The following is a 46,555-nucleotide window of genomic DNA, read 5'->3' on the forward strand; positions in this document are numbered from 1 at the left end:
CCTACATTCCGAAGAACAAGAAGACAATTTCGAATAACTCAATACCTGTGAATGTCCACACAGATTTCTTGTTTAGATTGTTAAAGAGCGTACTAATACCAAAAGAATCAATCTTTCGCTTAGTGACCGTTGACGCTAGGTCGTCGGCTTGGGCTGCGTATTCTACGCTTTCCCGTGTCGGCGTCAAGTGTTTTTTCAAACTTTCTTTTCGCCTTGAATTCTGTGTTTTGAAGCACTTCATTCAACCTAACCCGATGACCGCTTTCGCTGTCTGCCGTGTCAGTGGATGCGCATTATAGGCACCGAGAGATTTAGTGCAACCCCTTTTTAAACAAAAAAGGATCGCTTGGCGATCTTTTCACCAAAAACGATCCTTTTAGGCTTTTTAAGTGCTTTTCTGCTGGTTTATTGTGCTTTTTCGGTGCTTTTCCTGAATTGAGTCAGAAAGGCTATCGCGTTTTCATCGTCCCAGTCGACATATGAACGCACGTAGGCTACAAGCTCACCTTGTTCATTTAAGATAAATGTTGCAGGTATTGTATCTAGCGGAAATACATCACGTAACTCTTGCTGTGGATCAAAGTAGGAATTAAATGAAGGTAATCCCAACTCAACTAAGAAAGGTTTTACCACTGCTGAGTCGGCATCGATTGAAATGGGTAACAGTGCAAATTGCTCAGCATTGAGCGCTTGGGTTAAACGATGTAATGCTGGAAGTTCTCTTACACAAGGTGGACACCATGTGGCCCAAAGGTTCACAACAACAACCTTGCCTTTATAGTGTTCGAAGTTAACTTGTTGACCAATTGCATTAGTGAAGTCCACTAGTGCAATTGGAAACGGTTGTGGCAGAACATTGATTCTGTCGAGAGTAGTTTGCGTGACTTGTTTAGTTTGTGCTTGCATACCTGGATATGCACTCACCATATTTGTCATGCTTATTAGCACTGCACTGAATACGATTATCGCAAGCCACTTTTTCAATGTTGTTACTCCACGCTATTATTTATTAGCCTTGTCTTTATTCAGTAGTGCGTCAAGCTCAGCCTGTTGTTCTGGTGTGAGTGCTTCAGCCTCAGCAGGTTGAATTCGTTGTCTACGTACGAATATAAACCCGATAAGCAAACCAAACACTAATAAGCCTGCTGGGCCTAACCATAACACATAGGTTTTAGCATCAAGCTTTGGCTTATAGAGAACAAAGTCACCATAACGACTTGTCATAAAGTCGATAATTTCAGAATCAGCTTTACCGCTATCGACCATTTTATAAACTTCAAAACGTAAATCTTGTGCTACAGGTGAATTGGAATCCACTAGGTTTTGATTCTGACACTGTGGGCAACGTAATTGATGCGCCAGTGACAACGCACGCTCTTGGTTATCTGCAGATTTAAATTCGTATGTATCTACTGGCGTAGCATAAACTGAGACCGTAAATAGTACGCTAGCAAAACAAAGTAATAATTTAGTCACCATGTTCATTAAGATGCCCCATCTGCTTTAGCTTCGGTTTGGAGTTGTTGGATCATTGGATATAACGTTTGCGTCCAAACGGTTTGATCAATTGGGCCCGCATAGCGATAACGTATAATGCCATTATGATCGACAATAAATGTTTCTGGTGCGCCATATACACCAAGATCCAAACCTAACCTGCCATCTTTGTCGAAGACATTCAAAGTATAAGGATCACCTTGAGTCTGTAGCTCCTTGATTGCTAATGCACGTTCGTCACGATAATTGATACCATATATAGGTAATAGATTACGTTTTGATAGCATCATCAAATAGGGATGTTCATATTTACAGGCTGGACACCATGTCGCCCAAAAATTTAGGATTGACACTTTACCGCTGAGATCTTGCTCAGTCAGCATTTCAGTCGCTACTTCAAGTCGCTCTAGTTGGAAAGCCGGTATGGGCTTTCCTTCTAAGGCAGAATCCAGCACTTTTGGATTTAAAAATAATCCTTTATATAAGAACACGCCCATACCCAAAAATATGACTAGGGGTATAAACAGTACAAACTTCTTCATAGTCTCTCCGAGTGATTATGCTGTCGCTAATTTTGCTTTAGCTGCTTCTTGCTGCTGTGCCACTTGCTTTATACGATAACGCTTATCAGATGCAGCAAGGAATCCGCCCACCATCATAAAGATAGAGCCAAACCATAACCAACGAACAAATGGCTTGTAATTAAGGCGAACAGCAAACTCAGTTAAACTAATTGGATCACCCATGGTGACATATAAATCACGGAATAGTCCCCAATCGATACCTGCTTCAGTCATGTCCATAGTACGCACATTGTATTGGCGACGATCTGGTTTTAATAAAGTGATAAATTCATCGCCTTTATAAATCTCAATCTGACCTTGTTGCGCAGTATAGTTAGGACCGACTACATTTTTAGTTTCTAAGTACTTAAATGTATAACCCGCTAACTCTTGTGAGATACCAGGTCCCATGCGAACGCTTTTTTCAATTGAGTAGTTAGATACCATTGTTGCGCCAAGCACCGATACTGCAATACCAAAGTGAGCAATCATCATACCTAACTGACTACGACTGATTCTGCTCAGGCTAATACCACCCTCTTTTTGGCTAACAATGTTATATCCAGCGCGAAGTGTTGATAGCATAATCCAGGAAGTTGCTGCGACACCTGCCATAACCCAAGCATTAAACTCACCACCAGCAATAAACGGCACAATTACACCAATTACTAATGAGATAATTGCAGGTACTAATAATTGACGTTTAATTTCACCGGCTTTTGATTTTTTCCACCGAATGATTGGACCAATGCCCATAAAGCCAAACAGCACAAGTACGATAGGTACGAATACAGCGTTAAAGTATGGAGGTCCAACTGAGATTTTACCCATGCCTAACGCATCGATCAGTAATGGATATAATGTGCCTAGTAATACCGTACCTGCCGCAACTGTGAGTAATACATTACAGATAAGCAACATGGTTTCTTTTGATTTTAGTTCAAAGCGTGCAGGGCTACTCATTTCGCTCGCGCGGAAGGCAAATAGGGTCAATGAACCACCGACGGCAATACCGAGCAATAGTAAAATAAACAAACCACGACTTGGGTCGGCAGCAAATGAATGCACTGATGTGAGTACACCGGAACGAACAATAAAGGTACCTAACAGACTTAATGAGAATGCAAAGATTGACAGTAATACAGTCCAGTTACGGAATGCACCACGTTTTTCAGTCACAATCAATGAATGCAATAATGCAGTACCGACTAACCAAGGCATAAATGATGCGTTTTCAACTGGGTCCCAGAACCACCAGCCACCCCAGCCTAATTCGTAATATGCCCACCAAGACCCCAGTGAAATACCACCGGTTAAAAATATCCAGGCTGCGAGTGTCCATGGACGACTCCAGCGTGCCCATGCAGAATCAAGTCGACCACTCATTAGTGCTGCAATAGCAAATGCAAAACATACTGAGAACCCCACGTAACCCAGATATAGCATTGGAGGATGGAAAATCAGCCCCACATCTTGCAGCATTGGGTTTAAATCACGTCCTTCCATTGGGATCGGAAATAACCGTTCGAATGGACTAGAAGTCAAGACCATAAATAAAGTAAAGCCAACAACAATCATTGCAAGGACAGACAACACCCTTGCGGTAAAGACTTCTTCTAAGCCTTTACTAAAGATGGCGACAGACATTGCCCAGACAGATAAAGCAAAAACCCAAAACAATAAGGATCCTTCATGACCACCCCAAACTGCGGCGATTTTGAAGAAAATGGGTAACTGTGAGTTTGAATGATGCGCGACGTAGGCAACAGAGAAGTCATCTGTCGCAAAGCTGTAGGCTAAGGTAATAACAGATAGACTGATAAAGAAAAACATACCGTAAGTCAGTGGCCAGGCATAACGAACTAGATACTGATCTTTACGAGCGGAGCCGAATAAAGGCACGCTAGCTAACAGTATGGCAAAAGCCAAACCGAGAATTAGCGAGAAATGTCCAAGTTCTGGAATCATGGGTATTCCTTAGTCTAAATAATTAAGCGGATCTGAAACAAACAAACCACGACAGTATCAATTAATGCATTGAAACTAATATACGCACATTAGCTTAAACGAATTTTAACGCATTTTAGAACTTGCTATTGCATCTGTCTGCCCTTTTCGTACAAAACTGGGTCACTAGTCTCATTATAAACATTCTAAGCCATCAAAATGAATTTCTAGCTACGGCATGTGACACAAGGTTAATTATAAAGTTTCATACAAATTAACAAACACATCTAATCTGTGAACCAGTACGCAACTCTCAGGATTTGGATTCATATCTTCCTTATATTACTATTCAATTAATAATCTTTACGTATAATCAAACTTCCAAGCACTGCGGTAAACCCCGCTTCTTTTGTTAACCTAAAAGTGAATATTTATACAATGACCACATTTTGGATTTTTATTGCGCTTGTCGTACTCATCGGCCTAATCATGATTTGGGTTCCTCATTTTCGTCAACAGAAACTGCTCCAAGCAGAGGAGGCTGGCGTTCGTAAACAGACCAACCTTGAACTCTATGGTGAGCGTTTAGCAATACTCGAAAAAGAGCTACAAGATGAATTGCTCGATAAAGCCGAATTTGATGCACTAAAAAAAGAGCTTGAAATCAATTTATTGCAAGATATGAAGCAGGAAGGTGACGACTCATTAGACGTTGAGATTAAACCTAAAAGTGCTTTATGGCCTGCCTTTATGACCATTTGTTTGCTTGCCATTTCAGGTTATTTTTATCAACAACTTGGTGCTTATAATGAAATAGCCAACCCACCTCAAGCAAACAATCCTCATCAAGGAATGGATCCTGCTCAAATTATGTCGCAACGCGTGCAAATGATGGAAGCACAAGTTCAGGCAGAACCAGATAACAGCCAAGCTTGGTTTAGTCTCGGTCATGCTTATGTCTCAGCAAACCAATACGACAAAGCAGTAGCGGCGTTTGATAAAGTCATGGCATTAGTTGGTACGCACGCAGAATTACTCGGACCTAAAGCAACAGCACTTTATTACAAAGCTGGTCAGAAAATTACGCCTGATATTCAAACGATTATCGATCAATCTCTAGCTTTAGATCCCCAAGACCCATCAACATTATTACTCGTGGGAATGGATGCGTTTTTTACGGCTGACTACAACAAAGCCATTGACGCTTGGCAGATGATTTTAGACAGCGACCGTAACGACGTTGATCGCACAGCATTAATGAATGCAATTGAATCGGCGAAGATGCGCATGGGTGAAACAGCAGACGCTACGATGCCTGATGATGCTAACCATAGCGCAGTAAAAGCTATTAACACCAAAACACTTGCTATTGAAGTGGTTATCTCAAGCGAGCTAGCAGACAAAGTGAGCGATACAGACACTGTGTTTATCTTTGCCCGTGCTACACAGGGTCCAAAAGTACCGCTAGCAGCAATGAAAGTGAGTGCAGCTAATCTCCCTACAACTATTACCCTAGATGATAGTACCTCAATGGGCGGCGATTTAACCTTAAGCTCAGCTAAAGAAGTTGAAGTAATTGCGGTACTATCTAAAAATGGTAGTGTTAAACCGCAAACTGGTGACTTGAAGGGCACTATTGATGCTATTGCAGTAGGTGGAAGCGCTACATTAACGTTAGATACGCTAGTACAATAACACAAGCGATAGATTAAAAATGATTGCTGTGTAACACGTTTTATATAGCAATCGTTAAATCTCCCAAAAAGCACCCATAAAAAAACCGGCTAATAAGCCGGTTTTTGGTTTAGTCGAAAAATTACTTAGACATAAACTCGATAGCGTTTTTGTAATCATCGTCTGTACAATCTGTACACATACCACCTGGTGGCATTGCATTTAAACCAGACTTAACAGAACCCACTAAGGCATCTAAACCTTTAGCTAGGCGTGGTTCCCAAGCAGCAGTATCATGAACTTTTGGCGCACCGGCCACACCCATGCTGTGACATACTTGACACGCTTTGTTGTAAATAGCTTCACCTTCTTGAGCAAACACATTCGCAGACAAAGTTAATGCAGCTACTGCAGTCATTGCTAACAATTTTTTCATGTTCAACGTTCCTAATTGCAAATATACAAAGCTTAACGCTGCCCTTTGATTTAGAAGGCAGACTCTTTTTAGCACAACTAGATTACTACAAATAGCAAAAAAACTCATCTTTTTGTGATAACAATCTCAGCTTGGTCTCTAAATCAAGACAATCTGGCTAGTTCAGGTAATATATTAGTAATTGTTAAAAAAGTTCAATTGATATTGTTTTTTTTGGAACTATATCAAATTGCTAGCACTTAGTCTGAGACAAAGCTAAACCGACAAATGCCTTTGTGTTAGTATCATTTCGAATTCATCCTCACGAGTAAATTAAGAGGGATAAGTGACCATATCAAATCAACCAAGAGTACTGTTAAGTGCCAACGAATTAACCTGTATTCGTGAGGAACGCATATTATTTGATGGACTCAGTTTTACTATTAATACGGGTGATATCGTCCAAATTGAAGGTCCTAACGGCGCAGGTAAAACAAGTTTATTACGCATCATTGCGGGTCTGTCACGTCCATACGCTGGAGAAGTACAATACCTAGGTGACGACATTACACGTTGCCGTGATGAGTTCAATCATGACTTACTTTATTTAGGCCATTTAGCCGGTGTAAAAAGTGAACTCACAGCAGAAGAAAATCTTAACTTCAATTTAAGAATCAGTGGATATGATGACTTCGATACCACGGAGTTACTCGCTAAAGTAAACCTAGCTGGATTTGAAGAAGCCCTTGCCGGACATTTGTCTGCAGGACAACATCGACGCACCGCACTCGCTAGATTACAACACAGCAATTGCAAAATATGGATTTTGGACGAACCCTTTACCGCTATAGACAAAAAAGGCGTAGAAGAGTTAGAGCAGTTATTTATTCATCATGCTAAGTCTGGAGGATGTGTCATTTTAACGACACACCAAGATATGAGCATTATTAGTGATGACATATTACGTAAAATCACGCTCGACTATCGCTTCGCATAAGGTATCTGAATGAAACGAGGAATTAGTTATACCGCGGCATTCATGACGCTCTTACAGCGTGATTTGCGCATTGCTATCCGCCATCGTGGGGATATTTTCAATCCACTATTGTTTTTTATATTGGTTGTGACTTTGTTCCCTTTAGGAATTGGGCCTGAACCACAAGTGCTCACCCGAGTCGCCCCTGGGATTATTTGGGTTGCAGCACTCTTAGCGTCAATGTTGTCGCTTGAGCGTTTATTTAAAGCTGATTATAACGATGGCACCCTAGAGCAAATGCTATTAAGCCCTCAACCTCTGTCATTATTAGTATTGGCGAAAGTATTAGCTCATTGGATATTAACCGGAGTACCTTTAATTTTAGTTGCACCATTGCTTGCTGTATTACTTCACTTAGACAGCAATAGCTATGGTGCATTGATGGCAACGCTAGCACTAGGCACCCCAGTGTTATCTTTACTCGGAGCGATTGGCGTGGCTTTAACTGTTGGCCTTAGGAAAGGCGGCGTGTTACTGAGCTTATTGATTTTACCCTTATATATTCCGGTGCTTATTTTTGCCACGAGCGCCATTGATGCAGCCGGGCTAAACCTAGCTTATGATGGTCAACTTGCAATTCTAGCGGCAATGTTGGTCGGTTCTTTAATCTTGGCACCTTTTGCAATTGGCGCCTCTTTACGTGTGAGTACAAACTAATGTGGAAATGGCTACATTCTTACGCAGACCCCGAACGGGCGTATAAATTATCTGGCACTTTGTTGCCATGGTTTTCTATATTAGCAATATTGCTTGTGGGTACAGGCAGCATTTGGGGATTACTCTTTGCCCCAACTGATTACCAGCAAGGAGATAGCTATCGCATCATCTTCATCCACGTCCCTGCAGCCTCAATGTCTATGGCAGCGTACATGGGTATGGCAACAGCCTCATTTATTGGTCTTGTTTGGCAAATTAAGTCCGCAGACTGGGCAGCCGCGGCAATTGCGCCGATTGGTGCAGTCATTACTTTTATCGCTCTATTAACTGGCGCGGCATGGGGTAAACCGATGTGGGGCACCTGGTGGGTTTGGGATGCACGCCTAACATCAGAGCTGGTGCTACTGTTCTTATATCTTGGGGTGATTTCTTTATACGCCTCATTTGAAGATAAAGTCCTTGCAGCTCGTGCTGCTGGAATTCTTGCAATAGTAGGTGTGATTAATATTCCAATCATTAAGTATTCTGTTGATTGGTGGAGCAGTTTACACCAACCATCCACAATTAAAATTACCGAAAAATCAACCATGTCGAGCGACATGTTATATCCATTACTGATCAATATTGTTGGTTTTGGCATGATGATAGGCGCTATAACACTCGTTCGTTATAGAACAGAAATCCTAGCTCGTAACGGTATGCGTCCATGGGTACGCGAACTCGCCACTGCAGAGGAGGCCAAGTAATGCAGTTTGATTCATTTGCAGATTTTATAGATATGGGTGGCTATGCGTTTTATGTATGGTTGTCTTATGGTGTGACATTTGGCTGCTTGGCCACATTAATAACCCTAAGCATAAGACAAAAACGTAAAGTATTAATAGAAATTGCTAAAAAGATAACGCGTGAACAACGCCTTAAAGAAACAAGAGGTACTAATCGTGAATCCAAGACGTAAAAAGAGATTAACCTTAGCGGTAGCGTTGATTGCCGGTGTAGCAGCCGTTGCATCACTTTTACTCTATGCATTAAATTCAAACCTTAATTTATTTTATACTCCGTACGAAATTACCCACGGAAAGAACGACACGGGTGTTATGCCAGAAGTCGGACAACGTATCCGAGTAGGTGGAATGGTAACCGTTGGTTCAATGAAGCGCGATCCAAATAGCCTTCATGTCGAGTTTGCAGTGCACGATTCTGCTGGCGGTGAAATCATAGTTACTTTCGATGACCTACTACCAGATCTATTTCGAGAAGGACAAGGCATCGTAGCACAAGGCGTATTAGTTGAGTCAGGTAAACTGGAAGCAACAGAAGTATTAGCAAAGCACGATGAAAACTACATGCCACCTGAAGTAGCGGAGGCAATGGGACAAAAACACGAAAAACCAGAGTATTCTGAAAAACAAGCTGAAGGCTATAAATATTAATAGTCAACTTTAACTCTTGTGGATATTTAAAAAGACAAATGCCAATCTGATGATTGGCATTTTTCTTGATGTAGCTTACGTATATACCTGCATGTCAAAATTCTAGCCAAGACAACTTTCCGAAGCAACAAATCTTAAAAAATATAGCACCAATTAAGATAAATCATCATAAATGGTAAACGTCGAATGTGACTCAGAGAAAGCTTGCTCTATCAATTGTATCTGAGCTTGTTTTTCAACGCTTTTGGGGATTGGTTTGTAATAGAGACTACTACAACTGATCTCGAATACTCGGCATAATTCACTCATTTTAAAGCCTCGGTTTGCTTTCTTTACTTCGCGCATCATTTTAAGTTTTGATTGTCTCGAATGAAGAAAGTGAGGCAAAAGCGATTCGAGTACGTTCATCTTTTGGGTGCGGTTTGTCCGAGAAATGGAGCAACTAAGGCCTTCGTTTCACCTTACATCAAGAAAGAGGTCATGCGACAACACTTGAGTTAAATCTCCATGGCGACATCAAGCGGGCGCTATGCAGTCGTCATAATGGATGGCGCAAGTTGGCATGCTAATGATATTACAGATGATTTTAGAACCTTTCTAGCATAAAGCTACCGCTTTATTCTCTGTAATTTAACCCAATTAAGCAAGTTTGGAGTTAGTTAAGGCTGCATAGGTTAGCTAATCGTTGCTTAGAAGGTTACGAGTCAATAGTCGACGCCTGTAGTGAGGCATGGAATGCATTCATTGAAGATAAAGAGCGTGTAAAACAATATGCAATCGACAATGGGCAACGATGATCACTTAGTTATGCGGAATGGCATAACAATGTCTGTAAAAAATATAGACATAAAAAAACCGAGCCTAAGCTCGGTTTTTAATTGAGTAATTAATAATTACTCTGCAGCTTCAACTTCAACAGCTTCAGCAGCTTCAGGGCGACCTACTAGTTCGATGTAAGCCATTGGGGCTTTATCACCGGCACGTAGACCACACTTAAGAATACGAGTGTAACCACCAGGACGTTCCTGGAAGCGTGGACCCAATTCAGTAAATAACTTACCTACGACTTCAGCGTCGCGAGTACGAGCGAAAGCTAAACGGCGATTTGCAACGCTGTCAACTTTAGCAAGTGTTATTAGAGGTTCAACTACGCGACGCAGTTCTTTCGCTTTAACAGTAGTTGTCTTGATAATCTCATGACGAACTATTGAACAAGCCATGTTACGGAACATAGCTTGACGATGACTGCTGTTGCGGTTTAGTTGACGACCACTCTTACGATGGCGCATGACCTAATCCTTATAACCTAAATCTGTACTAACCTGAGACTTATAGGTCGTCTGCTAAACTAGCTGGAGGCCAGTTTTCAAGACGCATACCTAACGACAGTCCGCGAGACGCTAAAACATCCTTGATTTCAGTAAGAGATTTCTTACCTAAGTTAGGTGTCTTAAGCAGCTCAACTTCAGTGCGTTGTACCAGATCTCCGATGTAATGAATCGCTTCGGCTTTTAAACAGTTAGCCGAACGTACAGTTAGCTCTAAATCGTCGACAGGACGCAGCAAAATCGGATCAAACTCCGGTTTCTCTTCTACAACAGCCTGCTCAGTAACATCACGTAACTCTACGAACGCATCTAGCTGTTCAGCTAAAATTGTTGCAGAACGACGAATTGCTTCCTCAGGATCGATAGTACCATTGGTAGTCATATCAATCACAAGTTTATCTAAGTCAGTACGCTGTTCTACACGCGCAGCTTCTACATTATAAGCAATGCGAGCTACAGGCGAGAATGAAGCATCAACCAACAGGCGACCAATTGGGCGATCATCGTCTTCAGTTTGTGCACGAGCCGAAGCAGGCACATAACCACGACCACGCTCAACGCGGATACGCATGCTGATATCATTATTACCGGTCAAGTGACAGATAACATGATCAGGATTCATAATGGTAACATCACCATCATGTGTGATATCTGCTGCTGTAACAGGGCCTGTGCCGGACTTGCTTAATGTAAGCAAAGCCTCGTCTTTACCCTCGATAGTCACTGCTAATCCTTTAAGATTAAGCAATATCTCAAGGATATCTTCTTGTACGCCTTCCTTACTGCTGTACTCATGCAGTACGCCGTCAATTTCGACTTCAGTAACTGCACAGCCTGGCATAGACGACAATAGGATGCGACGCAACGCGTTACCTAAGGTATGGCCAAAACCACGTTCGAGTGGCTCTAGTGTAACTTTGGCGCGAGTTGAATTAACCTGCTCAATATCAACGAGACGCGGTTTAAGAAATTCTGTAACAGAACCCTGCATTGTGTCCTCTCTTGTTTGTTAGCTTTACTTAGAGTAAAGCTCGACGATCAGCTGTTCGTTAATATCCGCAGACAAATCGCTACGTTCTGGAATACGCTTGAAAGCACCTTCCATTTTCGCACTGTCGACTTCTACCCATGTAGGCTTCTCGCGTTGACCAGCCACTTCTAAAGCCGCTTTAATACGAGCTTGAGTACGAGACTTTTCACGGATGCTTACAACATCATTCGCAGACACTTTGAATGACGGAATGTTAACAACACGACCGTTAACCATAACAGATTTATGGCTTACTAGCTGACGTGATTCTGCACGTGTAGAACCGAAACCCATACGATAAACGACGTTATCTAGGCGGACTTCTAAAAGTTGTAATAGGTTTTCACCAGTATTACCTTTTAGACGTGCAGCTTCTTTGTAGTAATTACGGAATTGCTTTTCTAACACACCGTAAATACGACGAACTTTTTGTTTCTCGCGTAGCTGTAAACCGTACTCAGACAAACGTGGCTTACGTGCGCCATGTTGTCCTGGTGCAGCTTCAAGCTTACACTTCGAATCGATTGCTCTCACACCGCTTTTTAGGAAAAGGTCTGTACCTTCTCTGCGGCTGAGCTTGAGCTTAGGACCCAAGTATCTTGCCATGATCTTTCTCCAACTATCCTATATACGCAGTGTTATACACGACGTTTTTTAGGTGGACGACAGCCATTATGAGGGATAGGCGTCACATCGGTAATGTTAGTTATTTTATAACCAACAGCGTTCAGCGCACGAATGGCTGATTCACGACCTGGACCTGGACCCTTCACGAAAACTTCAAGGTTTTTAACACCGTAGTCTTGAGCAGCAATACCTGCACGCTCAGCAGCAACCTGTGCAGCGAATGGCGTTGATTTACGTGAACCACGGAAACCAGAACCACCTGAGGTAGCCCATGACAACGCATTACCTTGACGATCTGTAATGGTGACAATTGTGTTGTTGAAAGACGCATGGATATGAGCCATGCCATCTGCAACCTGTTTACGTACGCGCTTACGCGGAGAACGTGACGGAACTTTAGCCATTTTGGTTTACCTTCCCGTTACTTTCTTATTGGTTTACGTGGACCTTTACGCGTACGCGCATTGGTCTTAGTACGTTGCCCACGAAGAGGCAGGCTACGACGATGGCGGAGACCACGATAACAACCAAGGTCCATAAGACGCTTGATGTTCATTGAAATCTCACGACGCAAGTCACCTTCTACGGTGTATTTGGCGACTTCTTCGCGTAGGATATCTATTTGAGCTTCGCTCAATTCCTTGATCTTAGCATCTTCAGCAATTGAAGTAGATGCGCAGATTGCTCTAGCGCGTGTACGTCCAATACCAAAAATTGCAGTCAATGCAATGACTGTATGCTTTTGATCAGGAATGTTAATGCCAGCGATACGGGCCACTATGCACTCCTTAAAGTTAAAGGCCATCTGCGAAAAGCCCGAAAGGATACTCGACAGACGACAGATTTGCAAACAATATTTTTGGCCAGCCCATTATTGAGCTGACCAAACTTCTTTCTTAGCCTTGACGCTGTTTGTGTTTTGGTTCAACACAGATAACGCGCACAACGCCACTACGCTTGACGATCTTGCAATTACGGCAGATCTTCTTCACGGAAGCTCGAACTTTCATTTCATCACTCCGTCAAAGTAATCTTATTTACCAAAGCGATCTAAGTTCGCTTTGTTCACAAGATTAGCTTTCTTCATCACAGACTCATACTGATGAGACATCATATGGGTCTGAACCTGAGCCATGAAGTCCATGATTACGACTACAATAATTAGTAGTGAAGTACCGCCAAAATAGAACTGTACTTTCCACGCAATTAACATGAACTCCGGAATTAAGCAGATAAAAGTAATATACAACGCACCCGCTAAGGTTAAACGTGTCATCACTTTATCAATGTAACGCGAAGTCTGTTCTCCGGGACGGATCCCAGGAATGAATGCACCACTCTTTTTCAGATTATCCGCTGTTTCACGTGGGTTGAAAACCAACGCAGTATAGAAGAAACAGAAAAAGATGATTGCTGTCGCGTACAATAATGAATACAGCGGTTGTCCTGGTGACACAGCTAATGCGAAATCGCTTAACCATGACATAGACTCATTTTGACCAAACCACTGAGCCAGTGTGCCTGGGAACAAAATAATGCTGGATGCAAAAATTGGTGGAATCACACCTGCCATGTTCACTTTTAATGGTAAGTGGGTGCTTTGCGCTGCAAAAACCTTTCGGCCTTGTTGGCGTTTAGCATAGTTAACGACGATACGACGTTGACCACGTTCCACAAATACCACTAAATAAGTTACTGCAAATACGATAACCGCGAGCAACAGTAGTACCAATACATTCATGTCACCTTGACGAGCTTGCTCGGCTGTTGAGCCGATAGCCGATGGTAAACCAGCAACAATACCTGCGAAAATTAAAATCGAGATACCATTACCAATACCACGTTCGGTAATCTGTTCGCCTAGCCACATAAGGAACATAGTTCCGGTAACTAAACTCACAACAGCAACAAAGTAAAATCCTAACCCAGGATTGGCAACAAGGCCAGGCATGAGATTTGGTAAACCCGTTGCAATACCGATAGATTGCAATGTACCCAACACAAGTGTGCCATATCGAGTATATTGACTGATTTTTTTACGTCCTGATTCGCCTTCTTTTTTCAATTCAGCAAGTGCAGGATGCACAACAGTCAATAACTGCATGATAATAGATGCCGAAATATACGGCATTATACCTAATGCAAAGATAGAAGCACGCTCTAAAGCACCACCCGAGAACATGTTAAACATGCCAAGGATGGTATCTTTTTGCTGAGCGAAAAGCTCTGCTAATACAGCTGCGTCAATACCAGGAATTGGCACAAACGAACCGGCTCTAAAGACGATAATCGCACCAATCACGAACAGAAGGCGGGTTTTCAGTTCAGATAAACCGCCTTTCGCGCTTTTTAAATCAAGTCCTGGTTTTGCCATCGACGTATTATTCCTCGATCTTGCCACCGGCAGCTTCAATAGCTGCACGAGCACCTTTGGTTACCTTCAGACCTTTTACAGTCACTGGGCGGTCAATGGTACCTGAAAGAACGATTTTCGCAAACTGGATGTTGCGAGTAATAACGTTCGCATCTTTCAGTGCATTCAAATCGACAACATCACCGTTAACTTTTGCTAGTTCGAGTAAACGAACTTCAGCTGTTACCAAAGCGCGACGCGAGGTAAAACCAAACTTAGGTAGACGGATCTTAAGTGGCATTTGACCACCTTCGAAGCCGACGCGAACGCCGCCGCCTGAACGAGACTTCTGACCTTTATGGCCACGACCCGCTGTTTTACCTAAACCTGAACCAATACCACGGCCTACACGCTTAGGAGCAGATTTAGAACCTGCTGCTGGAGATAGAGTATTTAGACGCATTATCTTATTCCTCCACCGAAACCATGTAGTACACCTTATTGATCATACCGCGAACTGAAGGTGTATCTTCAACTTCAACAGTGTGACCAATACGACGCAGACCTAAACCGGTTAGGGTAGCACGGTGTTTTGGTAAACGACCGATGCTGCTTTTAGTCTGTGTTACTTTTAAAGTTTTAGTAGCCATGGTGCATTACCCCCGAATTTCATCAACATTCAGGCCACGTTTGGCTGCGATTTGAGCTGGTGACTTCATGTGCACCAACGCATCGACAGTTGCGCGAACGATGTTGATCGGGTTAGTAGAACCGTATGCTTTTGACAGAACGTTATGAACGCCTGCAACTTCTAATACGGCACGCATTGCGCCACCGGCAATAATACCGGTACCCTCTGATGCTGGTTGCATGTAAACTTTTGAACCAGTATGGCGACCTTTAACTGGGTGATGCAAAGTACCTGCATTCAACTCCACGGTTACCATATTACGACGGGCTTTTTCCATTGCTTTTTGAATAGCAGCTGGAACTTCACGCGCTTTTCCATAGCCATAGCCGATCTTACCGTTACCGTCACCCACTACTGTTAGTGCTGTGAAGCTAAAGATACGACCGCCCTTAACTACTTTAGAAACACGATTAACTGCAATCAATTTCTCTTGCAGATCGTCTTTTTGCTGAGCTTCTAATTTAGCCATTTTATAACCCCTTAGAATTTCAGGCCAGCTTCACGAGCGGCATCTGCTAAAGCAGCTACACGTCCGTGATACTTGAATCCAGAACGGTCGAACGCAACAACAGCTACGCCCTTCTCGATCGCACGCTCAGCAACAGTTTTACCTACTACTTTAGCCGCATCTACGTTTCCGGTACTCTTTAGTTGCTCTTTAACTGTTTTTTCAACAGTTGACGCAGCAGCTAACACCTTAAATTCAGGACTGATCACCTGAGCATAGATGTGACGCGGTGTACGATGTACAACCAGACGGTTCACGCCTAGCTCTTGGATCTTCTTACGTGCACGTAACGCGCGACGTAAGCGAGATGTTTTCTTATCCATATCGCGTTACCTACTTCTTCTTAGCCTCTTTACGGCGTACAACTTCGTCGTCATAGCGAACACCTTTGCCTTTGTATGGCTCTGGTGGACGGTAACCACGAATGTTGGCTGCTGTCTGACCTACTAACTGCTTATCAACGCCCGTTAGGACGATTTCAGTTTGGCTAGGACATTCGGCAGTAACGCCTGCGGGTAGTTTATGTACCAACGGATGTGAGAAACCTAATGTTAAGTCTAAGTCACTACCAGCAATTTTTGCACGGTAACCAACACCAACTAACTTTAATTTCTTAACAAAACCTTGTGATACACCAACAACCATGTTGTTTACTAGTGCACGTGCAGTACCAGCCTGTGCCCAAGCGTCAACTGCGCCTTCGACAGGTAGGAACTTAATTTGTGCATCTTCGATAACAACATTTACCGCATTGTTGATTACTCGAGTCAGACTTCCTTTACCGCCTTTGACGGTTAAAGCCTGTTCGTTTTTAGTCACCTCTACGCCAGCAGGGATAGTGACTGGTGCCTTTGCAACACGAGACATTACTAACTCCTTACGCTACGTAGCAGATAACCTCACCACCCGTGCCAAATTGGCGGGCGGCACGATCAGTCATCAAGCCTTTAGAAGTGGACACAATTGCGATACCCAGACCGCCCATAACCTTTGGAAGTTCGTCTTTACCTTTGTAAATACGAAGACCAGGACGGCTTACGCGCTGGATAGTCTCAACGACTGGTTTGCCTTGGAAATACTTTAATGTAATTTCTAATTCAGGCTTAGCTTCATCTGCTACGGCGTAGTCAGTAATGAAACCTTCATCTTTAAGTAATTTCGCGATTGCTACTTTTAACTTAGCTGAAGGCATCTTTACAGATACGTGGTTAGCAGCTTGGCCGTTACGAATACGGGTTAACATATCCGCAATAGGATCTTGCATGCTCATATTAGCTTACTCCGTGACAAGTGCTTACCAGCTGGCCTTACGTAGACCAGGAACTTCACCGCGCATAGTTGCTTCACGTAATTTAATACGGCTTAAGCCGAATTTACGTAAAACGCCATGTGGGCGACCAGTTTGATTACAGCGATTGCGTTGACGCGATGCGCTTGAATCACGTGGTAGTGCTTGCAACTTAAGTACAGCATCCCAACGATCTTCGTCAGAAGATTCTGGATTGCTGATAATAGCCTTAAGTGCTAGACGCTTTTCAGCATACTTAGCTACGAGCTGAGCACGTTTTGCTTCACGTGCTTTCATAGATGTTTTAGCCATTATGCTACCCTTATTTCTTAAATGGGAAGTTAAAAGCGGTCAACAAAGCACGACCTTCTTCGTCATTCTTCGCAGTGGTAGTGATAACAATATCCATACCGCGAATCTTATCGATTTTATCGTAATCGATTTCTGGGAAGATGATCTGCTCTTTCACACCCATTGCGTAGTTACCACGGCCGTCAAACGCTTTAGCGCTTAAGCCACGGAAGTCACGAATACGTGGAATTGCAATGTCAACTAGACGCTCTAAGAATTCCCACATACGCTCACCGCGTAGGGTAACTTTACAGCCAATAGGGTAGCCTTCACGGATTTTAAAACCAGCAACTGATTTACGAGCTACAGTTACAACTGGTTTTTGACCAGCGATTGCAGTCATGTCACGAAGCGCATGCTCCATAACTTTCTTATCTGCAACAGCTTCGCCAACACCCATATTAAGGGTGATTTTCTCAATCCGAGGGACTTGCATGACACTGCTATAACCGAACTTTTTAGCTAGTTCAGCGACTACAGTCTCTTGATATTTATCATGCAGTTTCGCCATCGTTTACTCCAAATTACTTAACGAGTTCGCTGTTCGACTTAAAGAAACGGACTTTTTTACCGTCTTCAAATCGGAAACCAACACGATCCGCCTTGCCTGTGGCTTGGTTAAAGATCGCAACGTTTGATGCTTGCATCGGTGCTTCTTTCTCGATAACGCCGCCAGTCACGCCCAATTGTGGGTTTGGCTTCTGGTGCTTTTTAACTAGATTGATGCCTTCAACAATTAATTTACCAGTAGGTAGAACTTGAGAAACCTTACCGCGTTTACCCTTGTCTTTACCTGCTAATATTACTACTTCGTCTTCACGACGGATTTTAGCTGCCATTTGAAGCTCCTTACAGTACTTCTGGTGCCAGCGAGACAATTTTCATGAATTTATCATTACGCAATTCACGTGTCACTGGGCCAAAGATACGAGTACCAATCGGTGCAAGGTTTGCGTTAAGCAATACCGCTGCATTCCGATCGAAGCGAATGACAGAACCGTCTGGACGACGTACGCCTTTCTTAGTACGGACTACCACCGCGTTATATACATCACCTTTCTTCGCTTTAGCGCGAGGAATAGCTTCTTTAACAGAAACTTTGATAATGTCGCCGATACCGGCATAACGACGATGAGAGCCACCCAAGACCTTAATACACTGAACTCTGCGTGCGCCGCTGTTACATGCGACGTCTAGAGTCGATTGCATTTGGATCATTTCAAGTGCTCCGCTATCGTTACTACACAATCCCACTATGGGAGTATATTTTTGAACCAAATTTAAGCAATAATTTACTCAAAAATGGCGCGCAAGTATAACACCACATTTTGCGAATGCATAGCAAAAAAAACAAACGGCCCCAAATACTGGAGCCGTTTACGTTATCCTAATGAAAATTAGGCTTTTGTTACTACTTCAGCAAGTGTCCAAGACTTAGTCTTAGATAGAGGACGACACTGACTAATAGTCACGATGTCACCTTCATTACACTGATTAGTTTCGTCATGTGCATGGATCTTAGTTGTACGCTTAATGTACTTCCCATAAATTGGGTGTTTCACTTGGCGTTCAATAGCAACAGTGATAGATTTTTCCATCTTGTTACTTACAACTTTACCTTGCAAAGTACGGATTTTATCAGACATTACGCACCTGCCTTAGAAGTAATAATGGTCTTAACACGTGCAATGTTACGACGCACTAGTTTCAACTGATTCGTTTGAGTCAATTGACCAGTAGCGTGTTGCATACGCAGGTTAAACTGCTCACGCAGCAGACCAAGTAATTCAGCGTTAAGTTCTTCAACGCTCTTTTCTCTTAGTTCGCTCGCTTTCATTACATCACCGTCTTAGTTACGAAGGTAGTCTTTAAAGGAAGCTTAGCAGCAGCTAAAGCGAAGGCTTCACGAGCCAACGTTTCAGAGACGCCATTCATCTCATAAAGAACCTTACCAGGTTGAATCTGACATACCCAGTATTCAACGTTACCTTTACCTTTACCCATACGCACTTCAAGAGGCTTAGAGGTAATTGGCTTGTCAGGGAAAACTCGAATCCAAATTTGTCCTTGACGTTTAACATGACGTGTCATGGCACGACGTGCAGATTCAATTTGACGTGCAGTTAAACGGCCACGGCCGACTGCTTTCAAACCGAAAGTACCAAAGCTAACTTCAGTACCGTTCGCTAGACCACGGTTGCGGCCTTTGAACATCTTGCGAAACTTCATACGTTTAGGTTGCAGCATAAAAGTTTCTCCTATTTACCACGAGGCTTACGCTTAGGTTGCTGCTTAGGCTCTTCAATTGCTGGTACCATACCGTCAAGAACTTCGCCTTTGAAGATCCAAACTTTAATACCAATCACACCGTATTGCGTGTGACTTTCAGCAGTTGAGTAGTCGATATCAGCACGTAGAGTATGCAAAGGTACACGACCTTCACGATACCATTCAGAACGTGCGATTTCAGCACCGCCTAAACGGCCGCTCACTTCAACTTTGATACCTTGAGCACCAATGCGCATAGCATTCTGTACCGCACGCTTCATAGCGCGACGGAACATAACACGACGCTCTAACTGCTGAGCAATAGAGTCAGCAACGAGCTTAGCGTCTAATTCAGGCTTACGGATCTCAGCGATGTTGATTTGAGCAGTAGTGCCTGTGATTTTAGACACATGTGCACGTAATACTTCAACGTCTTCACCTTTCTTACCAATCACAACGCCTGGACGGGCAGTGTGAATCGTAACGCGGATGCTTTTCGCTGGGCGTTCAATAACAATCTTAGATACTGATGCGGCTTTTAACTTTTCAGTTAAATATTGACGCACTTCCCAGTCGCTGTTCAGATTTTTTGCATAATCTGACTTATCTGCGTACCAGGTAGAGATCCAAGGCTTCGTGATACCCAGACGGATACCATTAGGATGTACTTTCTGTCCCATTGCTCTCTTCTCCTAGCGATCTGATACAACCACAGTGATGTGGCTGGTACGCTTCATGATACGATCAGCGCGGCCTTTAGCACGTGGCATGATACGCTTCATTGTTGGGCCTTCATCTACGAAGACGGCTCCAACTTTAAGCTCATCAATGTCAGCACCTTCGTTGTGTTCGGCGTTTGCGATAGCTGAGTCAAGTACTTTTTTAACTAGTACGGCGGCTTTCTTTGGGCTGAAGGTCAAAATCTCGAGAGCCTTAGAAACAGGCAATCCACGAATTTGATCAGCAACTAGACGGGCCTTCTGCGCAGACGTACGAGCAAAACGATGTTTAGCTAAAACTTCCATCTTATTCCTCCCGTATTAACGCTTCTTCGCTTTCTTATCTGCAGCATGGCCGCGATAAGTGCGAGTTGGTGAAAATTCACCAAGCTTGTGACCGATCATTTCGTCAGTTACGAACACAGGTACGTGCTGACGACCATTATGGACAGCGATGGTCAACCCAATCATATTAGGGATGATCATTGAGCGACGAGACCAAGTCTTAATTGGCTTTTTATCTCCCGCTTCCATCGCTTTCTCTACCTTCTTCAGCAAGTGCAGGTCAATGAAGGGACCTTTCTTGAGAGAACGTGGCATGGCGAATCCTCTTACTATTTATTACGACGACGTACGATGTACTTGTCAGTGCGCTTGTTGCTACGAGTTTTATAACCCTTAGTCGGCACACCCCATGGACTCACTGGATGACGTCCACCAGAAGTACGGCCTTCACCACCACCATGTGGATGGTCTACTGGGTTCATTGCAACACCACGTACTGTAGGGCGAATGCCTCTCCAGCGCTTAGCACCTGCTTTGCCTAACTGGCGTAGCATATGCTCGGCATTACCAACTTCACCAAATGTCGCGCGGCAATCTACTGGAACTTTACGCATTTCGCCAGAGCGAAGACGTAGAGTTGCATAAGCACCATCACGAGCAACAACTTGTACATAAGCACCAGCTGAACGTGCGATCTGAGCGCCTTTACCAGGCTTCATCTCAACAGCGTGTACAACACTACCTACTGGAATGTTGCGTAACGGCATAGCGTTACCAGTCTTGATGTCTGCATCCAAGCCAGATTTGATTGCATCGCCCGCTTTCATGCCTTTAGCAGCAAGAATATAACGACGCTCACCATCTGCATACAGTACTAGCGCGATGTGCGCTGTACGGTTTGGATCGTATTCAAGACGTTCAACTTTTGCAGGGATACCATCTTTATCGCGTTTGAAGTCGATTAGACGGTAGTGCTGCTTATGTCCACCACCAACGTGGCGTACTGTGATACGGCCAGTATTGTTACGGCCACCACTTTTAGTTTTTTTCGCCAACAGGCCAGCAAAAGGTTTACCCTTATGCAGATCTGTATTCACCACTTTAACTACGTGGCGACGACCTGGAGAGGTTGGCTTACACTTAATAACTGCCATGATAATTCTCCTTTGCTTACTCAGCGCCGCCGACGAAATCGATGTCAGCACCAGCAGCTAAAGTTACATAAGCTTTTTTCCAATCGCTACGACGACCTACACGGCCACCGGTACGTTTAGTTTTGCCTTTGTTAACTAGAGTGCGAACTGAATCAACTTCAACTTCAAATAGCTTCGCTACTGCAGCTTTGATCTCTGCTTTAGTCGCATCGATTGCTACGCGGAAAACTACAGTGTTGTTCTTCTCAGCAACGACAGTACTCTTTTCAGAGATATGTGGAGCTAGAATCACTTTTAGCAAACGTTCTTCGCGGATCATGCTAGCATCTCCTCGATTTGCTTCACTGCATCAGCAGTAACAAGAACAGTGTTGAACGCAATTAGACTAACTGGGTCTAGACCCGCTACGTCACGTACGTCAACTTTGTATAAGTTGCGAGCTGCTAAGAATAAATTCTCATCAACTTCAGCTGTAACAATTAGAACGTCTTCTAAGTTCATTGCTGCTAACTTAGCTTTTAACTCTTTAGTTTTAGGAGCTTCAACGCTAAATGATTCAACAACAACTAAACGCTCTTGACGTACCAATTCAGACAGAATGCTCTTAAGAGCACCACGGTACATCTTCTTGTTAACTTTTTGGCTGTGATCTTGAGTTTTAGCAGCGAATGTTACGCCACCGCCACGCCAGATTGGGCCTTTAACACTACCGGCACGAGCGCGGCCTGTGCCTTTCTGGCGCCATGGTTTTTTACCAGAGCCAGTTACTTCCGCACGAGTCTTTTGAGCACGAGTGCCCTGACGTGCGTTTGCAGCGTAAGCTACAACTACCTGATGAACCAGTGCCTCGTTAAAGTCACGGCCGAAGGTAGTTTCGGAAACTTCAAGAGCGCTTTGCGCGTCTTTCAATACCAATTCCATTACTATCTCCTCAGACCTAAGCTTTAACTGCAGGCTTAATGATTAGATCACCATTGGTAGCGCCTGGAACTGCGCCGCGTACTAATAACAAGTTACGCTCTGCATCAACACGTACAACGTGTAGATTTTGAGTAGTTACTTGCTCAGCACCCATATGACCTGACATTTTTTTGCCTTTGAATACACGACCAGGCGTTTGGTTCTGACCGATAGAACCGTTCGCGCGGTGCGCCAATGAGTTACCGTGAGTCATATCTTGAGTACGGAAGTTCCAGCGCTTAATACCGCCTTGGAAGCCCTTACCTTTTGATTGACCAGTAACATCTACTTTCACAACTTCTGCGAAAATATCAACATTAAGCTCAGCACCAACTTCAATGCCTTCGCCTTCACCATCTGCTAAACGCAATTCCCATAAACCACGACCGGCTTCTACGCCGCCCTTGGCAAAATGACCTGCTTCTGCTTTAGTGATGCGATTGGCTTTTTTGGTACCAGTAGTCACTTGAAGTGCGCGGTAACCGTCAGTTTCTAAAGTTTTCACTTGAGTTACGCGGTTGCCAGCAATTTCAATTACTGTTACAGGGATTGACGTACCATCTTCAGTGAAGATGCGAGTCATACCCACTTTACGACCAATAAGACCGATAGCCATCTCTCAAACCTCTTCTAAGGATCTCAATTAACCTAAGCTAATCTGAACGTCGACACCAGCCGCAAGATCTAAACGCATTAACGCGTCTACAGTCTTTTCTGTTGGCTCTACGATGTCAACTAAACGCTTGTGGGTACGAATTTCGTACTGATCACGTGCATCTTTATTAACGTGCGGAGAGATCAAAACGGTATAACGCTCTTTGCGTGTTGGTAGTGGAATAGGACCACGTACCTGCGCGCCTGTACGCTTAGCAGTTTCAACGATTTCCGCTGTAGACTGATCAATCAAACGATGATCAAATCCTTTCAAGCGGATACGGATTCTTTGGTTCTGCATTGACCAGAGCTCCTAAAATGGACACATAAAAAATCACCCTCTAGCTTTTTCCTTTCTGGAAAAGCAGAGCGAGATGATTTAACCGTTCGACTCCCAATCGGAGTCGCTATGAAAATGAATAACCGAATTGGTTAAACAAATATTTTCGCTGCACATGTCAGCGAGTGGGCAATTATACAGATCTTGTTTTAGAGATCAAGCCCATTGTGTAAATAGTCTTCAGAAAGTCTTTTCACAATCAATTGCCGCGCATTTTACACAATTAATGTATTTATGCTACTAGATTGTGTGATTATTTCCTAAAAACAAAAAAGGAAGCCGAAGCTTCCTTTTTCAGTGTTCACTAAAGTCGCTATTACGCGATGATTTTAGCTACAACACCAGCACCAACTGTACGGCCACCTTCACGGATAGCGAAACGTAAACCGTCGTCCATCGCGATTGGGTAAATCAAAGTAACTACCATCTTGATGTTATCACCAGGCATAACCATTTCTACGCCTTCTGGTAACTCAATTGTGCCTGTTACGTCTGTTGTACGGAAGTAGAACTGTGGACGGTAACCTTTAAAGAATGGAGTGTGACGACCACCCTCTTCTTTTGATAACACGTACACTTCTGATTCGAATGTTGTGTGTGGCGTGATTGAACCAGGCTTAGCTAGTACTTGACCACGTTCTACGTCATCACGCTTAGTACCACGTAATAACACACCACAGTTCTCGCCTGCACGACCTTCGTCAAGCAGTTTACGGAACATTTCTACACCAGTACACGTTGTCTTAGTAGTCGCATGAACACCAACGATTTCTACTTCGTCTGATACTCGTACAATACCACGCTCAACACGACCAGTTACCACTGTACCACGACCTGAAATCGAGAATACGTCTTCGATTGGTAGTAGGAATGGCTTATCGATGTCACGCTCTGGCTCGGGAATATAAGAGTCTAACGCTTCTGCTAACTCAAGAATCTTACCTTCCCATGCTGCATCGCCTTCTAGCGCTTTTAATGCAGAACCCTGGATAACTGGTAAGTCATCACCTGGGAAGTCGTATTCTGAAAGAAGTTCACGAACTTCCATCTCTACTAATTCTAGTAATTCTTCGTCATCTACCATGTCACACTTGTTCATGAATACGATGATGAATGGTACACCTACCTGACGTGAAAGTAGGATGTGCTCACGAGTCTGTGGCATTGGGCCGTCAGTCGCTGCTACTACTAAAATCGCGCCGTCCATCTGTGCAGCACCAGTAATCATGTTTTTAACATAATCGGCGTGACCTGGACAATCTACGTGTGCGTAGTGACGTGATGGAGTGTCATATTCGATGTGCGAAGTATTAATAGTAATACCGCGCTCACGCTCTTCTGGAGCGTTATCGATTTGTGCGAAGTTACGAGCTTCACCACCATAAGTCTTAGACAATACAGCAGAGATAGCTGCAGTAAGAGTTGTTTTACCATGGTCAACGTGACCGATGGTGCCTACGTTTACGTGAGGCTTTTTACGTTCAAATTTAGCTTTTGCCACGATAAATTCCTTTCTTTTCAGAAGTGCTCGATTAATTCGAGCAATATAACATTGATGCCGTAACCGATATTAGTTACGAGATTCTATAATCGCTTTTGCAATGTTTTGCGGTGCATCTGCGTACTTATAAAACTCCATAGAGTAAGAAGCACGACCCTGAGATGCAGAGCGCAAATCAGTCGCATAACCAAACATTTCAGATAGAGGCACTACTGCATGAACAAGTTTAACACCTGCGATGCCATCGTCCATACCTTCAATTATGCCACGACGGCGGTTTAAATCACCAACAACATCGCCCATATAATTTTCAGGTGTAGTCACTTCTACTTTCATACAAGGTTCGAGCAACGCTGGGTTTGCTTCTAGCGCACCCTGTTTGAAGCCCATTGAACCTGCAATTTTGAACGCCATTTCATTCGAGTCCACATCATGATATGAACCGTCAAATAATGTGACCTTCACATCAAGAACAGGATAACCAGCTAATACGCCGTTTTTCATCTGCTCTTGAATACCTTTGTCAACAGCAGGGATGTATTCGCGAGGAATAACACCACCAACAACTTCATTGACAAATTCGTAGCCCGCACCCTCTTCGAGTGGCTCAAGTCTTAACCAAACATGGCCAAACTGTCCACGTCCGCCAGATTGACGTACGAACTTTCCTTCCACTTCTACTTTAGAACGAATAGTTTCACGATAAGCAACCTGTGGTTTACCTACGTTACACTCTACACTGAATTCGCGACGCATTCGGTCAACGATAATATCCAAGTGTAGCTCACCCATTCCCGATATTAGTGTTTGAGCTGACTCTTCGTTAGTTTCTACACGGAAAGATGGATCTTCTGCTGCTAATTTTTGCAGCGCGATACCCATTTTGTCCTGATCGGCTTTTGAACGAGGCTCAACGGCGATGGTAATCACGGGTTCTGGGAACTCCATGCGTTCAAGAATCACTCTGTGATCATTATCGCAAAGAGTATCACCGGTTGTAACATCTTTTAGACCTATAGCCGCTGCAATATCACCTGCACGTACTTCTTTTAGTTCGGTACGGTCGTTAGCGTGCATTTGCACCATTCGACCAATACGTTCACGTTTCTGTTTAACAGAATTGTAAACGCCCGCACCTGTCTCAAGTACACCGGAATATACGCGGATAAAGGTAAGTGTTCCAACAAATGGATCAGTCGCAATTTTAAATGCCAATGCCGCAAATGGTGCATTGTCATCGGATAGTCGCTCAACTTCATTTTCGTCTTCATCAATACCTTTTATTGAAGGTACATCAATTGGCGCTGGTAAGAAGTCGACAACCGCATCAAGAACCGCCTGCACACCTTTGTTCTTAAATGCAGAACCACAGGTTGCTAGTACGATCTCGTTGTTAATTGTACGCTGACGCAGAGCTGCTTTAATCTCAGCTTCTGATAACTCACCTTCTTCAAGGTATTTGTTCATCAGTTCATCTGAGGCTTCAGCTGCTGCTTCCACGAGATACTCATGCATATCTGCAGCTTTTGCTGCGAGATCTGCAGGAATGTCTTCATAAGTGAATGTCATTCCCTGATCTGTTTCAGACCAGTTAATAGCTTTCATCTTAATTAAATCAATAACACCCTTGAAGTTCTCTTCTGCACCAATGTTTAATTGAATTGGTACACAAGTCGCACCAAGGCGGTTACGAATTTGTTTTATTACGCGGTCAAAATCTGCACCTGCACGGTCCATCTTGTTAACAAATACCATACGCGGAACGTGGTACTTATCAGCTTGACGCCAAACAGTTTCTGATTGTGGTTCAACGCCAGACGAGCCGCAGAATACAACTACGGCGCCATCAAGTACGCGTAATGAACGCTCGACTTCAATAGTGAAGTCTACGTGACCTGGGGTATCGATGATATTAATACGGTGTTCAGCGAATTGAGCTTCCATACCGCGCCAAAAGGTAGTTACAGCAGCTGAAGTGATAGTAATACCACGTTCTTGCTCTTGTACCATCCAATCAGTCGTGGCGGCGCCGTCATGCACCTCACCGATTTTATGAGACATACCGGTATAGAACAGAACACGTTCTGTTGTGGTAGTTTTACCTGCATCCACATGAGCAACAATACCGATGTTACGATAACGCTCAATTGGGGTTGTACGAGCCACTATTTATACCCTCTCAGCTAAAACTTTTGGTTTTAGCAATATCAACAATATGGAGCGGGCCGAAACCCGCTCCATTATATTACCAACGGTAATGAGCAAAGGCTTTGTTAGCTTCAGCCATGCGATGCACGTCTTCACGCTTCTTAACAGCAGTACCTTTGTTTTCAGACGCATCTAGCATTTCACCTGCTAGACGTAGAGCCATAGATTTTTCACCACGCTTGCGAGCAGCTTCAACTAACCAGCGCATCGCTAGTGCGTTACGACGCACTGGACGAACTTCACATGGTACTTGATACGTTGAACCACCAACACGACGAGATTTAACCTCGACTGAAGGGCGAACGTTATCAAGAGCTGCTTCAAGGATAGTTAAATGGTTTTCGCTTTTCTTTTCAGCGACAACATCTAACGCCTTGTAGATAATTTTTTCTGCAGTCGACTTTTTGCCGTCCTGCATAATGACGTTGATGAACTTAGCCAACAACTCACTGTGAAACTTTGGATCTGGTAGGATTTTACGTTGTCCTACAACGCGACGTCTTGGCATATCAATTCTCCGTATGCTTCAGGTATTTCCAAAACTGGAATGTCAAATAAATACTAGCTTGGCCTTACTTAAACGGGATACGTTAAGACTTAGGACGCTTAGCACCGTACTTAGAACGGCCTTGGCGACGTGAAGTCACGCCAGCACAGTCTAATGCGCCACGAACAGTGTGGTAACGCACACCAGGTAAGTCTTTAACACGACCACCACGGATTAGGATTACACTATGCTCTTGCAAGTTATGGCCTTCACCGCCGATGTACGAAGTTACTTCGAAACCGTTAGTTAGACGCACACGAGCTACTTTACGTAGTGCAGAGTTAGGTTTTTTAGGTGTTGTAGTGTACACACGAGTACAAACACCACGTTTTTGTGGGCACGCGTTCAACGCAGGCACATTAGTCTTTTCGACTTTTGGCGCGCGTGGCTTACGTACCAACTGGTTTACAGTTGCCATGTATAGCTCCGACAGTTGATTTAAACTCAACAATTAGGTGTGAAAAATCTATATCCCACAATGATGGGACGCGGAATTTTAGAAAGGTAATGGCTGCCTGTCAAGAAATAGCCAACTTTTCGTGCAAATTCCAATAAAAAAGGCGCCATTGGCGCCTTTTTTAACAAATCGCTAACTTAATCTTGGCTACCAGCCAAGTTTAGTAGATCTGCTAGGTTCTGTTCAGCTTCGCTTGCCGTTACAGTTGTCGCTTCCACTTTGCCTTTTGAACTTGCTGCTTTAGCGCGTTCTTCGTTGCGAGTTTTGTGATAAGCATAACCAGTACCAGCAGGGATCAAACGACCAACGATTACGTTTTCTTTCAGACCACGTAATGGATCGCTCTTACCACCAACAGCAGCTTCAGTTAACACACGTGTGGTCTCCTGGAACGATGCAGCTGAGATGAATGATTCAGTAGCCAAAGATGCTTTGGTAATACCCAATAATTCACGTTCGAACGTTGCCGGTGCTTTACCTTGAGCAATTAGCTCACGGTTAGCAATCTTAACGCGCGCAACTTCAACTTGTTCGCCTTCTAAGAACTCACTGTCGCCTGCAGTGCTAATTAAGCACTTACGTAGCATTTGACGAATGATAACTTCGATGTGCTTGTCGTTGATCTTTACACCCTGTAGACGGTATACGTCCTGTACTTCGTTCACAATGTAGTTAGCTACGTTGTGAATACCACGAAGACGTAAGATGTCATGCGCCGCTTCTGGACCGTCTGCAATAACTTCACCACGTTCGACTTTTTCACCTTCGAACACGTTCAAGTTACGCCACTTAGGGATCATTTCTTCATAGTGATCGCCGCCATCAGCAGGCGTAATCACTAGACGACGTTTACCTTTAGTCTCTTTACCGAACGAGATAGTACCAGAGATTTCAGCAAGAATTGCTGGCTCTTTTGGTTTACGCGCTTCGAATAAGTCAGCAACACGTGGTAAACCACCGGTGATATCACGTGTTTTAGACGATTCTTGTGGAATACGAGCTAAAGCGTCACCAACGTTGATTTTAGAGTTATCGTCTTTTGATACAATCGCGTTGCCCGGTAAGAAATATTGAGCTGGCACTTCAGTACCAGGGATCATTAAGTCATTACCATCAGCGTCAACGAGACGAATGGCTGGACGTAATTCTTTACCTGCAGAAGTACGCGCACCAATCTCAAGCACAACAACAGAAGACAAACCAGTTAACTCGTCAGTTTGACGTGTCATGGTTACGCCGTCGATCATGTCAACAAACTTAACGCTACCCGCTACTTCAGAGATAATTGGGTGAGTATGTGGATCCCAGTTAGCGATAATTTCGCCTGGAGCCACTTCACTGTCTTCCAATTTCTCTAACACAGTACCGTAAGGCACTTTGTAACGCTCTTTCTCACGACCTAGCTCATCAATAATGGCTAATTCAGAAGAACGAGAAACGATAACAAGCTTACCGTCGATGTTAGAAACATGCTTAGCATTGTGTAACTTCAGAGAGCCCGCGTTCTTAACTTGAACGTTGTTTTCTGCAGAAGCTCGTGATGCCGCACCACCAATGTGGAACGTACGCATGGTTAACTGTGTACCAGGTTCACCGATTGACTGTGCTGCCACAACACCAATAGCTTCACCGTGGTTGATAATATGACCACGAGCCAAGTCACGGCCGTAACAAGCTGCACACACACCAAAGTCTGTTTCACAGGTAATTACAGAACGTACAATCACTTCATCGATACTGTGTTCTTCTAACGTATTACACCATGCTTCATCAAGAAGGGTGTTGCGAGGCGCAAGTACTTCTTCAGTTCCTGGCTTCAATACGTCAATAGCAACAACACGACCTAGAACACGTTCGCGTAATGGTTCAACAACATCACCACCTTCAATCAGCGGCTTCATTGTTAGACCATGCTCAACACCACAGTCGTCTTCAATCACAACTAAGTCTTGTGCAACGTCTACTAGACGACGAGTTAGGTAACCCGAGTTAGCGGTCTTCAATGCGGTATCGGCAAGACCTTTACGCGCACCGTGAGTTGAAATAAAGTACTGTAGTACGTTTAGACCTTCACGGAAGTTAGCCACAATTGGGGTTTCGATGATTGAGCCGTCTGGCTTAGCCATCAGACCACGCATACCCGCCAACTGACGGATCTGAGCGGCACTACCACGAGCGCCCGAGTCAGCCATCATATAGATGCTGTTAAACGATGCTTGCTTCTCTTCAACGCCATCACGGTTTATCACTGTCTCAGTTGACAGGTTTTCCATCATCGCTTTAGAAACTTTTTCGTTGGCACTTGCCCAGATATCGATAACTTTGTTGTAACGCTCACCGGCAGTAACAAGACCTGATTGGAACTGCTCTTGAATTTCAAGCACTTCAGCTTCAGCGTCTGCAACTAAGGTGTATTTCTCGTCTGGAATAACCATGTCATCGATACCTACAGAGGCACCAGAAATGGTTGCAAAACGGAAACCGGTATACATCAATTGGTCAGCAAAGATAACAGTATCTTTAAGACCTAGTTGACGGTAACACGTGTTCAACAGCTTAGAGATCTGCTTCTTACCCATGTTTTGGTTAACCAAATCATAAGATAAGCCTTCAGGCAAAATTAACGACAACAGCGCACGACCAACTGTAGTGTCTACAATACGTGTCGCTTTTGTTCTTTCGCCATCTTCAGCAATGTGCGTTTCAGTAATACGTACTTTTACGCGAGCATGTAATTCTGCTACACCTACGGCATAAGCCTTTTCAACTTCAGATACTGAAGAGAAAGCCATGCCTTCACCGCGGCCATTAATACGTTCACGGCTGGTGTAGTACAAACCTAATACCACGTCTTGAGACGGAGTAATTACTGGCTCACCGTTAGCTGGTGACAAAATGTTGTTGGTTGACATCATTAGCGCACGAGCTTCTAACTGAGCTTCAAGCGTTAATGGAACGTGAACCGCCATTTGGTCACCGTCGAAGTCGGCGTTGTATGCCGCACAAACTAACGGATGCAATTGAATTGCTTTACCTTCAATCAGAACAGGTTCAAATGCTTGAATACCTAGTCTGTGAAGTGTTGGTGCACGGTTAAGCATCACAGGATGTTCACGAATCACTTCGTCTAATACATCCCATACTTCAGCCTGTTCGCGTTCAACCATTTTCTTAGCAGCTTTAATAGTAGTGGCTAGACCACGACCTTCTAACTTGCCATAAATAAATGGTTTGAATAGCTCAAGTGCCATCTTCTTAGGAAGACCACACTGATGTAGACGTAAAGTAGGACCTACGGTAATTACCGAACGGCCTGAATAGTCAACACGCTTACCAAGTAAGTTCTGACGGAAACGACCTTGCTTACCCTTGATCATATCAGCAAGAGATTTAAGCGGACGCTTGTTAGAACCCGTAATAGCACGACCGCGACGACCGTTATCTAATAGCGCATCAACTGACTCTTGTAACATACGCTTTTCGTTACGTACGATAATGTCAGGCGCAGCTAAATCTAACAGACGCTTCAAACGGTTGTTACGGTTAATCACACGACGGTAAAGATCGTTAAGATCTGAAGTCGCGAAACGACCACCGTCTAACGGCACTAATGGACGTAGATCTGGTGGAAGAACCGGTAATACTTTTAAGATCATCCACTCTGGCTTGTTGCCAGACGTGAAGAATGCTTCCATCAATTTAAGGCGCTTAGTGACCTTCTTACGACGGGTTTCAGAATTGATTGAAGGCAATTCTTCACGCATTTGTTCGATCTGTTCTTCTAAGTTGATAGCACGTAGCAATTCTAAAACTGCTTCAGCTCCCATCTTAGCTTCAAACTCGTCACCGTATTCTTCTAACGCATCAAGATATGTTTCTTCGGTAAGCATTTGGCCGCGCTCAAGCGTGGTCATGCCAGGCTCGATAACAACAAATGATTCGAAGTACAGTACGCGTTCAATATCACGCAACGTCATATCAAGCATTAAGCCGATACGTGACGGAAGTGATTTTAAGAACCAAATGTGGGCAACTGGGCTAGCCAATTCAATGTGACCCATGCGCTCACGACGCACTTTAGTCTGGGTAACTTCTACGCCACACTTTTCACAAATCACACCACGGTGCTTTAAACGTTTGTATTTACCACACAAACATTCGTAATCTTTAACCGGACCAAAGATACGCGCACAGAATAAACCTTCACGTTCAGGCTTGAATGTACGGTAGTTAATGGTTTCTGGCTTCTTTACTTCACCAAATGACCAAGAACGGATGAGATCTGGCGAAGCCAAACCAATTTTGATTCCGTTAAATTCTTCAGTCTTACTTTGCTGCTTAAGAAACTTTAATAAGTCTTTCACGTTTCTCTCCTGAAGGAGTTAAACCAGGTGCTTTGCTGATGCAAAGCACCCTTGGTTACCAAACATTGCTTAAGTGCGATGCTTACTCTTGGTCCAACTCGATATTAATACCAAGTGAACGGATTTCCTTCAACAATACGTTGAAAGACTCAGGCATGCCTGGTTGCATCTGATGGTTACCGTCGACGATGTTTTTATACATCTGAGTACGACCGTTCACGTCATCTGATTTAACTGTTAGCATTTCTTGTAGAGTATAAGCTGCACCGTATGCTTCAAGTGCCCACACTTCCATCTCACCGAAACGCTGACCACCGAATTGAGCTTTACCGCCCAATGGTTGTTGTGTAACTAAGCTGTACGAACCGGTTGAACGGGCGTGCATCTTGTCATCAACTAAGTGGTTCAGTTTGAGCATGTACATGTAACCAACAGTTACTTTACGCTCAAATTCGTTACCGGTACGGCCGTCACATAACGTTAACTGGCCAGACTCAGGTAAGCCTGCAAGAGCAAGCATTTGCTTGATCTCTTTCTCTTTAGCACCGTCGAATGCTGGTGTAGCAATCGGTACACCACCTTTAAGGTGAGTTGCCAAGCGCACAACTTCATCATCGGTAAACGATTCAATGTCAACACGCTGTAGCACGTCGTCACCTAGATCGTAAACTTGCTTGATGTAGTTACGAAGTTCAGCAACTTCACGCTGCTCTTCAAGCATAGCGGTAATCTTATTACCGATGCCTTTCGCTGCAGCACCCATGTGAACTTCAAGTACCTGACCGATGTTCATACGCGATGGTACGCCCAATGGGTTTAGTACGATGTCTACAGGATTACCTTCTTCATCGTATGGCATGTCTTCGATTGGACAGATCTTCGAGATAACACCTTTGTTACCATGACGACCCGCCATCTTGTCACCTGGTTGGATAGTACGTTTAACTGCTAGGTAAACCTTAACAATTTTCAGTACACCTGGTGCCAAGTCATCACCTTGAGTGATCTTACGACGCTTGATTTCAAACTTCTTATCAAAGTCAGCTTTTAGCTCTTCGTGCTGTTCAGCTAACTGCTCTAATTCAGTTTGTTTAGCTTCATCGTCGATAACTTGAATTAATACGTCTTTACGTGGGATCTCAGCTAATTTAGCTTCAGAATAACCAACAGACAGTAACAAGTTACGTGCACGGCTCAATACACCTTCTTCAAGGATCTTGAACTCTTCGCCTAAGTCTTTACGAGCTTGGCGTACGTGCATTTCTTCGATTTCAAGCGCGCGCTTATCTTTCTCAACGCCGTCACGGGTAAATACCTGGACGTCGATGATGGTGCCTTTCACTGAGTTAGGTACACGTAATGAACTGTCCTTAACGTCAGAGGCTTTTTCACCAAAAATAGCACGGAGTAGTTTCTCTTCTGGGGTTAACTGTGTTTCACCTTTAGGTGTCACTTTACCCACTAGAATGTCGCCACCCTTCACTTCAGCACCAATGTAAACGATACCTGATTCATCTAATTTAGATAAAGCAGACTCGCCTACGTTTGGAATATCAGCAGTGATTTCTTCGCTACCCAATTTAGTATCACGAGCAATACAAGAAAGCTCTTGGATATGGATAGTAGTGAAGCGATCTTCTTGCGCTACGCGCTCAGAAATTAAGATCGAATCTTCGAAGTTATAACCGTTCCAAGGCATGAACGCGATACGCATGTTTTGACCAAGGGCCAAATCACCTAAATCGGTAGATGGACCATCAGCTAATACGTCACCACGAACCACAGGCTCACCAACGAAACAACAAGGACGTTGGTTAATACAAGTGTTTTGGTTAGAACGGGTATATTTAGTTAAGTTGTAAATATCGATACCCGCTTCGCCTGGGCGTAGCTCATCTTCATTTACTTTAACAACGATACGGCTAGCATCTACGTAGTCAACAACACCACCACGTTTAGCAGCAACAACCACACCAGAGTCAACAGCAAGTGTACGTTCAATACCAGTACCCACTAACGGCTTATCAGCACGTAAAGTAGGAACGGCTTGACGTTGCATGTTAGCACCCATCAATGCGCGGTTAGCATCATCGTGTTCTAAGAACGGAATCAGTGATGCCGCAACAGAAATAATCTGTTGTGGTGATACGTCCATATACTGAACATCTGCAGCACGCATAAAGGTAGATTCACCTTTATGACGACACGCAATCTGCTCTTCAACCATGCGGCCATCAGCATCAACTTCAATGTTTGCCTGAGCAATAACATAACGGCCCTCTTCGATTGCTGATAAGTATTCAACTTCATCAGTAATCACACCATCAACCACTTTGCGGTAAGGTGTTTCTAAGAAACCATAAGAGTTAGTGCGCGCAAAACTTGCTAGCGAGTTGATTAGACCAATGTTTGGACCTTCAGGGGTCTCAATTGGACATAAACGACCGTAGTGAGTTGGATGTACGTCACGTACTTCGAAGCCAGCACGTTCACGAGTCAAACCACCGGGGCCAAGAGCAGAAATACGACGCTTATGCGTCACTTCTGATAGCGGGTTGTTTTGATCCATAAACTGTGACAACTGTGAAGAACCGAAGAATTCTTTCACTGCCGCAGAAATTGGCTTAGCGTTAATTAAGTCTTGTGGCATAAGCTCGTTTAAATCGCCTAACGATAGACGTTCACGAACAGCACGCTCAACACGGACTAAACCAACACGGAATTGGTTTTCAGCCATCTCACCTACGCTACGAATACGACGGTTGCCTAAGTGGTCAATATCGTCGACTTCATCATAACCGTTACGGATTTCGATGATTTTCTTCATTACCGATACGATGTCTTCTTTAGACAACACACCGTTACCTTCGTCTTCAGCAATCTCAAGACGACGGTTGAACTTCATACGACCTACTTTAGATAAGTCATAACGTTCTTCACTGAAGAATAGGTTTTGGAATAAACCTTCTGCTGCATCTTTGGTTGGTGGCTCGCCAGGACGCATCATACGGTAAATCTCAACTAACGCTTCTAGACGGTTAGTTGTAGAGTCAATGCGTAATGTGTCAGCAATATAAGCACCATGATCAAGATCATTGATAAACAATGTATCAATGTTCTTAATACCAGCAAGAGACAACTTAGCTAAATCTTCTAAGGTAATCTCGCTGTTAGCTGTAACTAATACTTCACCTGTATCTTCATCGATATAGTCTTGTGCAGCATACTTACCAACGATGTACTCAACTGGCACTTCAAGCTCAGTTGTGTTGGTTTTTTCAAGTTGCTTAATATGACGCGCAGTAATACGACGGCCAGCTTCAACTAATAAAGAGCCTTCAGCATCTTTAACATCATAACTTGCTGTTTCGCCGCGTAAACGGTCTGGCACAAGTGCCATTACAAGTGAGTCTTTCTTGATCTTAAACTCAATACGCTCAAAGAATAAATCTAAGATATCTTGAGTAGAGTATTCAAGCGCACGTAGAATAATCGTTGCCGGTAACTTACGACGACGGTCAATACGAACGAATAAAGCATCTTTAGGATCGAATTCAAAATCAAGCCATGAACCACGGTAAGGAATAATACGTGCGTTATACAGCACCTTACCTGAAGAGTGGGTTTTACCACGGTCATGATCAAAGAACACGCCTGGAGAACGGTGTAACTGAGAAACGATAACACGCTCAGTACCGTTGATAACGAAAGTACCGTTATCAGTCATCAATGGGATATCACCCATGTAGACTTCTTGCTCTTTAATGTCTTTAACAGTGCCTGCAGCAGCTTCACGGTCAAACAACACCATGCGTAATTTAACGCGAAGTGGTGCTGAATAAGTAACACCGCGGATCTGACATTCTTTCACATCAAAAACTGGCTCACCTAGCTTGTAGCTGACATATTGCAGCTCAGAATAGCCAGAAAAGCTCTTGATAGGAAAAACGCTACGGAATGCAGCTTCTAAGCCACGCTCACCCGTAGGGTCTTGATCGGTGAACTTCTTAAAAGAGTCTAACTGGATAGACAATAAATAAGGGATATCCAAAACTTTTGGACGCTTACCAAAGTCTTTGCGAATACGCTTCTTTTCAGAATAGGAGTAAACCATGGGTTTCCTCTGCTTACGAGATGTGACCAAGACTGAAATAATATAATTAAATCAGCACGTTTGCCCATCACCGTTGATGGCAAGAACCTAACCAGTAATCTCTGCTAGGGACTGCTAAAACTGGCGACAAACGGTGAATAAAAATCGCCTGCGCATAAAGCGCAAAAAAGGCCGACGGTTAAAAAACCGCCAGCCTTCACCCAATTACTTGGGTGAGCAAGTAAGCTATAGCTTACTTGATTTCAACAGAAGCACCAGCTGCTTCTAGTTCAGCTTTAAGAGCTTCAGCTTCTTCTTTGCTGATCGCTTCTTTAACAGCGATTGGCGAAGATTCAGCCATAGTCTTAGCTTCTTTCAGGCCTAGACCTGTAGCGCCACGTAGAGCTTTAATAACTGCTACTTTGTTGTCGCCGTGTGAAGTAAGAACTACGTCGAATTCTGTTTGTTCTTCAGCAGCTGCACCAGCATCGCCGCCGCCAGAAACTACTGCAGCAGCAGCAGAAACGCCGAATTTTTCTTCCATAGCTTCGATTAGTTCAACAACTTCCATTACAGACATTGCTGCAAAAGCTTCTAACATTTGGTCTTTAGTGATAGACATAAGAAATATTTCCTATTGTTCTGAATTCAATTTGATTAAGCGGCCGACTTAAAATTAAGCGGCGTCTTGTTTTTGATCGCGAAGGGCGGCCAATGTACGAACGAACTTGCCAGCAGATGCTTCTTTCATAGTCATCATTAACTGAGCTAGTGCTTCGTTGTATGTTGGTAGTTTCGCTAAACGATCAATATCAGCTGCAGGGATAAATTCCCCTTCGAAAGCTGCACCTTTAACTTCAAACTTAGCTTGCTCTTTAGCGAAATCTTTTAAAAGACGCGCTGCAGCACCTGGGTGCTCAGTAGAGAATGCTAGTAAAGTTGGGCCAGTGAAAGTTTCGGCTAGGCACTCAAAAGCAGTACCTTGAACAGCGCGACGAGCTAAAGTGTTACGTACTACACGTACATAAACACCGTTAGCGCGAGCTGTTTTACGCAAAACAGTCATAGCACCTACAGTTACGCCACGTGAATCAGCGGCAACTGCAGAAAGTGCACCTTTGGCAGCTTCGTTGACTTCAGCAACAATTGCCTTTTTGTCTTCGAGTCTTAATGCCATTGGCTTTACTCCTGGATTCTACCTAGGGAATACCCCTAGAATTTACCAAACTAAGCACAACATGTACTTAGTTACTTACGGTGCAGATATTCCAGTAAAAAAATTTAGCTGGGGCCTGACACCGTCTACGCAGGAAATTAAGTGAACCTTACGATTGACACCTGCGGTCTTGGACGGAAGCTCAATTCTTAGCCAACAAACCTAATTAAATAGGTTAGTATCAGCTAAAAGGAGCTTCAACCCACAAAGTGCGCGCATTATAGACTAATACACGCATTTTGTAAAATTACTTAATGTCTTCCAAGCTTGCTTGGTCAACAGTCACACCTGCACCCATAGTGGTAGAGATGCTAACTTTTTTCACGTAAATGCCTTTTGCAACTGCTGGCTTAGCCTTTTTCAGTGCAGACACTAACGCTTCTAAGTTGTCTTTTAACTGTTCAACAGTGAAATCCACTTTACCGATAGTAGTGTGGATAATACCGTTCTTGTCGTTGCGGTAACGAACTTGACCAGCTTTAGCATTTTTAACTGCTTCTGCAACGTTAGGCGTCACAGTACCAGTTTTAGGGTTAGGCATTAAACCACGTGGGCCTAAAATTTGACCTAACATACCAACAACGCGCATTGCGTCTGGTGATGCGATAACAACGTCAAAGTTCATTTCGCCAGCTTTAACTTGTTCAGCTAAATCTTCCATACCCACTAGTTCTGCGCCTGCAGCTTTAGCAGCTTCAGCGTTTGCACCTTGAGTGAATACAGCAACACGAACGTCACGACCAGTACCGTGTGGTAGTACAGTAGCACCACGCACGTTTTGGTCTGATTTACGAGGATCGATACCAAGGTTAACAGCTACGTCAACACTTTCTACAAACTTAGCAGTTGCTAGTTCTTGTAAAAGTGCTACTGCTTCGTTGATGTCATACTGTTTAGTTGCATCAACTTTTTCGCGGATTACGCGAGCGCGCTTAGTTAGCTTTGCCATTATATTAGTCCTCTACTACCAAACCCATTGAACGTGCAGTACCTTCAATTGAGCGAGTCATCGCTTCAATGTCAGCACCAGTCATATCAGCAGCTTTAGTTTCAGCGATTTCCTGAACTGCGCTACGCTTGATAGTTCCTACTTTTTGAGTGTTAGGACGGCCAGAACCTGATTTCAGACCAGCTGCTTTAAGCAGTAGGAAAGACGCAGGTGGAGTCTTAGTTTCAAAAGTGAAAGAACGGTCGTTATATACAGTGATAACAACAGGAATTGGCATACCTTTCTCGAACTTTTCAGTACGAGCGTTGAATGCTTTACAGAATTCCATGATGTTCACACCTTTTTGACCTAAAGCAGGACCAACTGGTGGAGACGGGTTTGCAGCACCGGCTGCTACTTGTAGCTTAATATAAGCTTCAATTTTCTTTGCCATGTCGACATTTCCTCTATTTGGGTTCAAACGCATCTCGGCGACATGCCAATTTGCTCCCCTGAAAACAACGGGTGCGAATTATAGTAAAATACGCACCCGCAAACAATAATTATTTTGTAGTTATTTTAATCAGCTCTTTTCAACCTGATTAAAATCTAATTCTACTGGCGTTGAACGACCGAAAATCATAACAGAAACCTTAACGCGGTTTTTGTCGTAATCAACTTCTTCGATAGTGCCATTAAAGTCAGCAAATGGACCATCACACACACGAACAACTTCACCAGGTTCATACATTACACGATGAGTTGGAGACTCAATGGTGTCTTGCAGACGCTGAAGAATAGCATTAGCTTCTTTGTCAGAAATTGGCGCTGGGCGATCAGATGTACCACCAATAAAGCCCATTACACGTGGAATGCTCTTTACTAAGTGCCAGCTATCATCGTTCATTTCCATTTGGACTAATACATAGCCAGGGAAAAACTTACGTTCGCTTTTGCGACGCTGACCCGCACGCATTTCTACTACTTCTTCAGTTGGGACTAAAATCTCACCGAAGTAGCTTTCCATGTTGTGCATTTTGATATGTTCAAGCAGTGTTTTAAGCACACGGCCTTCATAACCCGAAAAGGCTTGAATCACATACCATCTTTTTTTCGCTTCTGTAGCTTCAGTCATTTTTAGATGCCTATACGCCAGTAATTAAATTGACTACTCGTAACAATACCGCATCTAATCCCCACAGGATCAGTGCTACTACAGCTGTTGCTGCAAGTACAATAAATGTAGTGTTTAGTGCCTCTTGGCGAGTTGGCCATACCACTTTACGCACTTCAATATGTGCTTCACGGGCAAATGATAATGCTTGCTTACCCTTAATGGTTTGCAATGCAATAACACCAGCAATAGCAAAGGCAATAATTACCCCAGCAACACGAGCCACAACATTTGCATCTGCGTAAAATTGATTGCCTATAACAGCAGCAGCGATAAGCAATGCTGCTACGCCCCACTTAACGATATCCAAAGAATTACTCTGGTTTTCAGTATTTGTTGTCATCGGTTAATTCCGTTACTCACTACGACCTGAGCTTAGCTTGGTAAACAACATATTTACCAAATCCGCATTTCCGAGCTTTCCCAGAAAATGCATAAGCACAGGGTCAAAAATCGGCCATAGATTGTATTCTTATTCAGCTTTATTCGCAACAATACAGCTAAAGTTAGCGTAACAATTTAGGCAAAAAAAACAATTAATCGATGTTTTTTCCCTAAAAACAAAAAAGGAAGCCGAAGCTTCCTTTTTCAGTGTTCACTAAAGTCGCTATTACGCGATGATTTTAGCTACAACACCAGCACCAACTGTACGGCCACCTTCACGGATAGCGAAACGTAAACCGTCGTCCATCGCGATTGGGTAAATCAAAGTAACTACCATCTTGATGTTATCACCAGGCATAACCATTTCTACGCCTTCTGGTAACTCAATTGTGCCTGTTACGTCTGTTGTACGGAAGTAGAACTGTGGACGGTAACCTTTAAAGAATGGAGTGTGACGACCACCCTCTTCTTTTGATAACACGTACACTTCTGATTCGAATGTTGTGTGTGGCGTGATTGAACCAGGCTTAGCTAGTACTTGACCACGTTCTACGTCATCACGCTTAGTACCACGTAATAACACACCACAGTTCTCGCCTGCACGACCTTCGTCAAGCAGTTTACGGAACATTTCTACACCAGTACACGTTGTCTTAGTAGTCGCATGAACACCAACGATTTCTACTTCGTCTGATACTCGTACAATACCACGCTCAACACGACCAGTTACCACTGTACCACGACCTGAAATCGAGAATACGTCTTCGATTGGTAGTAGGAATGGCTTATCGATGTCACGCTCTGGCTCGGGAATATAAGAGTCTAACGCTTCTGCTAACTCAAGAATCTTACCTTCCCATGCTGCATCGCCTTCTAGCGCTTTTAATGCAGAACCCTGGATAACTGGTAAGTCATCACCTGGGAAGTCGTATTCTGAAAGAAGTTCACGAACTTCCATCTCTACTAATTCTAGTAATTCTTCGTCATCTACCATGTCACACTTGTTCATGAATACGATGATGAATGGTACACCTACCTGACGTGAAAGTAGGATGTGCTCACGAGTCTGTGGCATTGGGCCGTCAGTCGCTGCTACTACTAAAATCGCGCCGTCCATCTGTGCAGCACCAGTAATCATGTTTTTAACATAATCGGCGTGACCTGGACAATCTACGTGTGCGTAGTGACGTGATGGAGTGTCATATTCGATGTGCGAAGTATTAATAGTAATACCGCGCTCACGCTCTTCTGGAGCGTTATCGATTTGTGCGAAGTTACGAGCTTCACCACCATAAGTCTTAGACAATACAGCAGAGATAGCTGCAGTAAGAGTTGTTTTACCATGGTCAACGTGACCGATGGTGCCTACGTTTACGTGGGGCTTTTTACGTTCAAATTTAGCTTTTGCCATGGTATCGCCTCAATCCAATAGTTTGGTGATGAAAACACACATATAGTAAAAATCCGATGCATAAATATGACATCGAATCGAGTATCGTTTAGGAGTTAGTATGACAGGCTGGTGCTGATAGGCAGATTCGAACTGCCGACCTCACCCTTACCAAGGGTGCGCTCTACCAACTGAGCCATATCAGCAATCAAATTTTGGAGCGGATGGCGGGAATCGAACCCGCGTTATCAGCTTGGAAGGCTGGAGTAATACCATTATACGACATCCGCGCAACCTAACATAGGCTACCTAACTACCTAGAAAAATGGTGGAGGGAGAAGGATTCGAACCTTCGAAGGCTGAGCCGTCAGATTTACAGTCTGATCCCTTTGGCCACTCGGGAACCCCTCCAGAGAAAATGGTGCCGGCACCAAGAGTCGAACTCGGGACCTACTGATTACAAGTCAGTTGCTCTACCAACTGAGCTATGCCGGCGTGTCATTTCGGGTTCGGATATTAGGTAAATGTGTCCAGGAGTGCAATAGATAAATGCGAAAAAACGTAAAAAAAGTTTCAAATGACGTTTTTTTGCTCTCGTTTTTTGAAAAAAGTGCAATTTCTAGGCGGATCTATTCCACATGACCACAAATCAATATCAAAGTATTGTCGCCTATTATTCGATAGTGTAATGTGCCTGACCAACCTAGAGGAATGGTTATGACATCAATAAACTCTATACAAGACGCACTTTACTTTGCTTTTCAGCGCGAGCATTGGGCTGAATTACGAAAATCAGTGCCACTGACATTGAGCCAAACAGAACTCGAAAACCTTCGCGGTATGAATGAGAAACTGTCACTCGATGAAGTAACCGATATTTATTTGCCTCTTAGTCGCTTATTGAATCTTTTTGTGGGCTCTAAACAACAACGAGGGCTCGTTCTGGGTAAATTTCTTGAACAGAAAAACGTCCCTAGCCCTTACATTATCAGTATTGCTGGTAGTGTTGCTGTAGGTAAAAGTACTACTGCCCGTATTCTGCAAACGTTACTCCAGCGTTGGCCAGAGCACCCTAAAGTTGATCTTGTCACTACAGACGGTTTTTTATATCCGCTTGCCGATCTTAAGCGCAAAGGTTTATTACAACGTAAAGGCTTTCCAGAAAGTTACGACATGAAAATGTTAGTCGAGTTTATCTCTGCAGTTAAAGCTGGTAATAAAGAAGTTTTAGCACCGCTGTATTCTCATGTCACTTATGATAGATGTCACGATGAACATCAAGCAATTCGTCAGCCTGACATTTTGATCCTAGAAGGTCTTAATGTATTACAAACTGGATTAGACACGCCTATCGATACAAGGCGCCCTTTTGTCTCTGATTTTGTAGATTTTTCCATTTACGTAGATGCAGAAGAAACCTTATTAAAACAGTGGTATAAACAAAGGTTTTTGCAGTTTAGAAAAGGAGCCTTTAGCGACCCAGACTCATTTTTTCATCACTACTCTTCACTAAGTGACGATGAAGCTAATGCGATAGCTGCTAACATTTGGGATACGATTAATGGCCCTAACCTGCAGCTGAATATCCAACCGACGAGAGAAAGGGCTCACCTTATTTTACAAAAAGGCCAAAATCACCTCATGAATAAAGTGCTTCTGCGAAAATAGCAGGTTTGGAGCCTAATTAATTAGGCTTTACTTCGCTTGCTCTTAAGCTTATCTCTCCCCCTACAAAAGCTTGTATTCCTTGCTCGTTTTCTAACAATACCGCCCCCTGCTTATCGATACCACGACATATGCCAGTGACCGCATTAGGTGCCATTAACAATGTAATTTCACGATTTATAAATAAATCATTGTCATTCCAACGTTGCAAAAATGCTTCTAAACCTTGTTGTTCAAATAATACTAAGTCGCGCTTAAGCTGACGGTGTAATTTAACTAAAAGCATGGTTTTATCTGGCATATGGCCCGTAGCAGATAGATCACTCCAAGGTTGATCAATTAATTCACCTTGCGCGGCTGACATACTCATATTAACTCCAAATCCTATAACCAATTCAGTTTGAGTATCAGAGTGATGACTTAATTCGATGAGAATGCCTGCTAATTTTTTATGGTCTAGATAAATGTCATTTGGCCATTTGACCCCAAGCCCTTCAACGCCTAAATCCTGCAAGGCTTGCACAATTGAACATCCCACAACTAGACTTAAGCCACTAGTACGCGCTATATCGCGATTTAAGCGCCAAAACAAAGACGCATACATGTGATGCCCGTACGGGGAAAACCACTTGCGGCCACGCCGACCACGTCCTGCAGACTGATATTCAGAGACGCAAATATCACCAGACTCAACCTCAGCTGCATGCTCCAACATAAAGGCATTGGTACTTTTGATTTCATCAAAGTAAAAACAACGATTATCGATGCTATTCACTAATTCGCTTTCGTTAATTAATGAAATCGCATTAGCTAATTTATAGCCTTTACCTTTTACACTGTAAATTTCAACACCGTAATCTTTGAGTGTATCAATATGCTGATTAATTGCAGCTCGGCTCAGTGATAACGTTTGCGCAATGGCTTCACCAGAAACAAAAACATTATGACGTAAACAAGCTAATATCTGCCTTTTACGTAACCAATGGTCATTCATTAGATTTCAATCTCCCCATCTGAACCCATAATCCGTGGTTCCACCTGCAAAGTTACCGCAAATAAATTAAAGACAACGTCAATAATGTGATGTGCTAACTGACAAATATCTTCACCCGTCGCATTTGCCAAGTTAACTAACACTAAAGCTTGATCTTGATGTACAGCTGCATCACCAATTCGTGTTCCTTTCAAACCAGCTTGATCAATCAGCCAACCTGCCGCTAACTTGTATTGTCCATCCATTTGCTTAAAGGCTACCAAAGATGGAAATTTCTGTTTAAGCAGCATAAATTCACTTTCAAGAATAATGGGGTTTTTAAAGAAACTTCCTACATTGCCCAACACTTTAGGATCTGGCAGCTTAGATTGACGAACCTGACAAACACAGTCAAATATTTGCTGTGCGGAAACTGTCGACGGATCCATATATTGTAATGGGCCATAATCTAATACTGGTTGCCATTGCTTAGGCAACCTCAATGTGACCTCAGTGACAACAGCTAAATTTTTTAATTGCTGCTTAAAAATGGATTCACGATAGCCAAATTGACACTGTTCATTGCTAAACACCTGGAGCTCATTTGTGTCTAACAGTAAAACTTCTATCTCATGACAAAAACGATTAAATTCTACGCCGTAAGCACCTATATTTTGTATCGGTGCAGCACCTACGGTGCCAGGTATAAGGGCCATATTTTCAAGCCCATTAATCTGATGTTCTAAACAAAACTCAACTAACGCATGCCAAAGCTCACCCGCTTGGACATTAACATAGTAATAGGAGTCATCAGTTGTTACCTTAATCCCTTTTGTCGCTACACTCACAACAGTACCTCGGTAATCGGTAGTAAATACCAAATTACTACCACCACCTAATATAAGCATCGGCAATCTATTCGAGTATAAATGTGAGCAAACCTCAATGAGTTCAGACTTTGTCTTCACATTAATCAAAGATGAGCAATTCTGTTTTAAGCCAAATGTATTAAGTGAAGCTAAGGAAAAAGACATAAAATAATCATTCATTCAAGTAATAGCATATTGTAACAGGGAAAATAATTTTAATTGTCGAGTTTTATTCTAAAAACTTAATATCACAATAATGTTACGCACAATGCACATGTGCAAGAAGGTGCAAATCAAACCAATATTAAGCTTGATACTATTCCGCTAAAAATAATCTAATTGTAGTATCTACCCTGAGAGGTTAATTGAAAGAAACAATACACCTGTCTGGCTTTAATCAATGTATCTAAGCAAACTGTCGAGCAACAGATTAGGGCTATAGTTGATCACTGAGTTATAAGGAAGATATTACTGCTGTAGAAATCGCACGTTGCATAGGTCGTCCTAGTCAGTGTGAAGCTGTTCTGTAAGTTTTCATCGTCTGCTCCAAATTTATCATTTAGCTGGTATTTTCAGATAGTCAGATTAACGATGCGAGGTGTGGTTCGCTCGACGGTTATACCATTCCGCAAAAAAATGTGATCTAATTGCTATATCCGTTACTCACCATTTGTAGTAATGAAACAACACACCAGTTTCGAATTAATCTGGCTATCCAAGCAAACAGCTGATGCCCGGATGCGTTTGCGATTATTGGCCGTAGCTCACTTTCTTGAGAGGGCGAATAGAGCTCAAGTCGCAGCGATAACAAAGATCAGTCGTCGGATTGTGAATCAATGGATCAGCAATTATTTAAGCCAAGGTCTAAGTGGCCTTGAGAGTAATACCAATTACATTAAATATATGATCTAATTAACCGTCATTCTCTTATTGCTATATTTATGAATAATATCAATCTTGCTGCATTAGCTAAATCTGAAAAAAGTGCTCGTAAACGTATCCGTTACC

The 46,555-nt window shown here is 43.3% G+C and carries 56 protein-coding genes, 4 tRNA genes and 1 pseudogene; 8 read left to right on the forward strand and 53 right to left on the reverse strand.

Features of this window, described 5'->3' with window-relative positions; translation table 11 throughout:
* Window positions 1-405 precede the first annotated feature (405 nt).
* From GQA99_RS18320 to GQA99_RS18335, 4 genes are read right to left on the reverse strand one after another with little or no spacing between them, the layout of a single operon-like run.
* Window positions 406-984, reverse strand: coding sequence for a TlpA family protein disulfide reductase (locus tag GQA99_RS18320; protein WP_373291456.1), 579 nt, complete (start codon window positions 982-984; stop codon window positions 406-408).
* 18 nt (window positions 985-1,002) lie between these two features.
* On the reverse strand, window positions 1,003-1,485 hold the full coding sequence (nrfF, locus tag GQA99_RS18325; RefSeq protein WP_160056397.1) for a heme lyase NrfEFG subunit NrfF: 483 nt from the start codon (window positions 1,483-1,485) through the stop codon (window positions 1,003-1,005).
* The gene (locus tag GQA99_RS18330; RefSeq protein WP_160056399.1) at window positions 1,485-2,039 is read right to left on the reverse strand and encodes a DsbE family thiol:disulfide interchange protein; all 555 of its coding nucleotides are present in this window, start codon (window positions 2,037-2,039) and stop codon (window positions 1,485-1,487) included. The genes nrfF and GQA99_RS18330 overlap by 1 nt, the downstream gene beginning before the upstream one ends.
* 15 nt (window positions 2,040-2,054) lie before the next feature.
* On the reverse strand, window positions 2,055-4,028 hold the full coding sequence (locus tag GQA99_RS18335; RefSeq protein ID WP_160056401.1) for a heme lyase CcmF/NrfE family subunit: 1,974 nt from the start codon (window positions 4,026-4,028) through the stop codon (window positions 2,055-2,057).
* Between the two features lie 417 nt (window positions 4,029-4,445).
* Between GQA99_RS18335 and ccmI the strand changes: the two genes are divergently transcribed.
* Window positions 4,446-5,702, forward strand: a complete 1,257-nt coding sequence (ccmI, locus tag GQA99_RS18340) for a c-type cytochrome biogenesis protein CcmI (RefSeq protein ID WP_160056403.1) — start codon at window positions 4,446-4,448, stop codon at window positions 5,700-5,702.
* Between the two features lie 121 nt (window positions 5,703-5,823).
* On the opposite strand, the gene GQA99_RS18345 is transcribed toward ccmI, so the two are convergent.
* On the reverse strand, window positions 5,824-6,117 hold the full coding sequence (locus GQA99_RS18345) for a c-type cytochrome (RefSeq protein ID WP_160056405.1): 294 nt from the start codon (window positions 6,115-6,117) through the stop codon (window positions 5,824-5,826).
* Between the two features lie 325 nt (window positions 6,118-6,442).
* Between GQA99_RS18345 and ccmA the strand changes: the two genes are divergently transcribed.
* The 5 genes from ccmA to ccmE are packed head-to-tail and all read left to right on the forward strand — an operon-like array spanning window position 6,443 to window position 9,222.
* Complete coding sequence (gene ccmA / locus GQA99_RS18350; RefSeq protein ID WP_160056407.1) at window positions 6,443-7,093, forward strand: cytochrome c biogenesis heme-transporting ATPase CcmA; 651 nt, start codon at window positions 6,443-6,445, stop codon at window positions 7,091-7,093.
* Window positions 7,094-7,102: 9 nt separating this feature from the next.
* Window positions 7,103-7,789: a heme exporter protein CcmB gene (gene ccmB / locus GQA99_RS18355; protein ID WP_160056409.1), complete on the forward strand. Its 687-nt coding sequence runs from the start codon at window positions 7,103-7,105 to the stop codon at window positions 7,787-7,789.
* Window positions 7,789-8,535, forward strand: coding sequence for a heme ABC transporter permease (locus GQA99_RS18360; RefSeq protein WP_160056411.1), 747 nt, complete (start codon window positions 7,789-7,791; stop codon window positions 8,533-8,535). The genes ccmB and GQA99_RS18360 overlap by 1 nt, the downstream gene beginning before the upstream one ends.
* Window positions 8,535-8,747, forward strand: a complete 213-nt coding sequence (gene ccmD / locus GQA99_RS18365; protein ID WP_160056413.1) for a heme exporter protein CcmD — start codon at window positions 8,535-8,537, stop codon at window positions 8,745-8,747. Before GQA99_RS18360 ends, ccmD begins: the two co-directional genes overlap by 1 nt.
* Complete coding sequence (gene ccmE, locus GQA99_RS18370) at window positions 8,731-9,222, forward strand: cytochrome c maturation protein CcmE (RefSeq protein WP_160056415.1); 492 nt, start codon at window positions 8,731-8,733, stop codon at window positions 9,220-9,222. Before ccmD ends, ccmE begins: the two co-directional genes overlap by 17 nt.
* Before the next feature lie 177 nt (window positions 9,223-9,399).
* On the opposite strand, the pseudogene GQA99_RS18375 reads toward ccmE, so the two are convergent.
* The 46 genes and pseudogenes from GQA99_RS18375 to GQA99_RS18600 form a co-directional block, all read right to left on the reverse strand.
* Window positions 9,400-9,600, reverse strand: a pseudogene (locus tag GQA99_RS18375) (IS3-like element ISSde8 family transposase); the annotation flags it as partial.
* A 515-nt stretch (window positions 9,601-10,115) separates the two neighbouring features.
* Complete coding sequence (rplQ, locus tag GQA99_RS18380; protein ID WP_160056416.1) at window positions 10,116-10,511, reverse strand: 50S ribosomal protein L17; 396 nt, start codon at window positions 10,509-10,511, stop codon at window positions 10,116-10,118.
* A 40-nt stretch (window positions 10,512-10,551) separates the two neighbouring features.
* On the reverse strand, window positions 10,552-11,541 hold the full coding sequence (locus tag GQA99_RS18385) for a DNA-directed RNA polymerase subunit alpha (RefSeq protein WP_160056417.1): 990 nt from the start codon (window positions 11,539-11,541) through the stop codon (window positions 10,552-10,554).
* A gap of 24 nt (window positions 11,542-11,565) precedes the next feature.
* On the reverse strand, window positions 11,566-12,186 hold the full coding sequence (gene rpsD / locus GQA99_RS18390) for a 30S ribosomal protein S4 (RefSeq protein ID WP_160056419.1): 621 nt from the start codon (window positions 12,184-12,186) through the stop codon (window positions 11,566-11,568).
* A 32-nt stretch (window positions 12,187-12,218) separates the two neighbouring features.
* Window positions 12,219-12,611 (reverse strand): 30S ribosomal protein S11, encoded by a 393-nt coding sequence (gene rpsK, locus GQA99_RS18395; protein ID WP_011635661.1) that lies wholly within the window; start codon window positions 12,609-12,611, stop codon window positions 12,219-12,221.
* Window positions 12,612-12,628: 17 nt separating this feature from the next.
* The gene (gene rpsM / locus GQA99_RS18400) at window positions 12,629-12,985 is read right to left on the reverse strand and encodes a 30S ribosomal protein S13 (protein WP_011635660.1); all 357 of its coding nucleotides are present in this window, start codon (window positions 12,983-12,985) and stop codon (window positions 12,629-12,631) included.
* Between the two features lie 118 nt (window positions 12,986-13,103).
* Window positions 13,104-13,217, reverse strand: coding sequence for a 50S ribosomal protein L36 (gene rpmJ, locus GQA99_RS18405; RefSeq protein ID WP_006083579.1), 114 nt, complete (start codon window positions 13,215-13,217; stop codon window positions 13,104-13,106).
* Window positions 13,218-13,240: 23 nt separating this feature from the next.
* Window positions 13,241-14,581 (reverse strand): preprotein translocase subunit SecY, encoded by a 1,341-nt coding sequence (gene secY, locus GQA99_RS18410; RefSeq protein ID WP_160056421.1) that lies wholly within the window; start codon window positions 14,579-14,581, stop codon window positions 13,241-13,243.
* A gap of 7 nt (window positions 14,582-14,588) precedes the next feature.
* The gene (rplO, locus tag GQA99_RS18415) at window positions 14,589-15,023 is read right to left on the reverse strand and encodes a 50S ribosomal protein L15 (RefSeq protein ID WP_011635657.1); all 435 of its coding nucleotides are present in this window, start codon (window positions 15,021-15,023) and stop codon (window positions 14,589-14,591) included.
* A 4-nt stretch (window positions 15,024-15,027) separates the two neighbouring features.
* Complete coding sequence (rpmD, locus tag GQA99_RS18420; RefSeq protein ID WP_137224586.1) at window positions 15,028-15,210, reverse strand: 50S ribosomal protein L30; 183 nt, start codon at window positions 15,208-15,210, stop codon at window positions 15,028-15,030.
* A 6-nt stretch (window positions 15,211-15,216) separates the two neighbouring features.
* Complete coding sequence (gene rpsE / locus GQA99_RS18425; protein ID WP_137224583.1) at window positions 15,217-15,720, reverse strand: 30S ribosomal protein S5; 504 nt, start codon at window positions 15,718-15,720, stop codon at window positions 15,217-15,219.
* Between the two features lie 11 nt (window positions 15,721-15,731).
* Window positions 15,732-16,082, reverse strand: a complete 351-nt coding sequence (rplR, locus tag GQA99_RS18430) for a 50S ribosomal protein L18 (protein ID WP_160056423.1) — start codon at window positions 16,080-16,082, stop codon at window positions 15,732-15,734.
* A gap of 10 nt (window positions 16,083-16,092) precedes the next feature.
* Window positions 16,093-16,626, reverse strand: coding sequence for a 50S ribosomal protein L6 (gene rplF / locus GQA99_RS18435; protein WP_160056425.1), 534 nt, complete (start codon window positions 16,624-16,626; stop codon window positions 16,093-16,095).
* 10 nt (window positions 16,627-16,636) lie between these two features.
* A complete protein-coding gene (rpsH, locus tag GQA99_RS18440; RefSeq protein WP_160056427.1) occupies window positions 16,637-17,029 on the reverse strand; it encodes a 30S ribosomal protein S8 in 393 nt (130 codons plus the stop codon).
* A gap of 24 nt (window positions 17,030-17,053) precedes the next feature.
* Window positions 17,054-17,359 (reverse strand): 30S ribosomal protein S14, encoded by a 306-nt coding sequence (rpsN, locus tag GQA99_RS18445; RefSeq protein ID WP_160056429.1) that lies wholly within the window; start codon window positions 17,357-17,359, stop codon window positions 17,054-17,056.
* Window positions 17,360-17,369: 10 nt separating this feature from the next.
* Complete coding sequence (gene rplE, locus GQA99_RS18450; RefSeq protein WP_160056431.1) at window positions 17,370-17,909, reverse strand: 50S ribosomal protein L5; 540 nt, start codon at window positions 17,907-17,909, stop codon at window positions 17,370-17,372.
* 13 nt (window positions 17,910-17,922) lie between these two features.
* Window positions 17,923-18,237 carry a 50S ribosomal protein L24 gene (rplX, locus tag GQA99_RS18455; protein ID WP_160056433.1) on the reverse strand — a complete coding sequence of 105 codons (315 nt, stop codon included), beginning with the start codon at window positions 18,235-18,237 and terminating at the stop codon, window positions 17,923-17,925.
* A 10-nt stretch (window positions 18,238-18,247) separates the two neighbouring features.
* The gene (rplN, locus tag GQA99_RS18460; protein ID WP_011635649.1) at window positions 18,248-18,616 is read right to left on the reverse strand and encodes a 50S ribosomal protein L14; all 369 of its coding nucleotides are present in this window, start codon (window positions 18,614-18,616) and stop codon (window positions 18,248-18,250) included.
* Between the two features lie 179 nt (window positions 18,617-18,795).
* Complete coding sequence (rpsQ, locus tag GQA99_RS18465; protein ID WP_160056435.1) at window positions 18,796-19,044, reverse strand: 30S ribosomal protein S17; 249 nt, start codon at window positions 19,042-19,044, stop codon at window positions 18,796-18,798.
* Entirely contained in the window at window positions 19,044-19,235 is a 192-nt protein-coding gene (rpmC, locus tag GQA99_RS18470) for a 50S ribosomal protein L29 (protein ID WP_006083592.1), read from the reverse strand. Before rpmC ends, rpsQ begins: the two co-directional genes overlap by 1 nt.
* A complete protein-coding gene (rplP, locus tag GQA99_RS18475) occupies window positions 19,235-19,645 on the reverse strand; it encodes a 50S ribosomal protein L16 (RefSeq protein ID WP_160056437.1) in 411 nt (136 codons plus the stop codon). The genes rpmC and rplP overlap by 1 nt, the downstream gene beginning before the upstream one ends.
* A gap of 11 nt (window positions 19,646-19,656) precedes the next feature.
* A complete protein-coding gene (gene rpsC, locus GQA99_RS18480) occupies window positions 19,657-20,346 on the reverse strand; it encodes a 30S ribosomal protein S3 (RefSeq protein ID WP_160056439.1) in 690 nt (229 codons plus the stop codon).
* 12 nt (window positions 20,347-20,358) lie between these two features.
* Window positions 20,359-20,691 carry a 50S ribosomal protein L22 gene (rplV, locus tag GQA99_RS18485; protein WP_160056441.1) on the reverse strand — a complete coding sequence of 111 codons (333 nt, stop codon included), beginning with the start codon at window positions 20,689-20,691 and terminating at the stop codon, window positions 20,359-20,361.
* 15 nt (window positions 20,692-20,706) lie between these two features.
* Window positions 20,707-20,985, reverse strand: a complete 279-nt coding sequence (gene rpsS / locus GQA99_RS18490; protein ID WP_006083596.1) for a 30S ribosomal protein S19 — start codon at window positions 20,983-20,985, stop codon at window positions 20,707-20,709.
* A gap of 14 nt (window positions 20,986-20,999) precedes the next feature.
* Window positions 21,000-21,824 carry a 50S ribosomal protein L2 gene (rplB, locus tag GQA99_RS18495; RefSeq protein WP_160056443.1) on the reverse strand — a complete coding sequence of 275 codons (825 nt, stop codon included), beginning with the start codon at window positions 21,822-21,824 and terminating at the stop codon, window positions 21,000-21,002.
* Between the two features lie 16 nt (window positions 21,825-21,840).
* Window positions 21,841-22,143: a 50S ribosomal protein L23 gene (gene rplW, locus GQA99_RS18500; RefSeq protein WP_124729276.1), complete on the reverse strand. Its 303-nt coding sequence runs from the start codon at window positions 22,141-22,143 to the stop codon at window positions 21,841-21,843.
* A complete protein-coding gene (gene rplD, locus GQA99_RS18505) occupies window positions 22,140-22,745 on the reverse strand; it encodes a 50S ribosomal protein L4 (RefSeq protein ID WP_160056445.1) in 606 nt (201 codons plus the stop codon). Before rplD ends, rplW begins: the two co-directional genes overlap by 4 nt.
* A 16-nt stretch (window positions 22,746-22,761) precedes the next feature.
* Window positions 22,762-23,400 (reverse strand): 50S ribosomal protein L3, encoded by a 639-nt coding sequence (gene rplC, locus GQA99_RS18510; protein ID WP_160056447.1) that lies wholly within the window; start codon window positions 23,398-23,400, stop codon window positions 22,762-22,764.
* Window positions 23,401-23,427: 27 nt separating this feature from the next.
* Window positions 23,428-23,739, reverse strand: a complete 312-nt coding sequence (gene rpsJ, locus GQA99_RS18515) for a 30S ribosomal protein S10 (protein ID WP_011635639.1) — start codon at window positions 23,737-23,739, stop codon at window positions 23,428-23,430.
* Between the two features lie 355 nt (window positions 23,740-24,094).
* Window positions 24,095-25,279 carry an elongation factor Tu gene (gene tuf, locus GQA99_RS18520; protein ID WP_160056449.1) on the reverse strand — a complete coding sequence of 395 codons (1,185 nt, stop codon included), beginning with the start codon at window positions 25,277-25,279 and terminating at the stop codon, window positions 24,095-24,097.
* 69 nt (window positions 25,280-25,348) lie between these two features.
* On the reverse strand, window positions 25,349-27,445 hold the full coding sequence (fusA, locus tag GQA99_RS18525; RefSeq protein ID WP_160056451.1) for an elongation factor G: 2,097 nt from the start codon (window positions 27,443-27,445) through the stop codon (window positions 25,349-25,351).
* Between the two features lie 79 nt (window positions 27,446-27,524).
* A complete protein-coding gene (gene rpsG / locus GQA99_RS18530) occupies window positions 27,525-27,995 on the reverse strand; it encodes a 30S ribosomal protein S7 (RefSeq protein ID WP_160056453.1) in 471 nt (156 codons plus the stop codon).
* A gap of 82 nt (window positions 27,996-28,077) precedes the next feature.
* Complete coding sequence (gene rpsL, locus GQA99_RS18535; RefSeq protein ID WP_101033703.1) at window positions 28,078-28,452, reverse strand: 30S ribosomal protein S12; 375 nt, start codon at window positions 28,450-28,452, stop codon at window positions 28,078-28,080.
* A 176-nt stretch (window positions 28,453-28,628) separates the two neighbouring features.
* Window positions 28,629-32,855: a DNA-directed RNA polymerase subunit beta' gene (rpoC, locus tag GQA99_RS18540; protein WP_160056455.1), complete on the reverse strand. Its 4,227-nt coding sequence runs from the start codon at window positions 32,853-32,855 to the stop codon at window positions 28,629-28,631.
* Between the two features lie 82 nt (window positions 32,856-32,937).
* On the reverse strand, window positions 32,938-36,969 hold the full coding sequence (rpoB, locus tag GQA99_RS18545) for a DNA-directed RNA polymerase subunit beta (RefSeq protein ID WP_160056457.1): 4,032 nt from the start codon (window positions 36,967-36,969) through the stop codon (window positions 32,938-32,940).
* Window positions 36,970-37,201: 232 nt separating this feature from the next.
* Window positions 37,202-37,570: a 50S ribosomal protein L7/L12 gene (gene rplL / locus GQA99_RS18550; RefSeq protein ID WP_160056459.1), complete on the reverse strand. Its 369-nt coding sequence runs from the start codon at window positions 37,568-37,570 to the stop codon at window positions 37,202-37,204.
* Between the two features lie 54 nt (window positions 37,571-37,624).
* Window positions 37,625-38,125 (reverse strand): 50S ribosomal protein L10, encoded by a 501-nt coding sequence (gene rplJ / locus GQA99_RS18555; RefSeq protein ID WP_160056461.1) that lies wholly within the window; start codon window positions 38,123-38,125, stop codon window positions 37,625-37,627.
* Between the two features lie 286 nt (window positions 38,126-38,411).
* Complete coding sequence (gene rplA, locus GQA99_RS18560; RefSeq protein ID WP_160056463.1) at window positions 38,412-39,113, reverse strand: 50S ribosomal protein L1; 702 nt, start codon at window positions 39,111-39,113, stop codon at window positions 38,412-38,414.
* A gap of 4 nt (window positions 39,114-39,117) precedes the next feature.
* Window positions 39,118-39,546: a 50S ribosomal protein L11 gene (gene rplK / locus GQA99_RS18565; RefSeq protein WP_160056465.1), complete on the reverse strand. Its 429-nt coding sequence runs from the start codon at window positions 39,544-39,546 to the stop codon at window positions 39,118-39,120.
* Between the two features lie 129 nt (window positions 39,547-39,675).
* Window positions 39,676-40,227: a transcription termination/antitermination protein NusG gene (gene nusG, locus GQA99_RS18570; RefSeq protein WP_160056467.1), complete on the reverse strand. Its 552-nt coding sequence runs from the start codon at window positions 40,225-40,227 to the stop codon at window positions 39,676-39,678.
* Window positions 40,228-40,237: 10 nt separating this feature from the next.
* Entirely contained in the window at window positions 40,238-40,609 is a 372-nt protein-coding gene (gene secE / locus GQA99_RS18575; protein ID WP_160056469.1) for a preprotein translocase subunit SecE, read from the reverse strand.
* Window positions 40,610-40,876: 267 nt separating this feature from the next.
* A complete protein-coding gene (gene tuf, locus GQA99_RS18580) occupies window positions 40,877-42,061 on the reverse strand; it encodes an elongation factor Tu (protein WP_160056449.1) in 1,185 nt (394 codons plus the stop codon).
* 109 nt (window positions 42,062-42,170) lie between these two features.
* Window positions 42,171-42,246: transfer RNA gene (locus tag GQA99_RS18585), tRNA-Thr, on the reverse strand.
* Window positions 42,247-42,256: 10 nt separating this feature from the next.
* A tRNA-Gly gene (locus GQA99_RS18590) sits at window positions 42,257-42,330 on the reverse strand.
* Window positions 42,331-42,366: 36 nt separating this feature from the next.
* Window positions 42,367-42,451, reverse strand: a tRNA-Tyr gene (locus GQA99_RS18595).
* 8 nt (window positions 42,452-42,459) lie between these two features.
* Window positions 42,460-42,535 (reverse strand) — tRNA-Thr (locus tag GQA99_RS18600).
* Window positions 42,536-42,757: 222 nt separating this feature from the next.
* Between GQA99_RS18600 and coaA the strand changes: the two genes are divergently transcribed.
* Window positions 42,758-43,708: a type I pantothenate kinase gene (gene coaA / locus GQA99_RS18605; protein ID WP_160056471.1), complete on the forward strand. Its 951-nt coding sequence runs from the start codon at window positions 42,758-42,760 to the stop codon at window positions 43,706-43,708.
* 16 nt (window positions 43,709-43,724) lie between these two features.
* Here coaA and birA read toward each other — a convergent pair whose 3' ends face one another.
* Entirely contained in the window at window positions 43,725-44,699 is a 975-nt protein-coding gene (birA, locus tag GQA99_RS18610) for a bifunctional biotin--[acetyl-CoA-carboxylase] ligase/biotin operon repressor BirA (RefSeq protein ID WP_160056473.1), read from the reverse strand.
* Complete coding sequence (gene murB / locus GQA99_RS18615; RefSeq protein WP_160056475.1) at window positions 44,699-45,712, reverse strand: UDP-N-acetylmuramate dehydrogenase; 1,014 nt, start codon at window positions 45,710-45,712, stop codon at window positions 44,699-44,701. The genes birA and murB overlap by 1 nt, the downstream gene beginning before the upstream one ends.
* Window positions 45,713-46,285: 573 nt before the next feature.
* On the opposite strand from murB, the gene GQA99_RS20965 reads away from it, so the two are divergent.
* Entirely contained in the window at window positions 46,286-46,459 is a 174-nt protein-coding gene (locus GQA99_RS20965) for a helix-turn-helix domain-containing protein (RefSeq protein ID WP_369126861.1), read from the forward strand.
* Window positions 46,460-46,555 lie beyond the last annotated feature (96 nt).

Source organism: Shewanella litoralis, assembly GCF_009828585.1.
Lineage (GTDB): Bacteria > Pseudomonadota > Gammaproteobacteria > Enterobacterales > Shewanellaceae > Shewanella > Shewanella litoralis.

Excerpts from the sequence above, each read along its gene's own strand:
- nrfF (WP_160056397.1), bottom strand. The coding sequence starts at position 1,485 with ATGAACATGGTGACTAAATTATTACTTTGTTTTGCTAGCGTACTATTT.
- GQA99_RS18330 (WP_160056399.1), bottom strand. The coding sequence starts at position 2,039 with ATGAAGAAGTTTGTACTGTTTATACCCCTAGTCATATTTTTGGGTATG.
- GQA99_RS18335 (WP_160056401.1), bottom strand. The coding sequence starts at position 4,028 with ATGATTCCAGAACTTGGACATTTCTCGCTAATTCTCGGTTTGGCTTTT.
- ccmI (WP_160056403.1), top strand. The coding sequence starts at position 4,446 with ATGACCACATTTTGGATTTTTATTGCGCTTGTCGTACTCATCGGCCTA.
- GQA99_RS18345 (WP_160056405.1), bottom strand. The coding sequence starts at position 6,117 with ATGAAAAAATTGTTAGCAATGACTGCAGTAGCTGCATTAACTTTGTCT.
- ccmB (WP_160056409.1), top strand. The coding sequence starts at position 7,103 with ATGAAACGAGGAATTAGTTATACCGCGGCATTCATGACGCTCTTACAG.
- GQA99_RS18360 (WP_160056411.1), top strand. The coding sequence starts at position 7,789 with ATGTGGAAATGGCTACATTCTTACGCAGACCCCGAACGGGCGTATAAA.
- ccmD (WP_160056413.1), top strand. The coding sequence starts at position 8,535 with ATGCAGTTTGATTCATTTGCAGATTTTATAGATATGGGTGGCTATGCG.
- rplQ (WP_160056416.1), bottom strand. The coding sequence starts at position 10,511 with ATGCGCCATCGTAAGAGTGGTCGTCAACTAAACCGCAACAGCAGTCAT.
- GQA99_RS18385 (WP_160056417.1), bottom strand. The coding sequence starts at position 11,541 with ATGCAGGGTTCTGTTACAGAATTTCTTAAACCGCGTCTCGTTGATATT.
- rpsD (WP_160056419.1), bottom strand. The coding sequence starts at position 12,186 with ATGGCAAGATACTTGGGTCCTAAGCTCAAGCTCAGCCGCAGAGAAGGT.
- rpsK (WP_011635661.1), bottom strand. The coding sequence starts at position 12,611 with ATGGCTAAAGTTCCGTCACGTTCTCCGCGTAAGCGCGTACGTAAACAG.
- rpmJ (WP_006083579.1), bottom strand. The coding sequence starts at position 13,217 with ATGAAAGTTCGAGCTTCCGTGAAGAAGATCTGCCGTAATTGCAAGATC.
- secY (WP_160056421.1), bottom strand. The coding sequence starts at position 14,581 with ATGGCAAAACCAGGACTTGATTTAAAAAGCGCGAAAGGCGGTTTATCT.
- rplO (WP_011635657.1), bottom strand. The coding sequence starts at position 15,023 with ATGCGTCTAAATACTCTATCTCCAGCAGCAGGTTCTAAATCTGCTCCT.
- rpmD (WP_137224586.1), bottom strand. The coding sequence starts at position 15,210 with ATGGCTACTAAAACTTTAAAAGTAACACAGACTAAAAGCAGCATCGGT.
- rpsE (WP_137224583.1), bottom strand. The coding sequence starts at position 15,720 with ATGGCTAAATTAGAAGCTCAGCAAAAAGACGATCTGCAAGAGAAATTG.
- rplR (WP_160056423.1), bottom strand. The coding sequence starts at position 16,082 with ATGGATAAGAAAACATCTCGCTTACGTCGCGCGTTACGTGCACGTAAG.
- rplF (WP_160056425.1), bottom strand. The coding sequence starts at position 16,626 with ATGTCTCGTGTTGCAAAGGCACCAGTCACTATCCCTGCTGGCGTAGAG.
- rpsH (WP_160056427.1), bottom strand. The coding sequence starts at position 17,029 with ATGAGCATGCAAGATCCTATTGCGGATATGTTAACCCGTATTCGTAAC.
- rpsN (WP_160056429.1), bottom strand. The coding sequence starts at position 17,359 with ATGGCTAAAACATCTATGAAAGCACGTGAAGCAAAACGTGCTCAGCTC.
- rplE (WP_160056431.1), bottom strand. The coding sequence starts at position 17,909 with ATGGCGAAACTGCATGATAAATATCAAGAGACTGTAGTCGCTGAACTA.
- rplX (WP_160056433.1), bottom strand. The coding sequence starts at position 18,237 with ATGGCAGCTAAAATCCGTCGTGAAGACGAAGTAGTAATATTAGCAGGT.
- rplN (WP_011635649.1), bottom strand. The coding sequence starts at position 18,616 with ATGATCCAAATGCAATCGACTCTAGACGTCGCATGTAACAGCGGCGCA.
- rpsQ (WP_160056435.1), bottom strand. The coding sequence starts at position 19,044 with ATGTCTGATAAAATCCGTACTTTGCAAGGTAAAGTTGTAAGTAACAAG.
- rpmC (WP_006083592.1), bottom strand. The coding sequence starts at position 19,235 with ATGAAAGCGAGCGAACTAAGAGAAAAGAGCGTTGAAGAACTTAACGCT.
- rplP (WP_160056437.1), bottom strand. The coding sequence starts at position 19,645 with ATGCTGCAACCTAAACGTATGAAGTTTCGCAAGATGTTCAAAGGCCGC.
- rpsC (WP_160056439.1), bottom strand. The coding sequence starts at position 20,346 with ATGGGACAGAAAGTACATCCTAATGGTATCCGTCTGGGTATCACGAAG.
- rplV (WP_160056441.1), bottom strand. The coding sequence starts at position 20,691 with ATGGAAGTTTTAGCTAAACATCGTTTTGCTCGTACGTCTGCGCAGAAG.
- rpsS (WP_006083596.1), bottom strand. The coding sequence starts at position 20,985 with ATGCCACGTTCTCTCAAGAAAGGTCCCTTCATTGACCTGCACTTGCTG.
- rplB (WP_160056443.1), bottom strand. The coding sequence starts at position 21,824 with ATGGCAGTTATTAAGTGTAAGCCAACCTCTCCAGGTCGTCGCCACGTA.
- rplW (WP_124729276.1), bottom strand. The coding sequence starts at position 22,143 with ATGATCCGCGAAGAACGTTTGCTAAAAGTGATTCTAGCTCCACATATC.
- rplD (WP_160056445.1), bottom strand. The coding sequence starts at position 22,745 with ATGGAATTGGTATTGAAAGACGCGCAAAGCGCTCTTGAAGTTTCCGAA.
- rplC (WP_160056447.1), bottom strand. The coding sequence starts at position 23,400 with ATGGCTATCGGTCTTATTGGTCGTAAAGTGGGTATGACTCGCATCTTC.
- rpsJ (WP_011635639.1), bottom strand. The coding sequence starts at position 23,739 with ATGCAGAACCAAAGAATCCGTATCCGCTTGAAAGGATTTGATCATCGT.
- rpsG (WP_160056453.1), bottom strand. The coding sequence starts at position 27,995 with ATGCCAAGACGTCGCGTTGTAGGACAACGTAAAATCCTACCAGATCCA.
- rpsL (WP_101033703.1), bottom strand. The coding sequence starts at position 28,452 with ATGGCAACTGTAAACCAGTTGGTACGTAAGCCACGCGCGCCAAAAGTC.
- rpoB (WP_160056457.1), bottom strand. The coding sequence starts at position 36,969 with ATGGTTTACTCCTATTCTGAAAAGAAGCGTATTCGCAAAGACTTTGGT.
- rplL (WP_160056459.1), bottom strand. The coding sequence starts at position 37,570 with ATGTCTATCACTAAAGACCAAATGTTAGAAGCTTTTGCAGCAATGTCT.
- rplJ (WP_160056461.1), bottom strand. The coding sequence starts at position 38,125 with ATGGCATTAAGACTCGAAGACAAAAAGGCAATTGTTGCTGAAGTCAAC.
- rplA (WP_160056463.1), bottom strand. The coding sequence starts at position 39,113 with ATGGCAAAGCTAACTAAGCGCGCTCGCGTAATCCGCGAAAAAGTTGAT.
- rplK (WP_160056465.1), bottom strand. The coding sequence starts at position 39,546 with ATGGCAAAGAAAATTGAAGCTTATATTAAGCTACAAGTAGCAGCCGGT.
- nusG (WP_160056467.1), bottom strand. The coding sequence starts at position 40,227 with ATGACTGAAGCTACAGAAGCGAAAAAAAGATGGTATGTGATTCAAGCC.
- secE (WP_160056469.1), bottom strand. The coding sequence starts at position 40,609 with ATGACAACAAATACTGAAAACCAGAGTAATTCTTTGGATATCGTTAAG.
- tuf (WP_160056449.1), bottom strand. The coding sequence starts at position 42,061 with ATGGCAAAAGCTAAATTTGAACGTAAAAAGCCCCACGTAAACGTAGGC.
- coaA (WP_160056471.1), top strand. The coding sequence starts at position 42,758 with ATGACATCAATAAACTCTATACAAGACGCACTTTACTTTGCTTTTCAG.
- birA (WP_160056473.1), bottom strand. The coding sequence starts at position 44,699 with ATGAATGACCATTGGTTACGTAAAAGGCAGATATTAGCTTGTTTACGT.
- murB (WP_160056475.1), bottom strand. The coding sequence starts at position 45,712 with ATGTCTTTTTCCTTAGCTTCACTTAATACATTTGGCTTAAAACAGAAT.
- GQA99_RS20965 (WP_369126861.1), top strand. The coding sequence starts at position 46,286 with ATGCGTTTGCGATTATTGGCCGTAGCTCACTTTCTTGAGAGGGCGAAT.